Origin of the sequence: Undibacterium sp. SXout20W, from assembly GCF_049340285.1 — a bacterium.
In the GTDB taxonomy this organism is placed as follows: domain Bacteria; phylum Pseudomonadota; class Gammaproteobacteria; order Burkholderiales; family Burkholderiaceae_D; genus Undibacterium.
In genome coordinates, this window is sequence record NZ_JBMPPH010000012.1 from 57,672 (window position 1) to 102,245 (window position 44,574).

38 protein-coding genes, 1 tRNA gene, 1 pseudogene and 1 riboswitch are annotated in these 44,574 nt (G+C 46.5%); of the genes and pseudogenes, 28 read left to right on the forward strand and 12 right to left on the reverse strand.

Going from position 1 to position 44,574, the window contains the following annotated elements; all coding sequences use genetic code 11:
* Window positions 1–267: 267 nt before the first annotated feature.
* Both ACO0K1_RS08665 and ACO0K1_RS08670 read left to right on the forward strand, forming a co-directional pair.
* Entirely contained in the window at window positions 268–834 is a 567-nt protein-coding gene (locus ACO0K1_RS08665; RefSeq protein ID WP_423024732.1) for a hypothetical protein, read from the forward strand.
* A gap of 98 nt (window positions 835–932) precedes the next feature.
* A tRNA-His gene (locus tag ACO0K1_RS08670) sits at window positions 933–1,008 on the forward strand.
* Window positions 1,009–1,345: 337 nt separating this feature from the next.
* Here the strand turns inward: ACO0K1_RS08670 and ACO0K1_RS08675 are convergent.
* On the reverse strand, window positions 1,346–1,906 hold the full coding sequence (locus ACO0K1_RS08675) for a PEP-CTERM sorting domain-containing protein (protein WP_423024734.1): 561 nt from the start codon (window positions 1,904–1,906) through the stop codon (window positions 1,346–1,348).
* 422 nt (window positions 1,907–2,328) lie between these two features.
* Here ACO0K1_RS08675 and ACO0K1_RS08680 point away from each other — a divergent pair, with 422 nt between their 5' ends.
* Window positions 2,329–2,808 (forward strand): DUF1348 family protein, encoded by a 480-nt coding sequence (locus tag ACO0K1_RS08680; RefSeq protein WP_423024736.1) that lies wholly within the window; start codon window positions 2,329–2,331, stop codon window positions 2,806–2,808.
* 52 nt (window positions 2,809–2,860) lie between these two features.
* Here the strand turns inward: ACO0K1_RS08680 and ACO0K1_RS08685 are convergent, their stop codons facing one another.
* On the reverse strand, window positions 2,861–3,280 hold the full coding sequence (locus ACO0K1_RS08685; RefSeq protein ID WP_423024738.1) for a MerR family transcriptional regulator: 420 nt from the start codon (window positions 3,278–3,280) through the stop codon (window positions 2,861–2,863).
* A gap of 174 nt (window positions 3,281–3,454) precedes the next feature.
* Here ACO0K1_RS08685 and ACO0K1_RS08690 point away from each other — a divergent pair, with 174 nt between their 5' ends.
* Window positions 3,455–4,699, forward strand: a complete 1,245-nt coding sequence (locus ACO0K1_RS08690; RefSeq protein WP_423024740.1) for an NADH:flavin oxidoreductase/NADH oxidase family protein — start codon at window positions 3,455–3,457, stop codon at window positions 4,697–4,699.
* Window positions 4,700–4,882: 183 nt separating this feature from the next.
* Here the strand turns inward: ACO0K1_RS08690 and ACO0K1_RS08695 are convergent, their stop codons facing one another.
* Both ACO0K1_RS08695 and ACO0K1_RS08700 read right to left on the reverse strand, forming a co-directional pair.
* A complete protein-coding gene (locus tag ACO0K1_RS08695; protein ID WP_423024742.1) occupies window positions 4,883–7,558 on the reverse strand; it encodes a GNAT family N-acetyltransferase in 2,676 nt (891 codons plus the stop codon).
* A gap of 58 nt (window positions 7,559–7,616) precedes the next feature.
* Window positions 7,617–8,544, reverse strand: a pseudogene (locus ACO0K1_RS08700) (histone deacetylase family protein).
* 543 nt (window positions 8,545–9,087) lie between these two features.
* Here ACO0K1_RS08700 and ACO0K1_RS08705 point away from each other — a divergent pair.
* The 3 genes from ACO0K1_RS08705 to ACO0K1_RS08715 all read left to right on the forward strand — a co-directional run bounded on the left by ACO0K1_RS08705 (window position 9,088) and on the right by ACO0K1_RS08715 (window position 11,777).
* Entirely contained in the window at window positions 9,088–9,948 is an 861-nt protein-coding gene (locus tag ACO0K1_RS08705; RefSeq protein WP_423024744.1) for an endonuclease/exonuclease/phosphatase family protein, read from the forward strand.
* Window positions 9,949–10,092: 144 nt separating this feature from the next.
* Complete coding sequence (locus ACO0K1_RS08710) at window positions 10,093–10,533, forward strand: ProQ/FINO family protein (protein WP_423024746.1); 441 nt, start codon at window positions 10,093–10,095, stop codon at window positions 10,531–10,533.
* A 575-nt stretch (window positions 10,534–11,108) separates the two neighbouring features.
* Window positions 11,109–11,777: a carbonic anhydrase gene (locus tag ACO0K1_RS08715; RefSeq protein ID WP_423024748.1), complete on the forward strand. Its 669-nt coding sequence runs from the start codon at window positions 11,109–11,111 to the stop codon at window positions 11,775–11,777.
* Here the strand turns inward: ACO0K1_RS08715 and ACO0K1_RS08720 are convergent.
* From ACO0K1_RS08720 to ACO0K1_RS08735, 4 genes are all read right to left on the reverse strand, one after another.
* Complete coding sequence (locus ACO0K1_RS08720) at window positions 11,751–12,557, reverse strand: hypothetical protein (RefSeq protein ID WP_423024750.1); 807 nt, start codon at window positions 12,555–12,557, stop codon at window positions 11,751–11,753. The genes ACO0K1_RS08715 and ACO0K1_RS08720 overlap by 27 nt on opposite strands.
* Window positions 12,558–13,032: 475 nt before the next feature.
* Window positions 13,033–13,815 (reverse strand): 3-hydroxybutyrate dehydrogenase, encoded by a 783-nt coding sequence (locus tag ACO0K1_RS08725; RefSeq protein ID WP_423024752.1) that lies wholly within the window; start codon window positions 13,813–13,815, stop codon window positions 13,033–13,035.
* A gap of 10 nt (window positions 13,816–13,825) precedes the next feature.
* Complete coding sequence (locus ACO0K1_RS08730) at window positions 13,826–14,572, reverse strand: acetoacetate decarboxylase (protein WP_423024754.1); 747 nt, start codon at window positions 14,570–14,572, stop codon at window positions 13,826–13,828.
* A gap of 7 nt (window positions 14,573–14,579) precedes the next feature.
* The gene (locus ACO0K1_RS08735) at window positions 14,580–15,686 is read right to left on the reverse strand and encodes a patatin-like phospholipase family protein (RefSeq protein WP_423024756.1); all 1,107 of its coding nucleotides are present in this window, start codon (window positions 15,684–15,686) and stop codon (window positions 14,580–14,582) included.
* Window positions 15,687–16,024: 338 nt separating this feature from the next.
* On the opposite strand from ACO0K1_RS08735, the gene ACO0K1_RS08740 reads away from it, so the two are divergent.
* From ACO0K1_RS08740 to ACO0K1_RS08780, 9 genes are all read left to right on the forward strand, one after another.
* The gene (locus tag ACO0K1_RS08740; protein ID WP_423024757.1) at window positions 16,025–16,720 is read left to right on the forward strand and encodes a TetR/AcrR family transcriptional regulator; all 696 of its coding nucleotides are present in this window, start codon (window positions 16,025–16,027) and stop codon (window positions 16,718–16,720) included.
* Between the two features lie 61 nt (window positions 16,721–16,781).
* Window positions 16,782–17,759, forward strand: coding sequence for a secretion protein HlyD (gene hlyD, locus ACO0K1_RS08745; protein WP_423024759.1), 978 nt, complete (start codon window positions 16,782–16,784; stop codon window positions 17,757–17,759).
* Entirely contained in the window at window positions 17,756–19,528 is a 1,773-nt protein-coding gene (locus ACO0K1_RS08750) for an ATP-binding cassette domain-containing protein (RefSeq protein WP_423024761.1), read from the forward strand. Before hlyD ends, ACO0K1_RS08750 begins: the two co-directional genes overlap by 4 nt.
* The gene (locus ACO0K1_RS08755; protein WP_423024763.1) at window positions 19,525–20,667 is read left to right on the forward strand and encodes an ABC transporter permease; all 1,143 of its coding nucleotides are present in this window, start codon (window positions 19,525–19,527) and stop codon (window positions 20,665–20,667) included. The genes ACO0K1_RS08750 and ACO0K1_RS08755 overlap by 4 nt, the downstream gene beginning before the upstream one ends.
* A 3-nt stretch (window positions 20,668–20,670) precedes the next feature.
* On the forward strand, window positions 20,671–21,765 hold the full coding sequence (locus ACO0K1_RS08760; protein WP_423024765.1) for an ABC transporter permease: 1,095 nt from the start codon (window positions 20,671–20,673) through the stop codon (window positions 21,763–21,765).
* 47 nt (window positions 21,766–21,812) lie between these two features.
* Complete coding sequence (locus ACO0K1_RS08765) at window positions 21,813–23,252, forward strand: efflux transporter outer membrane subunit (RefSeq protein ID WP_423024767.1); 1,440 nt, start codon at window positions 21,813–21,815, stop codon at window positions 23,250–23,252.
* A gap of 471 nt (window positions 23,253–23,723) precedes the next feature.
* A complete protein-coding gene (locus ACO0K1_RS08770; protein WP_423024807.1) occupies window positions 23,724–24,884 on the forward strand; it encodes an MFS transporter in 1,161 nt (386 codons plus the stop codon).
* Window positions 24,885–24,896: 12 nt separating this feature from the next.
* Window positions 24,897–25,334, forward strand: a complete 438-nt coding sequence (locus ACO0K1_RS08775) for a DsrE family protein (RefSeq protein WP_423024769.1) — start codon at window positions 24,897–24,899, stop codon at window positions 25,332–25,334.
* Between the two features lie 29 nt (window positions 25,335–25,363).
* Complete coding sequence (locus ACO0K1_RS08780; RefSeq protein WP_423024771.1) at window positions 25,364–25,666, forward strand: hypothetical protein; 303 nt, start codon at window positions 25,364–25,366, stop codon at window positions 25,664–25,666.
* 39 nt (window positions 25,667–25,705) lie between these two features.
* On the opposite strand, the gene ACO0K1_RS08785 is transcribed toward ACO0K1_RS08780, so the two are convergent.
* From ACO0K1_RS08785 to glyA, 3 genes are all read right to left on the reverse strand, one after another.
* Window positions 25,706–26,554, reverse strand: coding sequence for a hypothetical protein (locus tag ACO0K1_RS08785; RefSeq protein WP_423024773.1), 849 nt, complete (start codon window positions 26,552–26,554; stop codon window positions 25,706–25,708).
* Between the two features lie 843 nt (window positions 26,555–27,397).
* The gene (nrdR, locus tag ACO0K1_RS08790) at window positions 27,398–27,880 is read right to left on the reverse strand and encodes a transcriptional regulator NrdR (protein WP_423024775.1); all 483 of its coding nucleotides are present in this window, start codon (window positions 27,878–27,880) and stop codon (window positions 27,398–27,400) included.
* 91 nt (window positions 27,881–27,971) lie between these two features.
* On the reverse strand, window positions 27,972–29,222 hold the full coding sequence (gene glyA / locus ACO0K1_RS08795; RefSeq protein WP_423024777.1) for a serine hydroxymethyltransferase: 1,251 nt from the start codon (window positions 29,220–29,222) through the stop codon (window positions 27,972–27,974).
* 105 nt (window positions 29,223–29,327) lie between these two features.
* A riboswitch (ZMP/ZTP riboswitch) is annotated at window positions 29,328–29,455 on the reverse strand.
* 275 nt (window positions 29,456–29,730) lie between these two features.
* Between glyA and ACO0K1_RS08800 the strand changes: the two genes are divergently transcribed.
* From ACO0K1_RS08800 to ACO0K1_RS08855, 12 genes are all read left to right on the forward strand, one after another.
* Window positions 29,731–30,483 carry an SDR family NAD(P)-dependent oxidoreductase gene (locus tag ACO0K1_RS08800; protein ID WP_423024779.1) on the forward strand — a complete coding sequence of 251 codons (753 nt, stop codon included), beginning with the start codon at window positions 29,731–29,733 and terminating at the stop codon, window positions 30,481–30,483.
* 141 nt (window positions 30,484–30,624) lie between these two features.
* Window positions 30,625–31,026, forward strand: a complete 402-nt coding sequence (gene ybgC / locus ACO0K1_RS08805) for a tol-pal system-associated acyl-CoA thioesterase (protein ID WP_423024781.1) — start codon at window positions 30,625–30,627, stop codon at window positions 31,024–31,026.
* Window positions 31,027–31,241: 215 nt separating this feature from the next.
* Window positions 31,242–31,937: a protein TolQ gene (gene tolQ, locus ACO0K1_RS08810; protein ID WP_423024783.1), complete on the forward strand. Its 696-nt coding sequence runs from the start codon at window positions 31,242–31,244 to the stop codon at window positions 31,935–31,937.
* Between the two features lie 12 nt (window positions 31,938–31,949).
* Window positions 31,950–32,393: an ExbD/TolR family protein gene (locus tag ACO0K1_RS08815; RefSeq protein ID WP_423024785.1), complete on the forward strand. Its 444-nt coding sequence runs from the start codon at window positions 31,950–31,952 to the stop codon at window positions 32,391–32,393.
* Between the two features lie 6 nt (window positions 32,394–32,399).
* Window positions 32,400–34,355 carry an autotransporter assembly complex protein TamA gene (locus ACO0K1_RS08820; protein ID WP_423024787.1) on the forward strand — a complete coding sequence of 652 codons (1,956 nt, stop codon included), beginning with the start codon at window positions 32,400–32,402 and terminating at the stop codon, window positions 34,353–34,355.
* Between the two features lies 1 nt (window position 34,356).
* Window positions 34,357–38,502: a translocation/assembly module TamB domain-containing protein gene (locus tag ACO0K1_RS08825; RefSeq protein ID WP_423024789.1), complete on the forward strand. Its 4,146-nt coding sequence runs from the start codon at window positions 34,357–34,359 to the stop codon at window positions 38,500–38,502.
* A 317-nt stretch (window positions 38,503–38,819) separates the two neighbouring features.
* On the forward strand, window positions 38,820–40,496 hold the full coding sequence (locus ACO0K1_RS08830; protein ID WP_423024791.1) for a methyl-accepting chemotaxis protein: 1,677 nt from the start codon (window positions 38,820–38,822) through the stop codon (window positions 40,494–40,496).
* Between the two features lie 418 nt (window positions 40,497–40,914).
* The gene (locus tag ACO0K1_RS08835; RefSeq protein ID WP_423024793.1) at window positions 40,915–42,150 is read left to right on the forward strand and encodes an MFS transporter; all 1,236 of its coding nucleotides are present in this window, start codon (window positions 40,915–40,917) and stop codon (window positions 42,148–42,150) included.
* Window positions 42,151–42,253: 103 nt separating this feature from the next.
* Window positions 42,254–42,688: a YeeE/YedE family protein gene (locus ACO0K1_RS08840; RefSeq protein WP_423024795.1), complete on the forward strand. Its 435-nt coding sequence runs from the start codon at window positions 42,254–42,256 to the stop codon at window positions 42,686–42,688.
* An 11-nt stretch (window positions 42,689–42,699) separates the two neighbouring features.
* Window positions 42,700–43,128 carry a DUF6691 family protein gene (locus ACO0K1_RS08845; protein WP_423024797.1) on the forward strand — a complete coding sequence of 143 codons (429 nt, stop codon included), beginning with the start codon at window positions 42,700–42,702 and terminating at the stop codon, window positions 43,126–43,128.
* Window positions 43,129–43,171: 43 nt separating this feature from the next.
* Window positions 43,172–43,708 (forward strand): GNAT family N-acetyltransferase, encoded by a 537-nt coding sequence (locus tag ACO0K1_RS08850; RefSeq protein ID WP_423024799.1) that lies wholly within the window; start codon window positions 43,172–43,174, stop codon window positions 43,706–43,708.
* 1 nt (window position 43,709) lies between these two features.
* Window positions 43,710–44,180: an AraC family transcriptional regulator gene (locus ACO0K1_RS08855; protein ID WP_423024801.1), complete on the forward strand. Its 471-nt coding sequence runs from the start codon at window positions 43,710–43,712 to the stop codon at window positions 44,178–44,180.
* Here the strand turns inward: ACO0K1_RS08855 and ACO0K1_RS08860 are convergent.
* Window positions 44,171–44,574, reverse strand: a 404-nt coding sequence (locus tag ACO0K1_RS08860) for an IS30 family transposase (protein WP_423024803.1), incomplete at its 5' end; no start/stop codon positions are given. The genes ACO0K1_RS08855 and ACO0K1_RS08860 overlap by 10 nt on opposite strands.

Consider the following 44,574-nt stretch of genomic DNA (forward strand, 5'->3'; position numbering starts at 1 on the left):
ATCATTGCATGCTCCTCTCCTTACCGAATGGTGAGTTTAAGCCCGCTGCTGACTCTGGTGCGAGCTTTTTTGAATTTTATTGATGTTGGCAGTCGTTATTCAAAAAATGAGCTAGCCATTTTTGGTGGATGTAGAAACTACGTTGCGTATAGTTTTTACTTGCTTCGTTACTTTTCAAAAAATGTTTTCAGTTAGCATGTGAGGAGTGATATCGCTCGTTAGCAATTTCAGTTTGTTTCCCCAAAATTTTTATCTTTAGAGTTTAATATGCGCTTCTGCCAACTTAAAAAGTCTGTACTTGTTCTTGTTACTGTGTTTGCCTTATCGATTGACTCGACTCAAGCAATGTCCGTAATGGAATTTGGTCTCGACAATTTACTACTGAATTCAACGCAAATTAAGACATCATTAAGTTTGACCAAAAATCAGGATCTGCTGTGGCAACAAACCGAAGTTAAATTACGGTCAATTGCGCATCAACGCGGGGTGCGGCGAGAGCACATGCAGTTTGAAATAAGCAAAAGTCTTAAGCAACCCAGACTTGAGTTGCGCGATTTGAATAAACAAATTGAAGATGAAGAAGCGATTTCTTCCCAGGAAAATAAGCAGATACGTGAATTGTGTCTGACCTTGAATGATGCTCTCGATGACAATCAGCGTGAGAAAATTCAAAATTTTTTATCCGAGCAGTTGCTCATGCAGGCAGATAGTAAAAGGGATGCGCCGGATGGCGTGCAGCGCCGCCCGGGCAGTGGCGGCCACTCTCGCGGTGGAAGCGTTGGTGCGGGTGGTAGCATGGGCGGCGGTGCAAATGGAGGTAACGTTCAATTTTGATTGAAAACCATAGCCAGCAGGCACTATTGCTAAAAACATGAAAGGCTTGTATAATGCGGAGCTCTCTTGGTGCAATATTAGGCTAAAGAGTTTCAGTGGTGGTCGTAGCTCAGTTGGTAGAGTCCAGGATTGTGATTCCTGTTGTCGTGGGTTCGAGCCCCATCGTCCACCCCACCGAATACGTTGTAAATTAAAAGCTCACTTGATTTTCATGTGAGCTTTTTTTTGTTTGTATTTTCTAAGATTTAGAAATTTTCTAAAAGCCTGCGCCGAAGGTTTCACCTCAACAACCCGTCGCGTATATAAATTCGGTGCTTAGTTTCTTCAGATGCTGAGCAGTAATTGCTCTCTCTATGCAATAGCTCGCAAAATTCCCTACAAAATCGCGCATACCGCGAGTGGAAACAAAAAACCGCCCTCAGGCGGTTTGATTGAAAACTACGTTTGAATCAATGTTTGAATCAACGTTTGAATCAACGTTTGAATCAATGCCAGATACAGCGTATGACTACTACTGCTGGGTTTTGCGACGCATTGCAAGCAGTGCCAGTAAGCCAAAACCGACCAAAACGGGTGTCATTGGCTCAGGTACAGTCACATTGCTAACGATTATTCCTGCGTTGTCTGACTTATTTATGTCTGCATATTGGAAAGTCAGAGCGCCCGTTTCCCATGCTGTAAAAGTTTTTGTACCAGCGCCAATGAATGCATAAACATCGTTTATTTCACCAATGAGGGAGCCGATCTGTACGAATGGCAGACCAGGTAAAAAGAAGCCAAAGTTACCTAAGTTCCAAGAAGCATTCGTGGTTCCATTGGCGGTGGTGGTAAGCGTTCCGGCATTTGGATCTCCAGGTCTGTCTGCTCCCAGCCAAATTTGGCTCGGGTCGGTACTGACTGTAAATTGTTCTCCTGCCGTCAGTATTAACGGAGATCCACCCAATGGGGAACTCTTAGTTCCTCCTCCCGTTGAGTTTATAGATGCATCTGTGTTGTAGGTGTATGTAGTCGCATACGCAGATGCAGAAAATACCAAGCTGAGAAGCGCGATGCTTATAGATTTAATGTTCATTTTTATTCCTTCTAAAATTATTAAAAAGGCAATAAATTACCTAGCAATTAATATGCCATCGTTAAAAATCAAGGCTTTAGCGCAATGTTGAAAAGAAGTGTAAGTTATTCCGACATTAATTCATTACGCAATTGCGCGTAATGAAATCGATGCCTTGCAATAATAGAACGGTGGAGTCATCGAACCGATCGGTGGCATCACGCTTCTCATTTACTTTTAACAAGAAAAAATTCCCCGCTACGGTACTTTTCTTTGATGAATGTACAATCTTGATCAATAAGAGGTTAGATGAGGTGACTGACGTGTGAAAAAACGCCTGAATTTTCTATGAATTAGTGTCGAAAACTTCCTTCTGAAATTTAAAAAATAGCCTATGAAGTCAATTCGCACAAACTTTTCAATTTAATTGAAGGATTAATACGATGAGTAACTCAGCCGAAGTGCGCCCGCCTTTTCCGCCGTTCAATCGCGACACTGCTATCCAAAAAGTCAGAATGGCGGAAGATGGTTGGAATAGTCGTGATCCTGTCCGCGTCTCATTGGCCTACACCACTGATAGCAGATGGCGTAACCGTTCGGAGTTCCCGCAGGGGCGCGAAGAGATTGTGCAATTCTTGACGCGCAAATGGGAGCGTGAAAAAGAGTACCGACTCATTAAGGAGTTGTGGGCCTTTGAAGGTGATCGTATCGCAGTCAGGTTCGCCTATGAGTGGCACGACGTGGAAGGTAACTGGTTTCGCTCGTATGGTAATGAAAACTGGGAATTTGATGCGCATGGCTTAATGAAATTTCGCTTCGCCTGCATTAACGATATGGCGATTTCTGAGACGGAACGAAAATTTCACTGGCCGCAAGGACGTCGTCCAGATGATCATCCCGGCTTGAGTGACCTGGGTTTGTGATTGCTGCTCTGCGGGGTTTATTGATGCGCTCTCAACCTGCCGTATTGTAAGACTATGCGGCCGTCTTTTTTCCTTGCCTCAATTGCGCGAGTGCACCTTCTGCGTTTTCTGTGCAGCTGAGGTGGTCTGGTTTGGACTCGATGAACTGAATCAACGAGAGCAAGTTGGATTTGTTTTGTGCTAAACGTTCTTGCATGGCGTTAATATCTTCAATTTTCTGTTTGAGCATGACCAGCAATTCTTCATGCTTCCAGCTTGAAAAATCCTGCGGCAGCATGGTTTTGATTTCTTTTAAGGAAAAACCGGTTTGTTGTGCGATCGTGATCATGTTGAGCAAAATTTCCGCTTCAGGTGGATACTCACGGTAGGCATTGGCCGATCTGGCAGTACTGGGAAGGAGCCCCTGCGCTTCGTAAAACCGGATGCGTGACGCGTTGACGCCGCCTAATTTGGCTAATTCACTAATCTTCATGGTGTCCTTCTATTAAATTTCAAAGTTAAGCGGAAAACTAAGCACAAACCCAAGCACAAAACTAAGCACAAACCCAGGCACAAACCCAGGCACAAAACTAAGCGTAATAATCTGCTTGACATTAAACTTAACTTTAAGCTTAAGCTATCAATATTGTCAATTCAGGAGCGCAGAATGAAATTTTTGGAAGAGCTAGTCTTGCCCAATGGCACACAGATTCCTAATCGGATTGCGAAAGCTGCGATGGAAGAAAATATGGGCGACGACGATCATGCGCCTTCTGATGAGCTTATTCGGCTATACCAGCAATGGGCTATTGGTGAAGTGGGTCTCATGATCACTGGCAATGTCATGGTCGATGCGAGGGCAATGACCGGTCCTGGCGGGGTTGTTCTTGAAAATGATCGACATCTGGATCGTTTTAAAGTGTGGGCACAAACTGCACGCGCACATGGTGCGCAAGTTTGGATGCAGATCAACCATCCCGGGCGCCAGACCCCGGGTTCCTTGCAGCAAGTGGCAATGGCGCCATCAGCAATTGCTTTAGATCTTGGAAATTTATCAAAGCATTTTACGGTGCCCAGAGAAATGACGGCGACTGATATTGCGGACGTCGTAAGTCGTTTTGTGAATGCTGCAAAACTGGCGGAATTGGCGGGATTTTCTGGTGTTCAGATTCATGCAGCGCACGGTTATTTGCTGAGTCAATTTTTATCCCCACTCAGCAATCATCGCCAGGATCAATGGGGTGGGTCTTTAGCAAATCGGGCGAGATTGCTGCTCGACATCGTTAAACAAGTGAGGGCGTCGGTGTCAGCCAGTTTTGTGGTTGCCGTCAAGCTTAATTCTGCTGATTTTCAACGGGGAGGTTTTACGCAGGAAGATGCGCGGCAAGTTGTTAAGTGGCTCAATGATTTACAGGTTGACTTGGTCGAATTGTCCGGTGGTAGCTATGAAGCACCAGCGATGCAAGGCATAGCCCGAGATGGTCGGACGCTGGCTCGCGAAGCCTATTTTTTAGAATTTGCGCAGGATATGCTGTCGATTGCAACTATGCCGTTGATGGTGACAGGTGGCATTCGCAGTATCGAAGTGGTCGAGCAAGTGCTGGCATCTGGTGTTGCCATGGCAGGGATTGCCACTGCATTAGCCATCGAACCACATTTGCCAGCTCTCTGGAAACGCGGTGAAAAAAAGGCGCCTGCCTTGCCACCTATTGTCTGGAAAAATAAGGCCTTGGCGTCCCTTGCCAACATGGCAGTGGTCAAGTTCCAACTCAATCGTTTAAGCATGGGCAAGCTTTCAACACCGACGGTTTCTCCGGTTATCGCATTTTTACTGCAGCAGTTTAACGATGCAATGAAAGCGCGACGATATCGAAAATGGATCGTCGATCAGACAACGTCGGGAAAAAACTGACGTCAATTTGCGCATTTTAATGGTGCCTGCTTGACTCATTAATTTGAGTGAAAGATTGCATCGCCTATCGTCGAGGTAGTTATGGAACGATCAAAACCAGATCGAATGCATCGTGAGATAGTCATTCCATCTGGTCTTTTTCGATGAAAATCGATGTTGAAATGTAGGGGTACTTTAATTACTTTATAAAGAACGTACGCACAATTTCAAATCCGGATCTTCTTCATAAATCTGAATTTTGAAATCCAGACTACGCATGAGCTTTAACATCCCTGCATTTTTGGCGAGTACCAAGCCCTCGATACTGGTCAGACCTTTACTACGGGCGACATCAATGATGGACAGCATCATGCGTGAACCGAGGCCCTGACCGTTGAATTCGTCAGCAACCAATAATGAAAATTCGCAGCTACTTTTATCTGGATTCGTCACGTAGCGTGATACGGCAATAATTTTTTCATTGACGGTAAATCCGCCTTCAGGATTGGCGGTGCGTTCTGGATACATTGCCACCATTGCCATCTCTCTGTCATAGTCAATCAACGTAAAGCGAGCCAGCATGCGCTCAGGTAATTCGCGCATCGATGAGATGAAGCGGAAATAGCGGCTTTCAGGGGATAGATTGCGAACTAAGGTTTGTAGCATCTCGGCGTCATGCGGATGCAACGGCCGGATTTTGTAGCGATTGCCATCGCGCATTGGCCACTCAGTTTCCTGATCCGACGGGTAGGGGAGAATTGCCAGGTGTTCATAATTATGCGCTGGCACTGTTTGCTCAATCACGATACGTGCGTCGACGACTAAGGCACCATTGGCATCCAGAATTAATGGGTTGATGTCGATCTCACGTAGTTGCGGTAATGCGCAGACCATTTCTGAGACACGCAATAAAATTCGCTCTAAAGATTCACGATCGGTTTCAGGCGCACCGCGCCATGTTCCCAGCGTTTCCGCAGATCGTACGCGCTCAATCAGACGGTGAGCGAGAAACTGATTGAGCGGAGGTAATTCAAGTGCGCGATCGGCGATGAGTTCTATCATCGTGCCGCCGGCACCAAAAGAGATCACAGGGCCAAACTGTGCGTCGGTGCGGACGCCGATATAGAGTTCACGGCCATCCGGTTTTCCGGACATGTTTTGTACTGTCACGCCATTAATTTTGGCTTCCGGTTTTAACCGTGAAACGGTGGCCATCATGTCCAACCACGTATCGCGGACGCCTGTCGCATTGTGAATGTTCAGTGCAACACCGCGCACCTCGGACTTATGCACGATGTCGGAGGAGTCGATTTTGAGCGCGACCGGATATCCAAGTTGATTCGCTACTAATATTGCTTCATTTGCTGAACGCGCCAATATGGTTCTGGTGACGGGAATATGGAAGGAAGATAACAATGCCTTAGATTCCATTTCTGTCAGCACTTTGCGGCGCTCAGCCAGAATGTTTTCGATCAGAATGCGGGCACCTTCGATATCAGGTTTAGCGAGTTCTGATAATGAAGATGGCACTTGATGCAGTAATTGTTGGTTCTGATGAAAGGATGCAATATTATGGAAAGCATCAACTGCTGCCTCCGGTGTGCGAAAGGTCGGAATGGATGCGTTGTTGAGAATGCTGCGACCAGAAGCGACCTGATCATCACCCATCCAGCAAGTGATCAATGGTTTGCTGATCGTGGGTTGAAGATCGGCGAGTGCTTGAGAAATGCCATTGATGTCCAGATGCGGTTTGGGTGACATCAACACCAGAATGCCATCAATCTTAGAGCTCGCGAGACATGCATTCACCGCGCTGCTGTAATGATGTGCATCAGCACTTTCGTCAAGATCGATCATGTCCGTTACGCTGGCAAGGTTTGATAGTTTTGGTAAGAGATCTGCCGTCGCTTCTATTGATAATTTTCCTATTTTTAACTTGAGTTCTTTGACCCAGTCGGCGGCCATCATGGCAGGGCCGCCGCCGTTCGATATGATGGCCAATCGTGCACCAACAGGTAAATAGCGGGCAGACAAACATTTGACGGCGGCGAAAAGTTGTACAAAAGTCTGCACACGCACCGCGCCTGCACGTTTGAGTGCTGCATCAAACACCTCATCGCTGGCGACCATCGCGCCAGCATGGGTCGCAGTGGCTTCTGCGCTCACCTGACTACGTCCTGTCTTCATGATAATTACTGGTTTGGACACCGCTGCTGCACGCAACGCACTCATAAAGCTACGAGCGTTTTTAATGTTCTCCAGATATACCACGATGCTGTGAGTCGCTGCGTCTTCCGCCAGAAAATCAAGTACCTGGGCGATGTCAATGACCGAGTGATCACCAAGCGATACAACGGCTGAAAAGCCGACGCCATTTGAACTTGCCCAGTCGAGTATGGAGTTGGTGACGGCGCCAGATTGAGAGACTAAAGCAGTAGCGCCTTTTTGTGTCATACGCCCTAGGGTACTTGCATTGAGATGTTGCGCTGGACGCTGAAATCCCATGCAGTTAGGGCCGAGCAGATACATGCCATAAGTCTTGGAGATGTCCTGCATTTTTTTTGCTTCACTGGCGTTGACGCCACGAGAAATAATGATGGCCGATTTGCAGTGAATACTCCCTGCGACTTCGAGTGCTGCACAAAGTTGTTCGTTGGGTAGGGCGATGATAGCCAGATCGACACGTGATTTCACCAAATCACTGAGTGTGCCGCTCATGCCGATATCGAGATACGTTAGTGGGCCTGAAAAACCACCGCTTTTGAAATTTTCTATCAGCAACTCAGCTTGGCTATTCGCTGGGGCAGAATCTGCATTGCAACCGGCGAAGACGACGATGGATTTTGGAGAAAACAAAGGGGTAAGGTAATGCTTGTCCATAGAGATTCCGCTTATTCAATGATGATTCAATGATGATTCAATGATGATTCAATGATGATTAATCCGCACCGATGAGTACTCTGACGTGGGCGGCTGCACTTCGTGCCAACGGCGACATGACATATCCACCCTCCAGGCAAGAAACTATTCTTCCCTGAGAGTGACGTTTTGCAACTTGTACAATTTGTTGGGTCACCCACGCAAAATCGGCTTCTGTCAGTCCGAGATTGCCCATGTCGTCTTCGCGATGCGCATCGAATCCTGCGGAGATAAAGATGATTTCCGGCTTGAATTGTTCCAATGCTGGCAACCAGTGTTCTTCGACCGCTCGCCGGAACTCTTTGCCACCTACCCGTGCTGGAAGACCGATATTAATCATATTCGCGCGTTTTGGTATGTCACCAGAAAACGGGTAAATATTCTTTTTCAAAACTTGAGCACATTAGTACGCGTTGATCGCTATGCAGAATGTCTTCGCTGCCATTGCCATGGTGAACATCGAAATCAACGAGAGCGACACGTTCTAGCCCATATTGTTCCAAAGCATGTCGAATCCCGACGGCGACATTATTGAAAAAGCAGAATCCACCCGCTGCACTATATTCGGCATGATGACCCGGCGGGCGTATGTTGCAGAATGCCACTGGCGCTTTGCCTGTGACGACCAGATCGGTCGCCAGCACAGCGGCCCCAGCCGAACGCAATGCAGCGCGATACGTGTACGGATTCATCTGGGTGTCGGGATCGACATGCACGTAGCCTTCCGTAGGTGTGAGGGCGGCGAGCTTATGTACGTAGGCTGGGTCGTGTGATCGCGCTAGTTGCTGTTCATTCGCCAGTGGTGCGTCGAATGACTCCATGAAATTTAATAAACCAGTTACCAATAATTGATCTTTGATGGCACCTATGCGCTCAGGGCATTCTGGATGCTGCGCTCCCATTTCGTGCTTAGTGCAATCGTCATGCGAAATATAAGCTGGTAACATGGACTTCCTTCAGGGGTGGAACTGACAGGTGTATTTCCATCGACTCTTTACGCTTAGTCAATGCGGTCTTTAAATGGTGCGTCATTGTGGTTGATTGTATAAGACTTACCAGCGCCATCGTTGAAGCAAATCAATTTTGTTGTTCTTAAAAGCTCAATTTAGAAAAAATTAAAAAAAATTACAAAATAGCAATTTTACTGAGATCTTTATAGTTAACGTCAGCGTCGTTTGCCATGTTAATTTGGTAAATTATTATCCACTGATTTTGTGGATAACTTTGTCGAAAGTGAAGCCCAGACTAGCTCTTATCGGTGATGCTAAAAAATAGGCAATCGCTAAATCAAAGAATTAAATTGATATAAATAATAACGTTCAGTTTGTTGGGATGTGCCAAGATTGCTTTGCAGCGGGCAAGTTAATGCTTAATAAATAATTTCTTAAAAGTATTTATTTGGCACTAATCTAGGTATAATTTTATTAAAATATTAATATAAAATGCGATTCAGGCTTGATTTTGGTGTTTTTCTTTTTTTTGGACGATATATGCGCGGTGCAGTGAAGTTCTGGATATCCTCTTGTTTTCCCCTTTTCATATTGCTTTCTACTCCTTTTTCTGTGTCTGCTGAAACGCTTGATATCAATGTTGCGACCTATAATTTAAGGCTGAATGTGCCTGAGGATGGTATTAACCGTTGGTCCAATAGAAAAGAAATGGTGCAAAGCCTGGTTCGATTTCACGAGTTCGATATTTTTGGTACGCAAGAAGGTCTAATTGACCAAATAACCGACCTTGCGGAGATGAGGGAGTATTCTTTCGTAGGCGCTGGGCGGGATGACGGCCTCCATGCTGGCGAACATTCGGCAATTTTCTATAAAAACACGCGATTTGAATTATTGAAACATGGTGATTTTTGGCTCAGCCAGACACCGGATCGTCCATCCTTGGGATGGGATGCCGTTTGTTGCAAGCGCGTTGCCTCGTGGGCGAAATTCCGTGATTTAGCTGCTAAGAAAGACTTTTATTTCTTTTCTGTACATTTTGATCACCAAGGGGTGCAGGCAAGACGCGAATCGGCCAAGTTGATGATTCAAAAAATTCATGAAATTGCAGGCGAAAGTATGGTTGTGTTTGTTGGTGATCTGAATTCAACACCGGATACCGAGCAAGTGCAAAACATCCAAGCTGCTTTGCATGATGCATCTGTGATTAGTATGACGCCACCTTATGGGCCGGTGGCAACGTTTAATGGTTTTCGCTTTGATATTGCGCCAATCGCCAGGATTGACTATATTTTTGTGAGCGACCATGTTCGTGTCGCTAAATATGGCGTGTTAACTGATTCGAAAGAGCAGCGTTACCCGTCGGATCATTTCCCGGTTATGGCTAGAATTTCTTTTTTTTGAGCAATGTTCGTCAGGTGTGAGACTTTCTGGAGAGGTTTTTCTTACTCACCGCTCTGGATGTGTCATTCATGGTGCATCATTTGGAGAAGCCTCGCAGCACGTATGTTATGCTAGAGGACTTTGTAAAATTTTACGTTTATATTCATGCAAACTACAAGTAAGTCTATTCCAGTCTCAGCAGCCCAGGCGTTGTTAAAAACCTTAAAAGAGGCTTTTCCTGTTTTTTTAAATAGTGAGCCTTTAAGTATTGGCATTGATAAACAAATTATCGCCAAGCTGCCAGATGTAGATCGCAAAGTATTGCGCATGACGCTTGCCTACCACACCAAATCTACCCGCTATTTGCAAAAATTATCAAAAGCAGAAACTCGCTTTGATCTCGAAGGAAACGCAACCGACGCCCTCAACGATACCCATCGTGCTTATGCGGTGACGATGCTTAAAGAACGAGCACAGAAAAACGCAGCTCGCATTAAAGAACAAGCCGCATTTGAGCGCCAAAAGAAAGCCGAAGCTGAGGAAGCCGAAAATGCTAAAAAGCGGGCGGAAAAATTGAATCAATTAGCGATGAAATTTGCTAAATAGTCCCACCCCGCATCTTTACTTCTGGCCAAAGATCCTAGGTTATCGTATCGAAATAGCAGCGAATACCTCGACGCCGGAGATGCTCAAAAAAATGACACGAGATCGCGCCACAGATGTTGGAAGATTGGCGTAAATCCAGGCAAACGCTAAAACATGCTGCCTGGTTGCAATAGAAAATGTGTAGTCAACATGAATGACTTGTTGGCTTGAGTGTTGGCATGATTGCTGGGTTGTTTGTCGGGTCGCTTGTCGGGTCGTCTGTCGTGCGGTCTGTTTTGGGTTGTTAATATGTCGTCCGCAATTAATGAGTGACAAGTATCCTTGATTTGATATTTGTTGCAGAAATCCCTCGTTGAGGGATTTTTTTTTGTCTGCTTGCCAAGTCGCAGATCATTTCCCGACATTGGGGTCGCTTAGTTTGATTGAAAACAGAAATTGATCTGTTGCTTGCCTAACTTTAATCTTTATTACGCTAAAATCACGATGCCTATTTTTACCGATAAGATGATCGGTAAAGTCAGGTTGAGCACGCTTTGTGGCCCTGTAAAACGTGAAATTCATAACGGAGATGCTCTGTGGAAGTGAAAAATATTCATCAATTTGTCGAGGGCTTTCAACGATTCCAACAGAAATATTTTGCTGTCGAGGATTCTATCTATGACAAGCTCAATCACGGACAAAATCCGACGACTTTGTTGATAGGATGTTGTGACTCCAGGGTTGATCCAGCGTTGTTGTTGGATTGTGACCCAGGTGACATCTTTGTTATTCGCAATGTTGGTAATCTTGTTCCGCCATGTAACGAATCAGCCCATCAACATGGCGTTAGCGCCGCCATTCAGTTTGCCGTTGAAACCTTGAATGTCCAGCGCGTCATCGTCATGGGACACGAAAAATGCGGCGGTATCCATGCATTGATGCAAGGGTACAAGCCATCTCGTAAGATAGATTTTATTGGACGCTGGATGAAAATCGCGGAGCCAGTTAAAAAGCAAGTCCTGCAGCAATTATCCCATTGTACGCAGGCCGAGCAACAGCGTGCCTGTGAATTGGGCGCTGTGATTCTGTCTATTAATAATCTGCGCAGTTTTCCGTGGATTGCTGAACGAGAGGCGAGCGGAGATATCGCGCTTCATGGCTGGTATTTTGATATGACGAATGGCGCTTTGTTGGCTTATTCTGATCGATCAGGAAGTTTCCTGCCAATGGTGTGCCCGTTAGGGGTTGCGCGCCACGACACTTGATTTAAGTGCGTCATTGATTTTTTTGATGGTTTCATCGTCGACCATCTTGCTGCAATAGAGGTAGCGAGGCTTGCCTTCTGGGACATCGCGGAATCGTTTAATGACTAATTTTTTCCCCTGTTCACCAAATTGCTTAATTTGATACTCTGCTTCATCGTGCGAAAATAATGCAGCATCGACGCTACCTATTAAAACCAGTTTTACCCTGCCATAACTGCTCTCAGCGGGACGTAAAATGTGTGCGTTAGCTTTCTTTAGCATGGCGTCAACGTTGTCCCCATATGAATAAACGTTACGAAGTATCAATGTAAGTGACTGGTTTCCTAGCAGCTCCGCAAGGCTCTCGATGCGATTCGTCTTTGGATTGTCCACACGGACTACTGCACTCTGCGGAGAGCTAAGGGCAATTGCCTGCGTATATTTCCCTGCTTTTTCTCGCTCTGAGGTCCAGTAAAGTCCGATGGCACAGGCGGGCTCTGTGTTGTTGTAAATAGCGAACAATTGACGGGCAACAGGGGCTTCCGAGAGGGTAAATGGGATCCCGGCTGCTTTCAGTGCAGTGCTTGCTGGCAATCCCTCTGATCCAAACAGTTCCCCATTTAGAACCTGCATAAACGGCGCTCTGTTTTCATAATATAACTTGACTGAGTCTGCTGAGGCATTTGAACTATTCGGTAAAGCAAAAAACAGCCCGCACAGCAGCAAGCTTGTACAACGCACTTTTGTGAGCATTGATGATGCCACCATTGGCAATGTGCGTCGGAATAATTGGTAAGTCATATGGGATGTCTTTTTTTAGCGAATGCAAAAACGCCGAAAAAAGTGCTCGGCAAAACTTTTTTATCAGTAGAAAGCCCATTTTATAGGCGCTTTCTGATGTGTTTTTCTATGCTTTTTGCTGAAATTTCAATTGCGGTCAATTAAAAGTAGCTGAGATCGGCTGATCTCAGCGAATCTCAACTAATTTCAGCGAGCATTTTATTTGTGAGGCAGGTCGTCTCTGTGAATTGATTATAGACCTGTGAATTCAAGATTGATTTGATTTCACATTGTTTATAAAAATTTTAGAACAATTAATATTTTGTAAATTGCAATGCAGAACTTTTAATGCTTGTGATTTATTTGATTTATTTGATCTACTTGATTTACTTTATTTTTTTGAATTAGCTGTTGCAAATGCATGAAAAAAAAGCCTGCGCTGGTTAAGGACGCAGGCTGAGCATTGGTTATTTGAATACCAATCTAACTGATGTAATTATTGCATGTGCCAACCGTGGCTCACAGTGATCGATTGGCCTGTCAATGCGTTGGTGCCGAAAGCGGCCAGGAAAAGGGCAGTTTGAGCAACATCCTGGACGGTCGTAAATTCCCCGTCGACCGTTTCTTTGAGCATAATGTTTTTAATGACATCGGCTTCGCTGATGCCAAATTCTTTTGCTTGTTCTGGGATTTGTTTGTCGACCAGCGGTGTCCGTACAAAACCCGGGCAAATCACATTGGCGCGAATATTGTTTTTAGCGCCTTCTTTGGCAACCACTTTCGCCAGTCCAATCAAACCATGTTTAGCGGCAACATAGGGAGCCTTTAATGGCGAGGCTTCATGTGAATGCACGGAGCCCATATAGATGACACTTCCACCTTTGCCGCTGGCGATCATTGCACGCATGCAGGCGCGTGTTGTGAGGAAAGCGCCGTCAAGGTGAATGGCCAACATTTTTTTCCAGTTATCCAGGCTCAGCTCGACGATAGGGCTGATGATTTGAATGCCAGCGTTGCTGATCAAGATGTCGATCGTGCCATAGGCGGCAACGGCGTCGGCGACACCTTTATCTACTTGCCCTTCATCAGTCACATTCATTGCGACTGCCATTGCAGTGCCGCCGCTTTGTTCGATTTCTTTGGCCGTCGCTTGTGCTGCTTCCAGAGCCATATCCGCAATAACGATTTTTGCGCCTTGCTTCGCGTATTCGATCGCGATTTCTTTACCAATACCGCTGGCAGCACCAGTAATGAGAGCAACTTTATCTTTGAGTAACATGAGGTTTCCTTTACTTAGTTGGGGCGAGGTAATCGTGTACAACCTTACCATAGGGGAGGGTTAAATCGGACAAAATATGCACTGCTGACAGTACTTCCAGGACGGGTAAGTTAGCAACTGGTGCCATTGCATGGGCAAAAAGCTCCAATGCGCCCGGGCCGCCCCATGCACCTTTGACGACAATATCAGTCAAGTTGACTTGTACCAGTTCACAGATGCGTGGCGTACCATCGACATGAGGGATGATTTTCAATAAAAAATTGGGTGCTTCCATTGACGCCTTAATCGCGGCGTGATCAAGTTTTGTGTGCTTGAAACCCATGGTTCCCGTGGCAATCCGTGTGTCACTATATTCTAATGTCCCGAGTAGCGTATCTTTGTGAACACGTAGCTCAGGTTCGCCTAATTTTTTCGGAAATCCCCAGATTTCGCGCCCGCCTGCAATGGGAGGGTGATCGTTCAGATACATGCTATGAACGTAAGAACCATGCACACCGTCGAGCGTCACTGGTATTACCTGGCCTGATTCGCAGTAGTGCCCAAATCCTGTCGAGTCGGGCATGTTAATAAACTCGTATTTGACGATGGGTTCTGCTAATTGCAACGGTGCAGGAACGATCTTTCTGAGCAATTCGGGATCAGTACGATAACTAATGATCAGGTATTCACGGTCTGTAAACCGGTACGGGCCAGGCGGAAAGGCGGGACTGCTATATGGCATGGCAAATGCGTTTTGGCGAATCTCTTCTTCGGTCATGGTTATCCTATTCTTGCGGCAGTTCGTGAATAATAAGTCCGGCGTGCGGTGGTAAAGGTTGTAGCCAGGCTTTATGTTTGAGAGCGCGTTGGCAGTCGTGTGCCCCAGCTTCCCAGCGAGCTTGCACGGTGCTGCTACTAAAGTCGACATCTTTGAAGTAATGATCGTCAGGCAATGCTTTCATAATGAGATTGACGACATTGATCGTGTGATCGCAACCTAATGATATCAATGGTTTTAACGCCTTGCCATTGCGTGCTGCTGCTGGCAAATGTTCTGAAATTGTTCTGATGGCGCGTTGCAGATCATGAATTTTTTGGTATGCGAGCAATTGCTCTTTTGAGCGACTTGCGTATTGAATATTTTTGTAGCGCGCCATCGCTTCTGATATCGATGATGGTCGGGTTTCAGTTGGATCCCATAAATCAATCATGAAGCAGAGTGCGTCTTTATTGCCACCTTCTTCCAGAAAAATTTCCAATGGGGAATTAGAATAGACGCCGCCATCCCAGTACGCTCGGCCGTCGATTTCGACTGGTGGAAAGCCGGGAGGAAGCGCGCCGCTGGCCATGATGTGCTCAGGGCGTATCACTTGCTTGCTACTGTCGAATACAGCACTTTGACCATTGTCCAGATCGACTGCGCAAACACATAAGCGCACGTTTCCTTGATTTAAATAATCAAAATCAACGTATTTCTCTAAGGTACTTTTTAGTGGGGAAGTGTCATAAAAACCGACTTGGTTTAAAGGAACTTTTGCATTGATATCCCAGGCCGCACCAGGTCGTGGCGAAAAAAAACCATTGACGCCATTAATCATGGTGCCAACAGTGTTCATCGTGCTATTTACACCAATCCATGGCGCGAAAGAAGGCCAGAATGTCGCCCGATGAGTTGCATTGGGCGCAAGGCTGTCCCAGAACGCACGCAATTGGGAAACCCGTTTTTCTGGGGGATTACCTGCGATCAGGGCGCCATTAATAGCGCCAATAGATGTCCCGATGACCCAATCGATGGGGGTCTGATGGCCATGCAATTCCTGATAAACACCCGCCTGGTAGGCGCCAAGAGCGCCGCCGCCTTGTAAGATTAAAACTGTACTTTGCTGCGTCATGCTGTCCTTCCGGGATAAAGACCAATATCGGTGAATGCTTTTTACACAGAATGCACTGCGCAATCATTTTGGCGTGCAGCTGAATGCAGATATTAACTGAAACTTGTATTTAATTTATGACATTGTTGTGATCTTCGCCGACAAGTACGACACAAGCGAACTGACTGGTGAATGCAATGCATGTCGCTCATGTCAATCATATTGCTCATATCGCTTACCTATGTGGTTAAAATACCCTTCGTGTTGAATTATACAAGCGTATAAGAATTTCTTGAGTTTATTTATACGTGTGTATAAAATGAAAGTTCGAAGATAAAATTGACACTAGGCGCAACAAATTGACAAAAGAAATAAATTCAAATAGCGCCAAGGATGTGCGTTTAAGTACGCGTGACGCGTTATTGCAAAGTGGTCTGGTAATTGTTGGATTAAAGGGGTTGCGCGGCCTGACGGTGCGTGAATTGGCTTCTCACGCGCAAGTCAATTTAGGTAGTTTCGTGTATCACTTTAAAAATAGAGATACGTTTTTAGCTGAGTTGGTAGAAATTTGGTATCAACCAATTTATGCACAGTTGCGCCACAGTAGTGAGGCGCAAGGTGAAAGTTCAGCATTGCTTCGATTGCAAATCACCATAGAAAACTTAATTGATTTCGTCAGTAACAACGCTGCGTTTATCAGCCATTTATGTGCAGATGCATTTGCTGGCGAGGTGGCCGCGCAAAAATTCTTGCTGAACCTGCCGCATCGTCATCCGCAAATTATTTACCGTTTATTGCAAGCGGCACAATCTGAAAACAGTATCCCTGACGGTTCAGTATTGCACATCATGATTTTTATTATGACCGCAGTGGGAATGCCGATGTTATTAGCTGGTGAAGTAATGCAAGGGTGCACTTGGTTGCCTGTAGATGCACAAAAAATCCGAGATTTAATGCGCGATTCATCCGCGGCAAAGCAACGATTAGTATGGGCGCTTTCCGGTATCAGACGTCAAGAAAAGCAGATGCCAGTCGTGATCACCAGCGACCACTAATCAGGGTGATAAACAGCGTGCTTGAAAAAATATTGAAAATGCCAAAATGACTGAGGAATTTATGAATAAGAAATTGATTGTTGTTGCTGTTGTGCTGGGATTATCTGCAATCGCGTATTTTGGTTTTTTTTCAAAACATGCTGCGGATTCAACTACCACGATCTATGGGAATGTTGATATTCGTGAGGCCACGTTGGCTTTCCGGACGGGCGGTCGGGTTGCAGAAGTCAAAGTGGATGAGGGTGCGTTGGTGAAGAAAGGGGATGTGCTGGCTACATTGGATACGGAGCCTTTGAAAAATAGCTTGCAAAGTGCTGCCGCTAATCTGGCTGCACTAACAGCGCGAAATGCCATGATTCATACTGGTTATCGTCAGGAAGATATCGAGCAAGCCAAAGCCAGAGTCATGGTCGCCGAAGCCGCATTAGCCAATGCCGAAAAACAATTCAGCAGACAAAGTGCCTTGGTGACAGAGCAGGCAACAACGCAGCATGTGCTGGATGACGTGCGTTCCGCCCGCGATCAGGCGAGCGCACAATTGAAAGTTGCTCAGCAGCAGGCTTTGGAAATGCAACGTGGCTATCGCAAAGAAGAAATCGCAGAATCCGACGCGCAATTGGCACAAGCTCGTGCCAATCTTGCGAGCGCACAGTTGGCTGTGCGCGATGCGGTCTTGGTTGCGCCAAGTGATGGCATTGTCCTCACTCGGGTCATTGAACTGGGATCGATGGTGCAAGCAGGTAGTGCAGCGTTTAATGTTTCGTTGACCAAGCCAGTGTGGGTGCGTGCCTATGTGCCAGAACCGCAATTGGGGCTATTCCCCGCCGGTGCCCATGTTACTTTGCTGAGCGACTCACGGCCTGGTAAGCCTTACCACGGCGTGGTCGGATTCGTGTCGCCCACAGCGGAGTTCACACCTAAATCAGTAGAAACCACTGATTTACGAACCTCATTGGTGTACCGCATCAGGGTTGTGGTGGATGACGCTGACGTACAGTTGCGTCAAGGAATGCCCGTCACAATCAGGTCCACACAATGACATCAGTCGCACGCGATCTGGCGCTCAGTACAGAACATGACGCAATTGTCGTCAGCGATCTGGTGAAGCGTTTTGACGGACAAGAAGTTGATGCCATTGCAAAAATCGACACCAGTATTGCACGAGGCACAATTACAGGATTAGTCGGTCCTGATGGCGCTGGGAAAACTACATTTCTGCGTTTGTTGGCTGGTTTACTGCAACCTACCTCGGGTAGCGTCAAGATCAATGGGATTGATCCATTCTCTCAAAGTGATGAACTGCATCAACACGTTGGTTACATGCCACAAAAATTTGGCCTGTACGAAGATTTGAGTGTGATTGAAAATCTGACTTTATACGCTGATCTGCGTAACGTCACTGGCGCAGAGCGCTTAGCTAGTTTTGAAAAATTATTGGCATTTACTGACTTGAGTCAATTTCAACAGCGCTATGCGGGGAAATTATCAGGCGGCATGAAGCAAAAGCTCGGACTCGCGTGCGCCTTGCTTGGGACGCCTCAAGTGCTATTGCTCGATGAGCCTGGCGTTGGTGTAGATCCGATTTCACGGCGTGAACTTTGGAAAATGGTGCGCGAGTTGGCGCAAGGTGGTATGACGGTACTGTGGAGTACGGCCTACCTTGATGAGGCAGAGCTCTGCGATGATGTCAGGCTGATGAGCAATGGTCGGATATTGGCGAGCGGCGCGCCGCAAACATTAATGAATCAAATGCAAGGACGCTGCTTGCATGTCAGCGGTATCGCCGGGCATCGGCGCGATGTGTTGCGCCGTGCGCTACGCTTGCCACAAGTGATGGATGGTGTGATTCAAGGTCGTAATGTCAGGATCGTTTTAAGGGATGTGAACAAGCGGCCTGAAATGGCATTACTTGATGCTGGTCCGGACGCAGAGCTGTCAGAGGTCGCGCCGCGATTGGAGGATGCGTTTATCAGTGCCTTGGGCGGTGGTCCTGGTGGTGAATCCGTGTTGGCGGCATTGATGCCAGATTTGTATCAATTGCATCCAGACACTGGTGCCAAGCAAGTACCTGTGATTGAGTCGCGCGATTTGACGAAACGTTTCGGTGATTTTGTGGCGACTGATCACGTGAGTTTTAAAGTGGCGCGAGGAGAAATTTTTGGTTTGCTCGGCCCTAATGGGGCAGGTAAATCAACCACATTTAAGATGGAATGTGGTTTGTTAAAGCCAAGCTCTGGCCAGGCATTAGTGATGGGGACAAATCTAAAAGACAGCCCCTCCAAGGCGCGCCAATTACTTGGTTATATGGCGCAAAAATTTTCTCTCTATGCACAGCTAACGGTGCAACAGAATCTGGAATTTTTTTCTGGTATTTATGGTTTGCGTGGTGCTGCGCAGAGTAAAAAAATGGCGCAAATGGTGGATGCTTTTGCCTTGCAAACATACTTAAATAGTCCCACTGAAAAACTACCACTAGGATTTAAGCAAAGGTTGGCGCTGGCTTGTGCGGTGATGCACGAACCGCAAGTGTTATTTCTCGACGAGCCAACGTCGGGCGTCGATCCGGTAACGCGGCGTGAATTTTGGACGCATATCAATGGTCTGGCGGATAAGGGTGTCACGATTATGGTGACCACGCACTTTATGGATGAAGCTGAATATTGCGACAGAATCGCTTTAATTTATCGTGGTAAATTGCTGGCGCTCGGCACGCCTGATGATCTCAAGCGCAAAGTGGTGACGCCGGAGCGGCCCAATCCCACAATGGAAGATGCGTTTATTGAATTGGTATTGGAGGCCGATCGATGATGCGTTTATCTTTTAGCGCAGTTTCCAGTCGTCGCTTATTGGCTTTATGTCGAAAAGAGACGTATCAAATTGTGCGTGACCCCAGTAGTATTTTGATTGCGTTTGTGATGCCTTTGATTTTGTTGTTTGTGTTTGGTTACGGCATTAACCTGGATGCTAATTATCTGCGTGTCGGTTTGTTAGTGGAGGATACCGGGTCAGCAGCATTGCAGTTTGAACAAACACTACGCGCTGGTAATGCGTTTCAGATCACCAGCGGAAACAGCCGCCAAGCGTTGATGGCTGCTTTGATCCGTGGCGAGATCCGTGGCATGGTCATTATCGGTAGCGATTTTTCTGCGAAAGTCCAACAAGGCCAGGGGGCTGCTGCGATTCAGGTGCTTGCCGATGGTTCGGAGCCTAATACGGCACAATTTGTATCAGCCTATGTGAATGGTGCTTGGGCACGTTGGCAAATGACCTTAGGTGAAAATCGTGGTGTGACGATGAGACCAAGTATTAATGTAGAAACCCGCACCTGGTTTAATCCTTCGAATGTCAGTCGTAATTTTTTGGTGCCGGGATCAATTGCCGTCGTGATGACAATTATTGGTGCTTTGTTGACGTCTCTCGTGGTCGCCCGCGAATGGGAGCGCGGCACAATGGAGGCGCTGCTGGCGACACCGGTGACTAAAACCGAGTTGCTTTTGTCGAAAATCATCCCTTATTACGTGTTAGGAATGACGGCTATGCTGCTGTGTCTGATCGTTGCCGTCGCCGTAATGTCGGTACCATTTCGCGGATCGATATGGGCCTTGTTCGGGATTTCAAGTTTATTTCTAGCTTGTGCTTTAGGTCAGGGGCTATTTCTTTCCACTGTAATGCGTAATCAGTTTAATGCAGCTCAGGCCGCGCTGACAGTCGCATTTTTGCCGGCGATGATGTTGTCGGGATTTGTTTTTGAGATTTCTAGTATGCCGGTTTATCTGCAATGGTTGACGCGTATTATTCCGGCGCGATATTTCGCGAATTCTTTACAAACTTTATTTCAGACTGATTTGGTCACTTCCGCGCTGTATTTGAATGCACTTTATTTAAGCCTGCTGGGTTTGCTATGGGTAGGTTTAACAGCGCGCAAAACAAAACGAACTTTGGATTAAATCATGATATACCGACTCATCAGACTGATTCGTAAAGAGCTGCAAGCACTGCTGGGGAGTAAGCAGGGGCGCATGATTTTGATGATGCCGGTCATTTTGCAGACGGCAATTTTTCCGTTTGCTGCGACGTTAGAAGTAAAGAACGCCAGTCTGGCGATTTACAACCAGGATGATGGTGTCGCGGGACGCGAATTAATAGAGCGTTTATCGCATGCTGCCGCATTTACGCACATCATCATGGTACATAGTCAGCAAGAATTGAACCAGACAATTGACACGCAAAGTGCGTTGCTTGCGGTGGTATTGCCGATGAATTTATCGCGTCATTTGAAGGCCCATCTACCTGCGCAAGTCCAGATGGTTGTCGATGGACGCCGATCAAACAGCGGTCAAATTGCCAGCGCTTATGCACTTCAGGTGGTGAATGATTATGGTGTCGAATCTGGCGCAAAGCCGGTCGCAAATATCACACTCAGAAATTTATCTAACCCGAATCTTGAATACAAATGGCATGTGTTGCCGAGTCTGGTTGCAATCATTACGACCATAGGCTGTTTAATCGTTACGGCATTGTCTGTCGCCCGTGAGAGGGAAGAGGGGACGTTTGACCAACTGCTGGTGTCACCATTAACTCCCGCTTATATCATGGCAGGCAAAGCTATTCCTGGCGTGATGGTTGCTTGTGTTCAAGGTAGTTTTATTGCGTCGGTTGCTCATTGGCTTTATGGCGTGCCATTTACGGGGTCATTGTTTTTGTTGTTTGCGGGAATGGTGGGCTATGGTCTGGCACTGGCTGGCGTAGGTTTGTTTATCTCGTCAATTTCGGAAACGCAGCAACAAGCGTTTTTAGGTGTGTTTTGCTTTATGACGCCCGCCGTGATGTTGTCAGGTTATGTCGCGCCTATTGAGAATATGCCGATATTTCTGCAATGGGTTGCCCATTTGAATCCTTTGACTTACTTCATTTTAATTTTGAAGGGCGTCTTCTTAAAAGGACTCGGTTTTGCCGGCGCATGGGCGTATATCTGGCCATTACTGTTGATTGCCTTTGCCAGTCTGACCTCGGCCTTGTACTTATTCCGTCGTCATATTGCATGACAAAAATAATTTTTGAATTCGCTTGTTCTGTTGAGATGAAATCTGCCATGAAAAATAATTTAAAACGCATCAATGCACACCATGCAATCAGTACATTGAGTGCCATCAGCATTCTTTTGATAATGGCAGGTTGTCATGCAGTGGGTCCCAATTATGCTGTGCCAGAAACGCATCTGCCAGCAGCCTTTAGTGCCACAAATGCAGGTCCAGAACAGCTAAAGCTTTGGTGGAAAAATTTCGGTGACGCGGACATGAATTCACTCATCGAACAAGCCCTGGCCAAAAATCCCGATGTCGCAGTCGCCGATGCCCGTTTGCGCCAGTCACGCGCGCTACAAGGCATACAGGAGGCAGCTGCCGGACCTACCCTTGAGGCAACCGGACGCTTATCAAAAGACAAGTTAAGTCAAAATAGTGAACAGTTTGCGAACGTTCCTTTGAAATCGCCGATGTTGGAATTTACCAACCGTCAGATGGGTTTTGATGCTTCCTGGGAAATTGACTTTTGGGGGCACCAACAACGCGTATCTGAAGGCGCGCAGGCGCGAGCACAGGCAAGTGCAGAACGGCTCGGTGACGTACGCTTGATTTTGGCTGCGGAAGTCGCACGAAATTACCTCGAGTTGCGTGCGGCGCAGCAACGCTATCAGATTGCTCTCGATAATTTGCATAATTTTGATGAGTCGTTGCGTTTGACAAAATTCATGTTCAGCCACGGTGAGGCAACACAACTTGACGTCGAGAAGTCGCAAGCAGCACGTGATAATTATCAGGCCTCCTTGCCGAATTTTCAGCAAATGATGCGCCAAAACGTGGTTGCACTGAGCAATTTAACGACCTCGTCTGTGCAAGAACTTGAGCTGCGTTTCACACCCATTCGCCCGTTGATCGACGTGCCGTCAACACCAGCGATTGGGATCCCCGCCGACCTGTTGATACATCGGCCAGATGTACGGGTGGCGGAGCGGGAATTGGCGGCGGCCAGCGCAGATGTAGGTGTTGCTGTCAGTGATCTTTATCCACGCTTTTCTTTGATGGGAAATGGTGGTTGGTCGTCAGTGCATTCGTCTAATTTGTTGGATGCAGCAAGTCATAACTGGAGTATAGGGCCACAATTTTCGTTACCGATTTTTAACGGGCAGCGATTGCAAAATCAAGTCAAAGCGAATCAGGCAGCGTTTGACGTCGCGGCTGCAAATTATAAAAAAGCGGTATTGGGTGCAGTTGGTGATGTTGAAATTGCTTTGTCGCGTGTTAGTCGCAGCGAAGAAAGTCGCCAGCAATTATTGGCTGCCTTGCATCAATATGAACAATTGCTGGGCAAAACGCAAAAGCAATTGAACGCTGGCGAGGTGAGTCAGTTTAGCGTGATCGAATCAAAAAAAGTCATTGCTCTACAGCGGGATCAGGTCTTACAGGCACAGATCCAAAGTTTGGATGGTCTCGTTGCCCTTTATAAAGCACTTGGCGGCGGATGGGAACCCTGACTTACGTAAGTGCGGAAAATGAAGCTAAAGCGATGCTGGATAGCAAGGAGCTTTTCTGATGAAATGCCGACTTTCGAAACATCGCTCCATGACCCGATCGTGCTTTGGTTTCCTTACCGAGCAAAAATGTCAGGCGATAAATCGCTCAATTGATATCTGTGAACAAGGTTAATGTAGCGGGCGCAGACCATTGATCTTATACTTGTTGTAAAAACATCATCAAAGAGTGCGTGAATCTTGCATGCTCAGAATTAATCTCTAACTTGCTCTAAAATTGCCACCCACCTTCAATGAAGAATGATACGGGCAAAAGTTGTATTGTCCCTTCAATAATCTTTTCTGAAGTTCTTTCATGTGGGATTTATACTCCCTGAACTGAGGTCAGCAATGCCAGCATCGCCCAAAAATTCCACCGCCGCAGAATCTATGCCTGGCACACATCCCACTGTGATCGCCACGGCACCGCACCAAATGCCTGTCATTAATACCTGGATGACCTTGCTGCTTGCGGTTTCCTGCGGTTTGATTGTGGCAAATCTGTATTATGCGCAACCATTGGTTGGTCCCATCAGTCAGGCGTTGGGGCTCGACCCTAAGGCGTCGGGCTTGATTGTAACGTTAACGCAAATTGGTTATGGCGTTGGCTTGTTGTTGATTGTTCCGCTGGGCGATTTATTCGAGAATCGTAAGTTGATTTTATGGACCATGGCACTGGGAACCGTGGCATTGCTTTGTGCCGCGACAGCCAGTACGCCCATGCTGTTTTTGACCGCTGCCTTTTGTATTGGTGTCGGCTCAGTGGCCGTGCAAATCCTCGTACCTTTAGCTGCGCATATGGCACCGGAAGCGATACGTGGCAGGGCGGTTGGTAATGTTATGAGCGGCCTAATGATGGGGATTATGCTGGCACGCCCGGTGGCTGGCTTTATCACCCAGATTTCGTCGTGGCATGTGGTGTTTTACGTTTCTACGGTGGTGATGGTGTTATTAGCATTCGTGCTTTCTAAAGCGCTGCCGCGGCGTGTGCCTGTGGCGAAGTTGGGCTATCTTGAATTGTTGAAATCGATGTGGCATCTGGCCTTGCATACGCCAGCTTTGCGTCGGCGTGCGATTTATCATGCTTGTATGTTTGCGGCGTTCAGTATGTTCTGGACCACGACACCGTTGCTGTTGGCGGGGCCAGAGTTCCATTTGTCGCAAGCGAGTATCGCTTTGTTCGCCCTGGCTGGTGTCGCCGGCGCAGTGGCTTCCCCGATTGCTGGCAGGTTAGCGGATAAAGGCTGGACGCGTCCAGCGACAGGTGTCGCCATGTTATGTGTCGCAGTCGCGTTTTTAATGACGCATATTGCGCCAAAAGGCTCAACACTTGCGTTAGTTCTGTTGGTCGTGGCGGCGATCGTGCTTGATTTCGGTGTATCTGGTAATCTGACTCTGGGGCAACGGACAATTTTTTCATTAGGAGCGGAACATCGCTCTCGCTTAAATGGCATTTATATGGCAACCTTTTTTATGGGCGGCGCCGTTGGTTCGGCCGTTGGTGCCTGGGCATATGCGTATGGCGGGTGGTGGCTGGCGTCCTGTTTTGGGTTCGCGTTGCCGGTCATCGCTTTGCTCTATTTTTCTACTGAATAAATAAGGGATCTTATGTCGAAATTTTATGCATTCTGTGCGGTTTCTTTACTGGCATTTAGCGCTCTTTACACCAACCATGCTCATTCAACTGAGACGAGTAACGACGCAAAGATCAAAATTGTGGTGCAGGTTAGTGATGAGGATCCACGCAAATGGAATCAAGCGCTTGGCAATATTAAAAACATTCAAAAAGATTTGGGCGCTGAGCGCGTTGAGGTCGAATTGGTCGCCTTTGGTCCCGGCGTTGCAATGTTAAAAGCAGATGCGACAACTGCAGCGCGGGTAAGCGAGGCCAAAGCAGATGGTGTCATGTTGAATGCGTGTCAAAATACAATGAATGCATTGAAATTAAAACCTGAAGACATGAATCCGGTCGTTACCTATGTGCCATCCGAGGCGGGTGAGATTGTTAAAAAACAGCATGCAGGGTACGCCTATTTGCGACCTTGAATTATCACTATGAACGGAAACGTAGAGACATGAATACTTGCATTGCGTCTCTTTGCCCTCTATGCGGCAGTACGATGGCAAGCGATTCAGATATCTGTGACTACGACAAGGATGCGGAATCTGCCCCTACTTTAGGCGACTATGCAGCGATGAATTCGGGACTTTTAACACATGATGAGCATGTGCTGATCGTCGCCAGATGGGCGATGCATAGGCCGGCAGGCCTGGGGCAAAAAAGTTTGCAGAAATTCAAAGCGGTTGTCTTGGAAAAGTGGGGGCAGTTTCAGCAACGATATCCTCTGTCGGCTGAGAATAAAACACTTACCAGATGAGCGGCGGGTTGTAGGCAATTCGAATCTGTTCGTAAATTCTTATTTCTGTAAATCTTTCTTTGGTGCTGCCCACATCAGCTTGTTTTTAATCTTTAATACACGTTTCCAAATCCAGGGCGCTTCACGTTTTGCTTGTTGTTCTGCATCATCATCTTTGATCTTATTAATCGGGTCGAGCAGGGTAATATCTTTCACACTGACTTCTTCCTCTTTCAGCTTCTCTGGTGTCTTGTTACCTCGATCAATAATTAAGCCATCACTGAGATGATAGGCAGCGATAGCGGCCGCTATTGCAGGGTTATTGATCATCGATGTCGCATCGTTGAGGGAATGGGGTGAAACAAGGGCAGCGGCTGGCTGATTATTCATGTTTATCTGTGTTGTCGCTGAGGTGTTGTTTGCGATCGTTGTGGAGCCGATCTGCGCAGGGATAACATTGGGTGAGACGGTGCTATTTTGAATTAAATTATTTTCAAACGTCGCCGAATTGAGATGTTCTGCGGCAATTGCACTTATTAATGCTTCGCTGCTCAACGTTGTTTGCAACTCAGCATTGAGTAATGCCTGTGCGTCGGTAAGTGTTGTTACAAACTGCTGTTCATTGATATCGGGATGTGGATTAATCGTCGATGGTACTGAGATCAGTTCAAGATGCTTTACGGCATTGTCTTGTGCATTTTTTAATATATTAATTTGATTTTGTAGAGAAAGTTGTTCGACATTATGTTGTAACGCAGTATCAGATAGCTCTACGACGCTGCCATCAACACTGATGGCCTTGCTGGCGTGATCAATTGCGGTGTTCGCTGGCGTTGCGGCACTACTCACCGGCTCGATGATGAACGTCGGCAAAATTGATGTTAGTGGCTCAATCGGTGACGCACTCATGTCGTTCTCCGTAAAGGATTCTTTGCTTGTTATCGGCAATTCTCAGAAGTAGTTAAGCGAATTTGCCGAGCAATGCGCAAAAAACTGTTTTCGATCAATAAAGGTTTCATTGTTTTTATGGTTTTTATTATGTTTAGGCAATTAAAATACACATTTTTAACGCGTATTTTAATTGTCTGTGATTCACAATGGCGGCCATCGTCACTTCTTATTGCTATCGGGTATTTAATTGATTCAAAACGGTTCAGCGAACAAATCTTATGACGGGGTATTTGACATTTGAGGCGCCTTGATTGATTGATTCAGTCTGATGTCGGTGGCACACAAAATGCCATGGATAAAAGTTTCGCTGGCGTGAAGTGGCACTTTGACGAGGAGAGCGAACAGGGTTGGTAAATATCAACTTATCCGCAAGTAGAGTATGCCACGCCGTATTTCGCCGCTGTTAAAAAAGGTTTGCCTGACAAAAAAAGCAACTTCTTATTACTTTTTGAAGTCGTGCGCGCATTTGAAGCATTCGATATACATCTCGAAGCTGGGCGATAGGTGCGGCTGCAAGAGCGAAATGATAGTTGGATTGCGGGCGTCGTGCTGACGCACGAGGTTCGTAATGGATTTGAGTGATGGTTGAGTAACATGATGAAATGTCATTACATTAATCACAAATCGAGCTTCTCGTTAAGTTGGGCGCTCGTGTTGATCTGAGTGATAACATGACACTCCTTTTGGCGGTCGGACATGACGTTCATAACAGCCTGGCATCACCAAGTTCAGTGATGACGTACTTGGTGTGCAAATGAAGTACTGAAGACGTACTGAAAGATTGTCAGCTTAAAAATGACGTCACTTATTTTTATTTTTGCCGGCAGCGCGGTTCTCGACATTGACTTCTTGAATCGCTTCGGCAAATTCCGAAATATCTTCAAAGCTTTTGTACACCGAGGCAAAGCGGATATAAGCAATTTTGTCGAGTCGTTTTAATTCACGCATCACCAGTTCGCCGAGCTGCACCGACATAATTTCACGCTCTCCGCTGGCAAGTAATTTTTCTTCGATGCTCTGCACGGCGTTATCCACGGCTTCAGCAGAAACCGGACGCTTGCGTAACGCTAACATCAAACTGGCTCGTAATTTGGTTGACTCGTATTCAGAGCGGCTGCCATTTTTCTTGACGATGACAGGCATAATCAATTCAATACGTTCGTAGGTCGTGAACCGTTTGTCGCACTGAGCGCAACGCCGGCGACGACGCATAACGTTGCCTTCTTCAGAAACGCGGGTATCGATGACTTGGGTGTCGTCGTGATGACAGTAGGGGCATTTCATTTAATTATCGAGGTGTCTTTTATAACTTATTGCAGTTTGACTTAATAAAACGCCACTCGTCGAGTGGCGTTTTGCAGTAGGTATTTAGATCTTACTTCGCATAAACAGGGAAAGCACTAGTCAGCTCTTTGACTGCTGCTTTTACACGTTCGATCGTTGCTGCATCGTTAGGATTATCCAAAACATCCGCAATCAAATGGCCAACTTTGATTGCTTCTGCTTCTTTAAAACCACGTGTTGTGAATGCTGGGCTGCCAAGGCGAATGCCAGAAGTTACCATCGGTTTTTGTGGATCGTTAGGAATGCCGTTTTTGTTGCATGTCATGTGTGCAGAACCCAGAATCGCTTCCGCTTCTTTACCGGTCAAACCTTTTGGTCGCAAATCAACCAGCATCACGTGAGATTCAGTGCGACCAGAAACGATGCGCAAGCCGCGTTCTGTCAATGTTTGCGCCAGTGCTGCCGCATTTTTAACAACTTGTTCCTGGTAGGCTTTGAATTCTGGTGTCAGCGCTTCTTTGAACGCAACAGCTTTACCAGCGATGACGTGCATTAACGGACCACCTTGCAAGCCCGGGAAAATCGCAGAGTTGATTTTCTTCGCAATCGTTTCATCGTTTGACAAGATGATGCCGCCGCGTGGACCGCGCAAGCTCTTGTGTGTTGTTGATGTGACGACGTCAGCGAAAGGCACTGGGTTTGGGTACACGCCAGCGGCGATCAGGCCAGCATAGTGCGCCATGTCGACCATGAAGTAAGCGCCAATTTCTTTAGCGATTTTGCTGAAACGTTCGAAATCGATACGCAATGCGAACGCAGAAGCACCCGCGATGATCAGTTTTGGCTTGGTTTCGCGTGCCAATTTTTCCATGGCGTCGTAGTCGATGTCTTCATTTGCATCGAGGCCATAAGAAACGACATTGAACCATTTACCAGACATATTCAATGGCATGCCATGAGTCAGGTGACCGCCTTCAGCCAGGCTCATGCCCATGATGGTGTCACCTGGATTGAGTAAAGCAAAGAACACGCCTTGGTTGGCTTGGGAGCCAGAGTTTGGTTGAACGTTAGCAAAGTTCGCACCGAACAATTGTTTTAAGCGGTCAATCGCCAATTGTTCTACGACGTCAACGTGCTCGCAGCCGCCGTAGTAGCGTTTGCCGGGATAGCCTTCAGCGTATTTGTTGGTCAGTTGAGAGCCTTGGGCTTCCATGACAGCAGGTGAAGTGTAATTTTCAGAGGCGATCAGCTCGATGTGTTCTTCCTGGCGATGGTTTTCCAGTTGAATCGTTGCGAACAATTCTGGATCGATATTGGCGAGTGTATGATTTTTAGCAAACATGGCTTTCCTGATTTTCCTGTTAATTTAAAAAACGTGATCGGTGATTGTTTTCTATGAGGTGTCAGTCTGACGTGGTCGTAGAGTGGCAGCCTCACAAATTTACCATCAGGCTACCCAGGCGCACGGCTGAGGTCATTCGACCTCGAAATCTCACGCTTCCCGATGGATATCCATCTTTTGTTGTTGAATAAATAATGCGTTTAACAACGTTTTCGCCAGTCACGTGAGACGAAATGGTGCGCAGATTTTACGTGATGCCTCATGAATGGGCAAGCGGGGAGTTCTAAGTTTTCCAACTTTGCGGATTCTACGTAGTTGTCACATGGCGAAAAACCGCAGAAGCAGCAGGATTTTCTCTTTGCGTAATTTTGTTACTTCCGTATGATCTGCTGCAATGCGTAAAAGCCCTTAGAATAGAGGCCAAACGGGGTAAATAGAGTGAAAAAGACGTTCGGCAGATTGTCGAAAGTCTTCGAGGTTGGTTAATTATTGTCTTAAAGGAAATTGTATGATCGTCTTAGTTACAGGTGCAAGTTCAGGTTTTGGCGAAGAAATTGCCAGAAAATTCGTCCGTGGAGGCCATCGCGTCATTGCCGCAGCTCGTCGTTTAGAGCGCCTCAAAGCGTTGCATGAAGAATTGGGTGAAAATTTATTGCCCGTGGAGTTAGATGTAACGAGTAAGGAATCGATCCGGCAAGCGCTTACTGGATTGCCTGATGCATGGAAAAATATCGATGTACTCGTGAATAATGCGGGCTTAGCCTTGGGTACGGAGCCAGCGCATTTGGCCTCTCAGGATGAGTGGGACACCATGATCGATACAAACTGTAAAGGTTTAGTCACGATGACCCGTGCTTTACTGCCTGAGATGGTTGCTCGCAATAGCGGCATGATTATCAATATCGGATCGATTGCAGGTTCTACGGCTTATCCGGGCGGTAATGTTTACGGCGCAACTAAAGCTTTTGTTGATCAATTTACGAAAAATCTGCGGGCTGATATGGTAGGTACTGGTGTTCGTACAACCAATATCGCGCCAGGACTATGCGGTGGCACCGAATTTTCAAATGTACGTTTCCGTGGCAACGATGACGCCGCCGCTAAAGTGTATGAAGGCACCGTGCCGCTCACCGCGGTTGATATCGCAGAAACAGCGTTTTGGATCGCTACATTACCACCACATGTGAATATTAATTACATCGAGATGATGCCAACTTGTCAGGGATTTGGTCCCTTGAATATCAAGCGCCAATCAGCGTAAACGGGATATTCAGAACGTACTTTGGTCGCTCTGAATTTTGTTAATACTGAAGGGGAGTATCAATATTGACATGTGAAAACGCTATTATCCGCAATGATAGTGGTCATGCCGTTCAAGATACTCCCTTTAACAAGTTAAAAAATGTCGCAAATATTTAATTGGAACGCCCGTGTTTATTACGAAGATACGGATGCAGGCGGTATCGTTTTTTATGCCAACTATCTGAAATTTTTTGAACGTGCACGTACCGAGTGGTTGCGCGCCTACGGAATTAGTCAACAGCAGATGTCGCAAGAGTTCGAGGTGATGTTTGTCGTTAAAGCAACAGCTGTTGAATATCATGCACCTGCCAGACTTGATGATGAACTTAGATTGACCGTCGTGGTCGAAAAACTAGGCCGTGCCTCGGTACAGTTTATCCAGGAGGCTTGGTGTGGCGAACGGTTATTAACATCCGGAAAGATAAAAGTCGGATGCGTTGGGACGACAAGTCTTCGTCCATCCCCAATACCAGATGTTATATTGGCAAAAATTTCTGTATAGTCCCAGCTTGGGCCGAGAAATTGTGGGGCTACGTCGTTCGTCGGATTGTTTTTCTGTATGTTGTTTTTATTTATTGGATTAGTCGTTGACTAAATCGTTGACTAAATCGTTGACTAAATCGTTGGCAAAATCGTTGACTAAATCGTTGACTTAATGCATCGCTTGATCCTTTTTTGTTCCTTATTTTAATTCTTTTCTGATTCTTTTCTGATTTTATGACCGCTACACAAGATCTTTCATTTTTGAGCCTGATTAGTAATGCATCTATTTTGGTGCAGTTGGTTTTGCTGCTTTTGCTCGGTGTTTCACTGACAAGTTGGACGTACATTTTTAGCAAAATGTTTGCGATTAAAAAAGCACGTGCTCAAACTGAACAATTTGAGAAAAATTTCTGGTCAGGTGGCAACTTGTTGGAGTTATATCAGGAAGCAATCAGCAATCGCCGAAATGCCACTCAAAAAATCGGTACGATGGAATGCATTTTTGAAGCGGGAATGAGTGAATACCAAAAAGTAAAAAATGCCAATAAAGCATCGTTGGACGCGGGTGCTATGCTCGACGGCGCACGCCGTGCAATGCGCGCAGCCTATCAGCGTGAAATGGATTTGCTTGAATCTCATTTATCGTTCTTAGCGTCGGTCGGCTCTGTTTCACCTTATATTGGCTTGTTTGGAACTGTTTGGGGAATTATGAATTCTTTCCGTGGATTGGCCAATGTGCAGCAAGCAACTCTTGCTGCCGTCGCGCCAGGCATTGCAGAAGCCTTGATCGCAACGGCGATTGGTTTATTTGCGGCAATTCCTGCGGTGTTGGCATATAACCGCTATTCGCATGAAATCGACAGATTGGCGATTCGATTTGAAACTTTTATCGAGGAATTCTCGAATATTCTTCAACGTCAATCACGTTAATATTGAGTCTGCATGAGTTATCTGCGTGGCGAACGTAAACGCAAATTTAAGGCCGAGATCAACGTTGTTCCGTATATCGACGTGATGTTGGTGCTGTTGGTCATTTTTATGGTCTGTGCCCCAATGACCAATCCTAGTGTGATCAACTTACCAACGGCAGGTCAATCAACGCAACCCCCTTCGTCATACATAGAAATTTCGATCGCGAAAAATAATACTTGGGCGATTGCGATTAAGAGTAAGACGGACGCTGGTGGCAGTGTTGACCCGGAAGATAAAGAAGAAACCTCAGACCGCGAAAAGTTGATGCAAAAATTGCGTGAGTATCACGCCGCAAAACCCGAGCTCGCGGTGTTGGTTTCTGCTGATAAAAAAGTGGAATATGACAATGTTGTTCAGGTCATCGCTGACGCAAAAAAAATAGGCTTTAGTCGCGTTGGATTGGCAACTAAGTAATTGCCCATGACCAAACCTCGATTTCCTATACCGCTGACCTGCCTCCTACTAAGCATGGTCAGCGTAGATGGTCTGGCCCAGGACGTCACTCCTCGCCAAAACACCGACATAAGTTCAAACAGCACGACGAGCGAGCTGCGTCCTCCAGCCGATATCGGTAAGGAATCGAATGATCTCAGTAATAAATTTGTCGATACAAAGAATGAGGTTAAGGCGGCGACAGAAATCCTGCCAGCTGCAGTGCCCAAATCAGCAAGAATGAGTGGTACGTTTCGTTTGCAGGCGGCAAAAAGCGATTGGTCGGCACAATTGGAAGAACATATTCCGGAATTTGCCGCGAATGCTGAACCACAAAATATTACGCCATCTTTGTTGCGTCGGATGCGCCAGGATATTGGCGATATTTTAGCGACCGAAGGCTATTTCTCGCCTCAGATTGAATTTGAAAATATCAACGAAGGTGCGCTGAGAGATCCAAACTCAAGTTCTGAAAAAATTATTCACGTTAAGATTGAAGCTGGTCCACGCACCGTTATTTCGGTAGTGAATATTCAATTTGAAGGCGCATTAAAAAATGCGGTCGATGCGCGAGAGGCGCAAGCAATTCAACGTCGTGATGCGGCAATTGAAGACTGGGATTTGAAACCAGGCAATCCTTTCCGTGAGGATCTCTGGAGTCAGTCTAAAAACCAGCTCACTGAAGGCTTGCGTGCCCATGTTTACGCGGCTGCGAAGCTGAGTAGTAGCGCGGCGAATGTCGATGTGGAATCGAATTCAGCGGCACTTGAACTGGTGGTCGATAGTGGTCCCATATTCAGTTTTGGCGCGCTACAGGTCACTGGCCTAAAACGTTATCAGCAATGGCTGCTTGATCGTTATCAGCCGCCACATGAAGGCGAGTTGTATTCCAGGGCTCGTCTATTAGAGTTTCAGCGAGCATTACAGAATTCACCCTATTTTGCGTCGGTTGCGGTCGCCATCGAAGCCGATCCGGAAAAGGCGCATGGGGTGCCGATTGACGTCAATTTGGTCGAACGTAAGCCACGTGATCTTAGTTTTGGATTGGGGTATAGCACAAACACTGGATTTCGCGGCGAAATCGCCTATCGCGATCGAGATATTGCGAGTAAGGCTTGGGATCTCCGAAGCGCGATCCGTATTGAACAAAAACGTCAGGTTGGCTATGCAGATATTTATTTGCCACCGCATGATAACAAGCTTGATTCTTTTGGCGTGATTGCAGATCGCGAAAATCTCTCGGGCGTAATGACCGTTAGAGATGCGGTAGGTATTAAACGCACGACGACCAATGGCCACGTCGAACAACGCTTAGGACTTAATTTGGTGCGTGAAAAGAATACCGTCGAGGGCGAGCAAACGCAAATCAGTAAAGCGCTCGTTGCCAACGTTGGGTGGACCTGGCGCGATGTTGACGATGCCTTTGCGCCACGTAACGGACAAATTTATCAACTGGATCTAGCTGGTTCAGAAAAAGCATTTCTTTCCGATCAGCGCTTTTTCCGTCTATATGCTAAATACCAACGTTGGCTGCCGATTGGCAAAACGGATAATGTCATATTGCGTGCCGAAGTTGGCCAGGTATTTTCCGATGGTGATCAGGGGATCCCTGAAGACTATTTATTTCGCACTGGCGGTAGCTCCACTGTCCGTGGTTATTCCTATCAAAGTTTGGGGATTCAACAGGGACTGGCGGTGACGGGTGGGCGCGTAATGACAGCGGTAAGTGCCGAGTACGTGCATTGGATCGACAGCACCTGGGGTGTGGCTACGTTTGTTGATGCTGGCGATGCGGCTGATAGTTGGCATGATCTGAGTATGCACAAGGCGTTCGGTGTTGGTGCGCGTTATCGTACTCCGGCTGGACCGATTGCGCTGGATGTGGCTTATGGTTGTCAGACGAAAAAACTGCGTTTAGATTTTTCTATCGCGATTGCTTTCTGATATGGAAAAAAATCCGCCCCCACAAACGGCAGAGCAACAGGCGCTCGTAGCCACCAGACGTTTTTCTGTATTGAAGTTATCACTGACCTTGTTGTTGGTGCTTTGTACGTCGTTCATATTTTTGCTGGCATGGGCGATTAAGACGCAAAGTGGAACACAAGTATTATTTTCTTTTGCCCATTATCTGACCGCGGGAAGCCTGCAGACGACAGGCATTAAGGGATCGATTGGTGATGATCTCGAACTGGATCAATTGTCATTTCATTCCTCGACAGTCAAGCTTGACGCCAGCGGCGTACACTTGATGTGGCAACCAAGTGCTCTGTGGCATAAGCAAGTATTGATTGATCGGTTGCACGTAACGTCTTTGCGGATTGCGACCAAATCTGATAATGCCCCAACCAGCTTGCCGCAGCAATTAGCATTGCCTCTTGACCTCTTTGCCAAAGACATCGCGTTGGGGCAATTATTGATTGCGGAATTTGTTGATCATGTTGACGTAGGCGCAAAACCAGAACCACTTAAATTTAGTGCCATCAGTGGTCAACTGAATTTTGCGCAGGGGCGCTATCAAACGGTATTTTCGTTGAATTCGCCATGGGGTCGAGTAAAAGCGAACACCTTAAGCCTGGACGCACATCGACCATTTGTGCTTAAGGCTGATGCCAATTTGCAAGGGCAAGTTGTTCAGGACATTCCGGCAGTCAACGTTGCATTGAATGCCGACGGTTCTTTGCAAGAATTAAAATTGCGTTTAAAGGCGCAATTTTCCGAAAATCAACAGGCTCAAGAGGGACAATCCAAGCTTGCTATCCTGAATGGGCATGCGAACGCAACATTGACGCCATTTGCGCCGCAATTGTTGAAGCAGCTAGACGTCGATGTGCAACATCTCAACCCTGCTGCGTGGAGTGCGTCTGCACCAAGCGCTGATTTGCGTGTGGTGGCAAGTGGGCAACCTGATCTCACGCAAAAAAATAAAACAGATAACTTGACCGGTGAGCTTCATGCAACCAATGCACAAGTTAATTCTTTAGATCAAAATGGTCTGCCAGTCCGTCAAATTGACGCGCAGTATTTATGGCAGGGTTCGCAATTAAATTTGACAAATTTGCGCGTTTTGCTGGCGGGTGATGGCACGGCAAAGGGGGGGGCGAATATCGCCTGGCATGCAGCGCAGCCAAGTGCGGACGTGCGTATCGCATTAAGTAACGTGGACTTGCTTCAAATCGATCAACATTTGCGGCACACGAAAGTGAGTGGTGAAGTGACGGCGAAAACCACCGCACAACAACAGATCACATTGCAAGCTCAGTTGCATGACGTCGGTACGCAACTCAATACTGACTTGAATTATGATATTCGTCAGCAGCTACTCGGCGTCAAACAAATCAATTTGGTATCGCAAGAGTCCCACGTCGAGGGGCAGGGGGAAATGAGTTTTGTCGGTAATCAGGCATTCCACTTTAAAGGCACCATCGCTAATTTTGATCCGGCAAAATGGCTTGCTGTACCGTCCGGACATCTGCAAGCGGATCTAAATGCGTCAGGGCAATTACTGCCCAGTGTCAGCATTGCAGCGAGTATGCCGCATTTTCAGGGACAATACGCTGGGCAGATGGTGCAAGGAAATTTTGATCTGCAATGGCGTGCTCAACAGATTCAGCTACACCAATTTGATTTGCGTTGGGGTAGTAACCATTTGAATGCGCAGGGTGCATGGGGTGGTATCAATGATGCGATGAAAATTCAGGTTGAGGCGCCGCAATTAAGTGAATTCAATTCCGTATTAGCTAGTCAGCACATAGCTTTAAATGGCGATCTAAAAGGAAATATCCTTTTGCAAGGTCAATTTTCCGAGCCTGCCGGTTTGTTAAATATTCAATCAGAAAAGCTTCAGATTACTCAGGTTGAGCAACAGTATTCGTTGCAAAAATTGGCGGGAAAGGTCAGTTTGTCTCGAGGCTCAAATGGCGTTTTTGAGGGCGAACTGAGCGCAAGTCATATTCGTAGCGATGCTAATTCGGTCGCTGATCCCGACGATAAAATTGAGCAAGTAACATTGAGCATGAAAGGTCAACGTGCTGCGCATGACATTACGATGCAAGTGCAATTTCCTGGTCAACAAAATGTGTCGGCAAAACTCAGTGGTGGTTTGCGTACCGTTCAGCTCAATAAAGAAAATTCATGGGGTTGGGTTGGTCAGTTGCAGTCGTTGCTTTTGAATGGACAAGCCGATGGGCAATTGACTAGTCCGACTGCAATCAGTCTATCGCCGCAGGCAGTGCATGTCGGCGGTTTGCATCTCAATAGTAATTTGGCGAATATTTCTCTTGAGCAACTTGATTGGACGCCACAAGCGCTAAAGACTCAGGGAAAAGTGGCTGGTGTTCAGGTGACTGAGCTGTTAAATTTTTTCAGACCACAATACGCGGTGACGGGTAGTTTGAAGCTCAACGCTGATTGGAATATTCAGCTCGCAGATACAGTTCGCGGTGAAATCAATATTCAAAAGCAGAGCGGGGATCTTCGGTTTAATGACCCTGACGGCACTGGGACACCAATTCCTTTGGGTATTCGTGATTTGCAGGCGAAACTAACGATGGGCGGTTTGGTTGCCGGGACGGATGGTCAGCGAATAAATTTACTGCTTGATGCCAATGGCGCCCGTTTGGGACAGCTACATTTGCAGGCTAACTCCTTGCTAAGCAGACAAAATAGTCAATGGAGGCTTGCAAGTTCGACACCTTTAGTTGGCAAGGTCACTGCCGTTTTGCCAGACCTGGAATGGGTGGGCGCTTGGATTAACCCCGGCCTGGTATTGAAAGGGAAGTTAAATCTGGATGCTAATCTAAGTGGTACTTTGGCTAGTCCTCATTATCATGCGGATATCGCTGCCAGAGAGCTTGAATTGGCATTTGCCTCAGAGGGTCTGTTATTGCCCAATGGCTTGTTGGATGCACAAATTGATGATGCGCATTTGAAATTAACCCGTCTTCAGTTTTCAAATACCGTGACGGCGCTACCGCAGCATGAGCAATTTAGGGGATGGGACGCGCTTGGTAAGCGCGGGGAATTCAATGCAAGTGGTGAACTGGATATCGGTAAGGAAACTGGCTCGATTAAGGCTGAATGGCAGCAATTTCCTATGCTGCAACGTAAGGATCGATGGCTGCAAATTTCTGGCCAGGCAAGCATCGTCGAGGCAAATAATATCTGGAGCCTCACAGGAAAAGTGTCTACAGATGGTGCCTATTTCAAGTTACCGAAACTTCCTCCGCCCAGCCTTTCTAGTGACGTGAATGTCATTCGCAAGAAAGATAAGTTCAGTGCAAAAAATGGTGATGCCTCTGTCACCAAAAAAGGCTTGAAAACACGCGTTGATGTCAGTTTTGATATGGGTTCGCGCTTTGTTTTTGTTGGTCGCGGATTAGATACGAGTTTAGCGGGTAGTTTGCGACTGCGTTCCATAGATGGCAGCCCTTTGCAGGCAACCGGCACGATTAATACGGTAAAAGGCTCCTACGAAGGTTACGGGCAACAATTGACAATCTTGCGGGGCATTTTGAATTTTCAGGGGCCGCCCGGTAATCCGGGGCTGAATATTCGGGCTCTACGCCAAGGCTTGCCGGTTGAGGCAGGTGTAGAGGTTGTTGGGACAGTGGTTGCTCCTCAAGTGCGTTTGGTGTCAGAACCAGATGTTCCGGATACCGAAAAATTGACGTGGCTTGTTTTGGGACGGGGATCCGATCAATTAGCGGGTGGGGACGCCTCATTATTGATGTCTGCTGCCAGCGCTATTTTTGGTGGCGACGGTAGCCGTAATGTCCCTAAGGATATTGTACAAGGACTTGGTTTTGATGAGTTCTCGATTGGTAGCGCGAGTGGCGCACTGTCGTCTCATGTGCCTGGGCAAACTGTTGCTGGCGCGACGTCGACCTCAACCAGTACTACGAATACTACGGATCAGGTAGTTAGTGTAGGTAAGCATCTTATGCCGGGTCTGGTCTTAGCTGTCGAACGCGGATTGGGTGACGGCAGCGGTGCAGTCAAATTAAGCTGGCAGCTTACCCGAAGGATCACGGTTGTCGGTCGCACTGGCAGTGAGTCCGCAGTGGATATCAATTACACATTTTCATTTAATTAGAAAAAAAGTAATAAATTCGCTAAGCAAACAGTAAAAATACAGGAAGTACATGTCGTATCTTAATTGCGACATAATCGGCGCTGCTCCGCACATAAATCGTCAGTTAATGCAAATTCTAATCACAGAATTATTTTTTCTTGTAAAATCTAATTTCGTTGATTATGCTTTTTTCTGCAGTGTTTGCGTGTAGTGTCTCGGTTTACTTCAATAGCGTGAGTTTTATAAGGAAATTTATTTTATTGAAACCCGATGTTATTTTGCAAATTGTGACGGCCCCTCTTTGAGCCATTGAAGGTTTATATTAGTGCGGAGATTACATGCGTTCGAACCTACCTATCACTAACCGGGAATATGTCCTGGGCGATGATGAAACCATCGTATCCAAAACCGATTTACAAGGAAATATTACTTATATTAATGATGATTTTGTCCGCGTCAGCGGTTTTTCAGAAATTGAATTAATCGGCGCGCCTCAGAATATAGTTCGTCATCCGGACATGCCAGTCGAAGCCTTTGCTGATTTTTGGAGTACGATTAAAAACGGTAAAGCGTGGACAGGGTTGGTCAAGAATCGTTGTAAAAATGGTGATCATTATTGGGTTGAGGCGACAGCGGCACCATTGATACAACATGGTCAAATGGTCGGCTACACGTCAATTCGTGTCAAACCGGCGCGCGACAAAGTGAATGCCGCAGAAGCAGCGTACCGGGCGCTCAAAAATGGCGATACCTCGATTCGCATTCAAGAAGGCGCGGTAATCCGCAACGCCACTGTCAGAAAGCTAAACCCGTTTGCAGGCATGCGATTGGCGACGAAGTTGACTCTTTTTATCGCTGTCATTGCCATTTTGCTCATCTCGTTTGCCACACTTGCTTTAACGGGAACTTTAAAAAATTATTCTGAGATTGTGGCAGTGTTCGGTATCGCTGGTACGCTGTTTGCAATTGCTTTTGGAATCCATTTGTACGGGGCGATTATTACGCCGGTTGTGGATTTGAAAACTGCCATTGAAACAATGAGCTCAGGCGATTTGTCAGACACCATCGTGGCAGCTGGCAATAATGAATTCACTGATCTGACGCAGGCGATTCGGGTGTTGCAAACGAATATTAAACTGTTGATTGGGCAAATCAAACAAACGACAGGTCACGTCACCGAAGGTGCAAATGAAATTGCCCAAGGAAATGCGGATTTATCCTCACGCACAGAGTCGCAAGCAAGTTCATTGGAGGAAACTGCCTCATCGATGGAAGAGTTGACCTCAACCGTCAAACAAAATGCTGACAATTCACGCGAAGCGAGTCAGTTGGTCGTTTCCTCGGCACATGTTGCAGAACGCGGTGGCGTCGCAGTGTCAAACGTCGTTACTACAATGGGAGTTATTAAGACTAGCTCCAGTAAAATCTCCGATATTATTGGCGTGATCGATGGTATTGCATTCCAGACGAATATTTTGGCGCTAAATGCGGCAGTTGAGGCCGCACGTGCTGGTGAGCAAGGTAGAGGCTTTGCCGTAGTTGCGAGTGAAGTCCGAAATCTGGCGCAGCGCAGTGCTAATGCGGCGAAAGAAATTAAGGTACTGATTAATGATTCTGTATCGCAGGTTGAAGTTGGTGCAAGATTGGTCGACGAAGCGGGCGGTACCATGAGTGAAATTGTCAGTGGAGTAAAACGTGCGGCTGAAATCATGCACGAAATCACTGCTGCTAGTCAGGAACAAAGTGCCGGCATCGATCAGATCAACCAGGCTGTCGTCCAAATGGATGATATGACACAGCAAAATGCGGGTCTTGTAGAAGAAGCTGCTGCTGCTGCCGAAAGCCTGAAAAATCAAGCGCACCAGTTGACAGACTTGGTGAACTCTTTCAAGTTGGTAAGATCGTCTGGAAAAACAAGTTCTCCAATAAGGCAAGCACAGTCTGGTTCTACGCCTCGTCAAGCAGGCTCAAATCGGACTAAACGATTGGCGTTGTCGTCAGCCAGTGAGGATTGAGAACGGTGTTTTTTGAATCCTTGGTTTCCGTGCGATATGTAGGCGGCGGATTGATTCAATGCGATTAGCGAAGTAAACTTTTAGTTCAATATTAAAAGCAAAATAGAATGTCTATTTTGCTTTTTTTGGCAATGCATCTGGTTCAATGGCTAAGCAAGCAAAAACATTGGTTCGACAGCCAACACGGACTCAAACCCAAAGAGTCGCAATCTCGGCTTCAAATAAGTATTGAGTTTTTTTGATCACCCCTATGCCCAATCTGCAGAAATGTGTCAGATTCTGATTGGCGCAATTGCGATAAATTATGGCTAAATGTCGTAATGCTGACGTTTGGTTTTTACTTATACTGACTGCATATAATGAAGTGAGCGTATTGGGTCGCGTTTGACTTTACTACGCCAACGAACTTTCTAACGATATGCAAACAGCGACTAAACATATTTCTCCCGACACTGCGGTTACTTCGGGTGTCGAAACAACAGGATTCAGGGTCTTGGGAGCAATTAGTTTTGCTCATTTTCTTAACGACATGATTCAATCTCTGATTCTGTCGATCTACCCACTACTCAAAGGGAATTTCAACCTGAATTTTGCGCAGATTGGTTTAATTACGTTGACGTATCAAATCACTGCATCGATTTTGCAACCGGTCGTCGGTATTTACACTGATAAACATCCTAAACCCTATTCACTTGCCTTGGGTATGGGATTTACTCTGGTAGGTTTGTTGCTACTATCCATTGCGCCGAATTATGGTCTGATCTTACTGGCAGCAGCGCTGGTGGGGACAGGGTCATCTATTTTTCATCCGGAATCATCGCGTGTCGCACGTATGGCGTCTGGCGGGCGCCATGGATTAGCACAGTCGATTTTTCAAGTAGGAGGAAATGCAGGCAGTTCAATGGGCCCATTGTTGGCTGCGTGGATTATCATCCCGCATGGTCAGACCAGCATTGCCTGGTTTTCCGTTGCTGCATTGTTGGCGATTGGCATCTTGTGGCAAATTGGAAATTGGTACAAACGTAAACGTCAGGAGGCGACGGCTAAACCAGCAAAATCGGGACACGCTCATGTTCTCTTGCCCCGCAAGAAAGTTGTATTGTCGATAAGCATTCTGCTACTGCTGATTTTTTCAAAGTATTTTTATATGGCAAGTTTGAGTAGTTATTTTACTTTTTATCTGATGAGTAAGTTTCATTTGTCAGTGCAAGACGCGCAAATACATTTATTTATTTTCCTGTTTGCAGTCGCCACTGGCACAGTCTTGGGTGGGCCAATTGGCGATAAGCTTGGCCGTAAGCTTGTGATCTGGGTTTCAATTCTTGGTGTCGCCCCATTTACGCTGATGCTACCGTACGCTAATTTATTCTGGACTAGCGTATTGTCCGTGATTATTGGTGTTATTTTGGCGTCCGCGTTTTCGGCAATTCTGGTTTTTGCACAAGAATTAGTTCCAGGAAAAATTGGCACAGTATCTGGTTTGTTTTTTGGTTTCGCGTTTGGTATGGGGGGTATCGGTGCAGCGGCTTTGGGTAAGTTAGCCGATCTGACCGATATTTATTTTGTATATCAAGTGTGTTCGTACTTGCCGTTGTTGGGGTTAGCGGCTGCATTTTTGCCGAACTTGGAAAAACTACCGCATGAGGTAAGTTGACCCATAGCGACTTTGTCGCAAATATAAAAACCGTGCTGTAAAATCAAAAACGTGCCTTGTGATTTCATCGCACGTTTTTTGTTATCTTCTCAGAAAGCAACTCATGTCCATTGCTTGGAACGTATTTACTCCATGGTCCGCTTTATCAGGCGGAATCATGATCGGCGCTGCAGCAGCGATGTTAATCCTGTTAAATGGAAAGGTCGCCGGAATCAGTGGCATTCTGGCTGGCATATTAAAACCCCTGACCAGCGACAGCGCCTGGCGCTTCACTTTTATCGTTGGCTTGATGGCGGCACCTTTGATTTATAGCTTGTTTGCACCTTTGCCATTGCTACAGATTGATGCCAGTGTTGGACGACTGTTATTAGCGGGATTATTGGTGGGAATTGGCACTCGTTACGGTTCCGGTTGTACGAGCGGTCATGGTGTGTGCGGTTTGTCCAGATTGTCACTGCGTTCACTTGTAGCAACGCTGACATTTATGGGGTTCGGCTTTATTACCGTGTTCGTCACACGTCACTTACTGGCCATCTGAAAGATTTATATATGACAAAAATAACTTCTTTATTTGCAGGTCTGTTGTTCGGTCTTGGATTGATCGTCAGTGGTATGGTGAATCCAGGAAAGGTCATCGGTTTTCTGGATATCGCTGGTGCGTGGGATCTCTCATTGATGTTGGTGATGGGCGGTGCTATTGCGGTGGGCTTTGTAGCCTTTAGTATTGCTAAGAAGCGTCAGACGACTTTTATTGGCGAAAAAATCGACTTGCCAACGAATAATCTCATCGACCGTCGATTGGTTCTGGGCAGTGCTTTATTTGGTATCGGTTGGGGCATTGCAGGTTTCTGCCCTGGACCAGCGTTGGTTGGTGTTGGCATGGGTTTGCCGTCCGCCGTGATTTTTGTCGTCGCAATGGTTGCCGGGATGGTGCTATTTTCACAGTTGGAAAAAATTCGAACTGCAAAATTATCCTAATGACGTGATATATCGTGAGCGACAAACAGCTATCGGCGATGCTATGAGTGAATTACAGTTTACGCTCGCTGATGCGATTGCTGATCGTTCCCAGCTTGTACAAATCAATATTGAATACATGGAATGGGTTGCAGCAGGGCTTGAGGCGAGCTGCGGCGTTTCTTTGCTTGCAATTAATGGGCAATCTATCGTCGATTATGTTGAAAGTGCGATAGAAAAAGTGTGCAGTGAACGACCTCCACGTGGTGTTTTTTACCTGGTTCGGCACGAAGCGGCGGTGGTAGGAATGGTCGGCTTGAGACCTCTCAGCCAGCAGGTGGCAGAAATTAAGCGGCTGTATGTTAGAGAAGCATTTCGTCGGCAGCAGTTTGGTGCGAAATTTTTAGACCAAGTCATCGCTGATGCTCGCGCTTTTGGATATCAAAAGGTACAACTTGATACCGCGCCATTTATGCTGTCTGCACAACAGCTTTATCAAGCGTCAGGCTTCGTCGACCGACCCCCTTATCCGGGGACGGAAGTGCCGGCAGCTCTACATGCGGAGTGGCGCTTTATGGAATTAAATTTGTCGGAAAAATGAAATGCATATAGAAATTATCGATTTCCCAGAAACGCTTGTGGCCGCAATTGAACATCGGGGGGCACCCGACTCGGAGCATGAAAGTGTGCGTCGTTTAATTGCCTGGCGCATTGAACATGGTTATCCCCCAGCGCGCCATCGTACTTTTGGTATTCATTTCGATGATCCGTTGACGACATCGCCGGAATTATACCGTGCTGATTTTTGTATCTCTGTTGAACAAGAAATTGCCCCTAATTCCCACGGCGTGGTGAATAAAATGATCCCTGGTGGACGCTGTGCGAAGTTACGCCATTTCGGTGCACGCGAAAACATCCAGGCTGCCCGTTATTTAGTTGAAACCTGGTTGCCGCAAAGCGGTGAGGCGTTACGTGGTTTTCCGTTAATTTTTCATTACGTGAATGTTGGACCGGATATCAGTGAGGAAGATTTTGTGACAGATCTTTATTTGCCGACGCGAGTTCAATTTTGAAGTGCAAGCGTATTTTTGAAGAATACCTGATTGGGTGTAAGGTATCCTAACCTTTTTCTTGGTCGATTATTCAGTCTATTCATGGCGTGATCAATCTCCTGTTGTGTAATCGTGGTGAAATCTCTGTTCTTCGGAAAGTATTGCCTAATCAATCCATTCGTGTTTTCGTTCGTTCCTCGCTCCCAAGATGCATAGGGATGCGCGAAATAAAAGTCAGCTTTTAAGGCAGAGGCGATTGTTTCATGTTGGGCAAATTCTCGTCCGTTGTCTGAGGTGATGGTGCGTACTTTTTTACGATAAGGTTCAAGCAATTCAATCATCGCCTGACCTACTGCGTGCGCTGTCTTACGTTCCACTTTTCGAATCAACGTTAATCCTGTCTTGCGTTCTACGA

Bases quoted from the DNA above. Each gene is read 5' to 3' on its own strand.
- ACO0K1_RS08665 (WP_423024732.1), top strand. From the start codon at position 268: ATGCGCTTCTGCCAACTTAAAAAGTCTGTACTTGTTCTTGTTACTGTG.
- ACO0K1_RS08675 (WP_423024734.1), bottom strand. From the start codon at position 1,906: ATGAACATTAAATCTATAAGCATCGCGCTTCTCAGCTTGGTATTTTCT.
- ACO0K1_RS08680 (WP_423024736.1), top strand. From the start codon at position 2,329: ATGAGTAACTCAGCCGAAGTGCGCCCGCCTTTTCCGCCGTTCAATCGC.
- ACO0K1_RS08685 (WP_423024738.1), bottom strand. From the start codon at position 3,280: ATGAAGATTAGTGAATTAGCCAAATTAGGCGGCGTCAACGCGTCACGC.
- ACO0K1_RS08690 (WP_423024740.1), top strand. From the start codon at position 3,455: ATGAAATTTTTGGAAGAGCTAGTCTTGCCCAATGGCACACAGATTCCT.
- ACO0K1_RS08695 (WP_423024742.1), bottom strand. From the start codon at position 7,558: ATGGACAAGCATTACCTTACCCCTTTGTTTTCTCCAAAATCCATCGTC.
- ACO0K1_RS08705 (WP_423024744.1), top strand. From the start codon at position 9,088: ATGCGCGGTGCAGTGAAGTTCTGGATATCCTCTTGTTTTCCCCTTTTC.
- ACO0K1_RS08710 (WP_423024746.1), top strand. From the start codon at position 10,093: ATGCAAACTACAAGTAAGTCTATTCCAGTCTCAGCAGCCCAGGCGTTG.
- ACO0K1_RS08720 (WP_423024750.1), bottom strand. From the start codon at position 12,557: ATGACTTACCAATTATTCCGACGCACATTGCCAATGGTGGCATCATCA.
- ACO0K1_RS08725 (WP_423024752.1), bottom strand. From the start codon at position 13,815: ATGTTACTCAAAGATAAAGTTGCTCTCATTACTGGTGCTGCCAGCGGT.
- ACO0K1_RS08730 (WP_423024754.1), bottom strand. From the start codon at position 14,572: ATGACCGAAGAAGAGATTCGCCAAAACGCATTTGCCATGCCATATAGC.
- ACO0K1_RS08735 (WP_423024756.1), bottom strand. From the start codon at position 15,686: ATGACGCAGCAAAGTACAGTTTTAATCTTACAAGGCGGCGGCGCTCTT.
- hlyD (WP_423024759.1), top strand. From the start codon at position 16,782: ATGAATAAGAAATTGATTGTTGTTGCTGTTGTGCTGGGATTATCTGCA.
- ACO0K1_RS08750 (WP_423024761.1), top strand. From the start codon at position 17,756: ATGACATCAGTCGCACGCGATCTGGCGCTCAGTACAGAACATGACGCA.
- ACO0K1_RS08755 (WP_423024763.1), top strand. From the start codon at position 19,525: ATGATGCGTTTATCTTTTAGCGCAGTTTCCAGTCGTCGCTTATTGGCT.
- ACO0K1_RS08760 (WP_423024765.1), top strand. From the start codon at position 20,671: ATGATATACCGACTCATCAGACTGATTCGTAAAGAGCTGCAAGCACTG.
- ACO0K1_RS08765 (WP_423024767.1), top strand. From the start codon at position 21,813: ATGAAAAATAATTTAAAACGCATCAATGCACACCATGCAATCAGTACA.
- ACO0K1_RS08770 (WP_423024807.1), top strand. From the start codon at position 23,724: ATGCCTGTCATTAATACCTGGATGACCTTGCTGCTTGCGGTTTCCTGC.
- ACO0K1_RS08775 (WP_423024769.1), top strand. From the start codon at position 24,897: ATGTCGAAATTTTATGCATTCTGTGCGGTTTCTTTACTGGCATTTAGC.
- ACO0K1_RS08780 (WP_423024771.1), top strand. From the start codon at position 25,364: ATGAATACTTGCATTGCGTCTCTTTGCCCTCTATGCGGCAGTACGATG.
- ACO0K1_RS08785 (WP_423024773.1), bottom strand. From the start codon at position 26,554: ATGAGTGCGTCACCGATTGAGCCACTAACATCAATTTTGCCGACGTTC.
- nrdR (WP_423024775.1), bottom strand. From the start codon at position 27,880: ATGAAATGCCCCTACTGTCATCACGACGACACCCAAGTCATCGATACC.
- glyA (WP_423024777.1), bottom strand. From the start codon at position 29,222: ATGTTTGCTAAAAATCATACACTCGCCAATATCGATCCAGAATTGTTC.
- ACO0K1_RS08800 (WP_423024779.1), top strand. From the start codon at position 29,731: ATGATCGTCTTAGTTACAGGTGCAAGTTCAGGTTTTGGCGAAGAAATT.
- ybgC (WP_423024781.1), top strand. From the start codon at position 30,625: ATGTCGCAAATATTTAATTGGAACGCCCGTGTTTATTACGAAGATACG.
- tolQ (WP_423024783.1), top strand. From the start codon at position 31,242: ATGACCGCTACACAAGATCTTTCATTTTTGAGCCTGATTAGTAATGCA.
- ACO0K1_RS08815 (WP_423024785.1), top strand. From the start codon at position 31,950: ATGAGTTATCTGCGTGGCGAACGTAAACGCAAATTTAAGGCCGAGATC.
- ACO0K1_RS08820 (WP_423024787.1), top strand. From the start codon at position 32,400: ATGACCAAACCTCGATTTCCTATACCGCTGACCTGCCTCCTACTAAGC.
- ACO0K1_RS08825 (WP_423024789.1), top strand. From the start codon at position 34,357: ATGGAAAAAAATCCGCCCCCACAAACGGCAGAGCAACAGGCGCTCGTA.
- ACO0K1_RS08830 (WP_423024791.1), top strand. From the start codon at position 38,820: ATGCGTTCGAACCTACCTATCACTAACCGGGAATATGTCCTGGGCGAT.
- ACO0K1_RS08835 (WP_423024793.1), top strand. From the start codon at position 40,915: ATGCAAACAGCGACTAAACATATTTCTCCCGACACTGCGGTTACTTCG.
- ACO0K1_RS08840 (WP_423024795.1), top strand. From the start codon at position 42,254: ATGTCCATTGCTTGGAACGTATTTACTCCATGGTCCGCTTTATCAGGC.
- ACO0K1_RS08845 (WP_423024797.1), top strand. From the start codon at position 42,700: ATGACAAAAATAACTTCTTTATTTGCAGGTCTGTTGTTCGGTCTTGGA.
- ACO0K1_RS08850 (WP_423024799.1), top strand. From the start codon at position 43,172: ATGAGTGAATTACAGTTTACGCTCGCTGATGCGATTGCTGATCGTTCC.
- ACO0K1_RS08855 (WP_423024801.1), top strand. From the start codon at position 43,710: ATGCATATAGAAATTATCGATTTCCCAGAAACGCTTGTGGCCGCAATT.